At 73.1% G+C, this 40,907-nt stretch carries 38 protein-coding genes and 2 pseudogenes (1 of these 40 running past the window's edge); 25 read left to right on the forward strand and 15 right to left on the reverse strand.

Features of this window, described 5'->3' with window-relative positions:
* Window positions 1–2,185, reverse strand: the 5' portion of a protein-coding gene (locus tag KBY47_RS22855; RefSeq protein ID WP_308405240.1) for a S8 family serine peptidase. The gene continues 1,577 nt to the left of window position 1, outside the view; only the first 2,185 of its 3,762 coding nucleotides appear in the window; its start codon is at window positions 2,183–2,185; its stop codon lies off the left edge, out of view.
* Window positions 2,186–2,751: 566 nt separating this feature from the next.
* Between KBY47_RS22855 and KBY47_RS22860 the strand changes: the two genes are divergently transcribed.
* The gene (locus KBY47_RS22860) at window positions 2,752–2,961 is read left to right on the forward strand and encodes a hypothetical protein (protein ID WP_210923653.1); all 210 of its coding nucleotides are present in this window, start codon (window positions 2,752–2,754) and stop codon (window positions 2,959–2,961) included.
* Between the two features lie 192 nt (window positions 2,962–3,153).
* On the opposite strand, the gene KBY47_RS37250 is transcribed toward KBY47_RS22860, so the two are convergent.
* Entirely contained in the window at window positions 3,154–3,462 is a 309-nt protein-coding gene (locus KBY47_RS37250) for a hypothetical protein (protein ID WP_308405241.1), read from the reverse strand.
* A gap of 34 nt (window positions 3,463–3,496) precedes the next feature.
* Here KBY47_RS37250 and KBY47_RS37255 point away from each other — a divergent pair, with 34 nt between their 5' ends.
* Together KBY47_RS37255 and KBY47_RS22870 are read left to right on the forward strand one after the other, a co-directional pair.
* Entirely contained in the window at window positions 3,497–4,096 is a 600-nt protein-coding gene (locus KBY47_RS37255; RefSeq protein ID WP_308405242.1) for a LuxR C-terminal-related transcriptional regulator, read from the forward strand.
* Window positions 4,097–4,181: 85 nt separating this feature from the next.
* Window positions 4,182–6,578 carry a PAS domain-containing protein gene (locus KBY47_RS22870; RefSeq protein WP_210923655.1) on the forward strand — a complete coding sequence of 799 codons (2,397 nt, stop codon included), beginning with the start codon at window positions 4,182–4,184 and terminating at the stop codon, window positions 6,576–6,578.
* A gap of 7 nt (window positions 6,579–6,585) precedes the next feature.
* Here KBY47_RS22870 and KBY47_RS22875 read toward each other — a convergent pair whose 3' ends face one another.
* Entirely contained in the window at window positions 6,586–7,500 is a 915-nt protein-coding gene (locus tag KBY47_RS22875) for an AraC family transcriptional regulator (RefSeq protein WP_210923657.1), read from the reverse strand.
* Window positions 7,501–7,612: 112 nt separating this feature from the next.
* Between KBY47_RS22875 and KBY47_RS22880 the strand changes: the two genes are divergently transcribed.
* Complete coding sequence (locus tag KBY47_RS22880; RefSeq protein WP_210923660.1) at window positions 7,613–8,572, forward strand: SDR family NAD(P)-dependent oxidoreductase; 960 nt, start codon at window positions 7,613–7,615, stop codon at window positions 8,570–8,572.
* On the opposite strand, the gene KBY47_RS22885 is transcribed toward KBY47_RS22880, so the two are convergent.
* The 4 genes from KBY47_RS22885 to KBY47_RS22900 all read right to left on the reverse strand — a co-directional run bounded on the left by KBY47_RS22885 (window position 8,562) and on the right by KBY47_RS22900 (window position 12,625).
* Window positions 8,562–10,358 carry a stealth family protein gene (locus tag KBY47_RS22885; protein ID WP_210923662.1) on the reverse strand — a complete coding sequence of 599 codons (1,797 nt, stop codon included), beginning with the start codon at window positions 10,356–10,358 and terminating at the stop codon, window positions 8,562–8,564. The two genes, KBY47_RS22880 and KBY47_RS22885, sit on opposite strands and share 11 nt — an antisense overlap.
* 102 nt (window positions 10,359–10,460) lie before the next feature.
* Window positions 10,461–11,219, reverse strand: a complete 759-nt coding sequence (locus tag KBY47_RS22890; protein WP_210923664.1) for an SDR family NAD(P)-dependent oxidoreductase — start codon at window positions 11,217–11,219, stop codon at window positions 10,461–10,463.
* A gap of 62 nt (window positions 11,220–11,281) precedes the next feature.
* Window positions 11,282–12,250, reverse strand: coding sequence for an alpha/beta hydrolase (locus tag KBY47_RS22895; protein ID WP_210923666.1), 969 nt, complete (start codon window positions 12,248–12,250; stop codon window positions 11,282–11,284).
* A 57-nt stretch (window positions 12,251–12,307) separates the two neighbouring features.
* Window positions 12,308–12,625: a putative quinol monooxygenase gene (locus KBY47_RS22900; protein WP_210923668.1), complete on the reverse strand. Its 318-nt coding sequence runs from the start codon at window positions 12,623–12,625 to the stop codon at window positions 12,308–12,310.
* Window positions 12,626–12,769: 144 nt separating this feature from the next.
* Between KBY47_RS22900 and KBY47_RS22905 the strand changes: the two genes are divergently transcribed.
* The 3 genes from KBY47_RS22905 to helR all read left to right on the forward strand — a co-directional run bounded on the left by KBY47_RS22905 (window position 12,770) and on the right by helR (window position 16,821).
* A complete protein-coding gene (locus KBY47_RS22905) occupies window positions 12,770–13,675 on the forward strand; it encodes an AraC family transcriptional regulator (RefSeq protein ID WP_210923670.1) in 906 nt (301 codons plus the stop codon).
* Between the two features lie 19 nt (window positions 13,676–13,694).
* Window positions 13,695–14,522: a glutaminyl-peptide cyclotransferase gene (locus KBY47_RS22910; protein ID WP_210923671.1), complete on the forward strand. Its 828-nt coding sequence runs from the start codon at window positions 13,695–13,697 to the stop codon at window positions 14,520–14,522.
* 145 nt (window positions 14,523–14,667) lie between these two features.
* Entirely contained in the window at window positions 14,668–16,821 is a 2,154-nt protein-coding gene (gene helR / locus KBY47_RS22915) for an RNA polymerase recycling motor ATPase HelR (protein WP_210923672.1), read from the forward strand.
* Here helR and KBY47_RS22920 read toward each other — a convergent pair.
* A complete protein-coding gene (locus tag KBY47_RS22920) occupies window positions 16,808–17,839 on the reverse strand; it encodes an aldo/keto reductase (protein WP_210923673.1) in 1,032 nt (343 codons plus the stop codon). The genes helR and KBY47_RS22920 overlap by 14 nt on opposite strands.
* A 132-nt stretch (window positions 17,840–17,971) precedes the next feature.
* On the opposite strand from KBY47_RS22920, the gene KBY47_RS22925 reads away from it, so the two are divergent.
* Window positions 17,972–18,562: a TetR/AcrR family transcriptional regulator gene (locus KBY47_RS22925; RefSeq protein WP_210923674.1), complete on the forward strand. Its 591-nt coding sequence runs from the start codon at window positions 17,972–17,974 to the stop codon at window positions 18,560–18,562.
* A 16-nt stretch (window positions 18,563–18,578) separates the two neighbouring features.
* On the opposite strand, the gene KBY47_RS22930 is transcribed toward KBY47_RS22925, so the two are convergent.
* Window positions 18,579–18,962 carry a YrdB family protein gene (locus KBY47_RS22930; RefSeq protein ID WP_210923676.1) on the reverse strand — a complete coding sequence of 128 codons (384 nt, stop codon included), beginning with the start codon at window positions 18,960–18,962 and terminating at the stop codon, window positions 18,579–18,581.
* A gap of 54 nt (window positions 18,963–19,016) precedes the next feature.
* Between KBY47_RS22930 and KBY47_RS22935 the strand changes: the two genes are divergently transcribed.
* The gene (locus tag KBY47_RS22935; protein ID WP_210923678.1) at window positions 19,017–19,493 is read left to right on the forward strand and encodes a GNAT family N-acetyltransferase; all 477 of its coding nucleotides are present in this window, start codon (window positions 19,017–19,019) and stop codon (window positions 19,491–19,493) included.
* A 68-nt stretch (window positions 19,494–19,561) separates the two neighbouring features.
* Here the strand turns inward: KBY47_RS22935 and KBY47_RS22940 are convergent, their stop codons facing one another.
* Complete coding sequence (locus KBY47_RS22940) at window positions 19,562–20,032, reverse strand: DUF6069 family protein (RefSeq protein ID WP_210923680.1); 471 nt, start codon at window positions 20,030–20,032, stop codon at window positions 19,562–19,564.
* Window positions 20,033–20,221: 189 nt separating this feature from the next.
* Here KBY47_RS22940 and KBY47_RS22945 point away from each other — a divergent pair, with 189 nt between their 5' ends.
* Complete coding sequence (locus tag KBY47_RS22945; protein ID WP_210923682.1) at window positions 20,222–20,869, forward strand: HD domain-containing protein; 648 nt, start codon at window positions 20,222–20,224, stop codon at window positions 20,867–20,869.
* Window positions 20,857–21,849, forward strand: coding sequence for a GlxA family transcriptional regulator (locus KBY47_RS22950; RefSeq protein ID WP_308405244.1), 993 nt, complete (start codon window positions 20,857–20,859; stop codon window positions 21,847–21,849). Before KBY47_RS22945 ends, KBY47_RS22950 begins: the two co-directional genes overlap by 13 nt.
* On the opposite strand, the gene KBY47_RS22955 is transcribed toward KBY47_RS22950, so the two are convergent.
* Together KBY47_RS22955 and KBY47_RS22960 are read right to left on the reverse strand one after the other, a co-directional pair.
* Window positions 21,846–23,129: a cytochrome P450 gene (locus KBY47_RS22955; protein ID WP_308405245.1), complete on the reverse strand. Its 1,284-nt coding sequence runs from the start codon at window positions 23,127–23,129 to the stop codon at window positions 21,846–21,848. The genes KBY47_RS22950 and KBY47_RS22955 overlap by 4 nt on opposite strands.
* Before the next feature lie 58 nt (window positions 23,130–23,187).
* Window positions 23,188–24,033, reverse strand: a complete 846-nt coding sequence (locus KBY47_RS22960; protein WP_210923684.1) for a GntR family transcriptional regulator — start codon at window positions 24,031–24,033, stop codon at window positions 23,188–23,190.
* Between the two features lie 304 nt (window positions 24,034–24,337).
* On the opposite strand from KBY47_RS22960, the gene KBY47_RS22965 reads away from it, so the two are divergent.
* From KBY47_RS22965 to KBY47_RS22990, 6 genes are all read left to right on the forward strand, one after another.
* Entirely contained in the window at window positions 24,338–25,603 is a 1,266-nt protein-coding gene (locus KBY47_RS22965; protein WP_374103097.1) for an extracellular solute-binding protein, read from the forward strand.
* A gap of 2 nt (window positions 25,604–25,605) precedes the next feature.
* Complete coding sequence (locus KBY47_RS22970) at window positions 25,606–26,547, forward strand: carbohydrate ABC transporter permease (RefSeq protein WP_210923689.1); 942 nt, start codon at window positions 25,606–25,608, stop codon at window positions 26,545–26,547.
* Window positions 26,544–27,392, forward strand: coding sequence for a carbohydrate ABC transporter permease (locus tag KBY47_RS22975; protein ID WP_308405246.1), 849 nt, complete (start codon window positions 26,544–26,546; stop codon window positions 27,390–27,392). Before KBY47_RS22970 ends, KBY47_RS22975 begins: the two co-directional genes overlap by 4 nt.
* A 42-nt stretch (window positions 27,393–27,434) precedes the next feature.
* A complete protein-coding gene (locus KBY47_RS22980) occupies window positions 27,435–29,021 on the forward strand; it encodes a beta-N-acetylhexosaminidase (RefSeq protein WP_210923692.1) in 1,587 nt (528 codons plus the stop codon).
* A 42-nt stretch (window positions 29,022–29,063) separates the two neighbouring features.
* Window positions 29,064–30,488, forward strand: a complete 1,425-nt coding sequence (locus tag KBY47_RS22985; RefSeq protein WP_210923694.1) for a cellulose binding domain-containing protein — start codon at window positions 29,064–29,066, stop codon at window positions 30,486–30,488.
* A gap of 155 nt (window positions 30,489–30,643) precedes the next feature.
* Complete coding sequence (locus tag KBY47_RS22990) at window positions 30,644–31,348, forward strand: FAD binding domain-containing protein (protein WP_210923695.1); 705 nt, start codon at window positions 30,644–30,646, stop codon at window positions 31,346–31,348.
* 9 nt (window positions 31,349–31,357) lie between these two features.
* Here the strand turns inward: KBY47_RS22990 and KBY47_RS22995 are convergent, their stop codons facing one another.
* Window positions 31,358–32,143: a DUF3152 domain-containing protein gene (locus KBY47_RS22995; protein WP_308405247.1), complete on the reverse strand. Its 786-nt coding sequence runs from the start codon at window positions 32,141–32,143 to the stop codon at window positions 31,358–31,360.
* Between the two features lie 244 nt (window positions 32,144–32,387).
* Between KBY47_RS22995 and KBY47_RS23000 the strand changes: the two genes are divergently transcribed.
* The 8 genes and pseudogenes from KBY47_RS23000 to KBY47_RS23035 all read left to right on the forward strand — a co-directional run bounded on the left by KBY47_RS23000 (window position 32,388) and on the right by KBY47_RS23035 (window position 40,071).
* A complete protein-coding gene (locus KBY47_RS23000) occupies window positions 32,388–33,080 on the forward strand; it encodes a response regulator transcription factor (protein WP_210923697.1) in 693 nt (230 codons plus the stop codon).
* 62 nt (window positions 33,081–33,142) lie between these two features.
* Window positions 33,143–34,591: a cell wall metabolism sensor histidine kinase WalK gene (locus KBY47_RS23005; protein WP_210923698.1), complete on the forward strand. Its 1,449-nt coding sequence runs from the start codon at window positions 33,143–33,145 to the stop codon at window positions 34,589–34,591.
* On the forward strand, window positions 34,588–35,196 hold the full coding sequence (locus KBY47_RS23010) for a hypothetical protein (protein ID WP_210923699.1): 609 nt from the start codon (window positions 34,588–34,590) through the stop codon (window positions 35,194–35,196). The genes KBY47_RS23005 and KBY47_RS23010 overlap by 4 nt, the downstream gene beginning before the upstream one ends.
* A 33-nt stretch (window positions 35,197–35,229) precedes the next feature.
* On the forward strand, window positions 35,230–35,829 hold the full coding sequence (locus KBY47_RS23015) for a DinB family protein (protein WP_210923700.1): 600 nt from the start codon (window positions 35,230–35,232) through the stop codon (window positions 35,827–35,829).
* A 49-nt stretch (window positions 35,830–35,878) separates the two neighbouring features.
* Window positions 35,879–36,373 (forward strand): GntR family transcriptional regulator, encoded by a 495-nt coding sequence (locus tag KBY47_RS23020; RefSeq protein ID WP_210923702.1) that lies wholly within the window; start codon window positions 35,879–35,881, stop codon window positions 36,371–36,373.
* Window positions 36,370–37,325 (forward strand): annotated as a pseudogene (locus KBY47_RS23025) (ABC transporter ATP-binding protein). Before KBY47_RS23020 ends, KBY47_RS23025 begins: the two are co-directional and overlap by 4 nt.
* Window positions 37,322–38,347 carry an ABC transporter permease subunit gene (locus KBY47_RS23030; protein WP_210923703.1) on the forward strand — a complete coding sequence of 342 codons (1,026 nt, stop codon included), beginning with the start codon at window positions 37,322–37,324 and terminating at the stop codon, window positions 38,345–38,347. The pseudogene KBY47_RS23025 and the gene KBY47_RS23030 overlap by 4 nt, the downstream one beginning before the upstream one ends.
* Before the next feature lie 155 nt (window positions 38,348–38,502).
* Window positions 38,503–40,071, forward strand: coding sequence for an SMI1/KNR4 family protein (locus KBY47_RS23035; protein ID WP_210923706.1), 1,569 nt, complete (start codon window positions 38,503–38,505; stop codon window positions 40,069–40,071).
* Window positions 40,072–40,081: 10 nt separating this feature from the next.
* On the opposite strand, the gene KBY47_RS23040 is transcribed toward KBY47_RS23035, so the two are convergent.
* Window positions 40,082–40,711, reverse strand: coding sequence for a TetR/AcrR family transcriptional regulator (locus KBY47_RS23040; RefSeq protein ID WP_210923711.1), 630 nt, complete (start codon window positions 40,709–40,711; stop codon window positions 40,082–40,084).
* A 70-nt stretch (window positions 40,712–40,781) separates the two neighbouring features.
* Window positions 40,782–40,907, reverse strand: a pseudogene (locus KBY47_RS23045) (GTP 3',8-cyclase MoaA); the annotation flags it as partial.

Here is a 40,907-nt window from a genome sequence, read left to right on the forward strand (position 1 = left end):
GTGTGCTCGGCTTCGGTGTGACGGCGGAGATCCGGCGGGCCCGGGTCGCGTCGAAGGTGGCGGTGCGGTCCTCGGTCAGGTCGATGTCGGTCAGTGTCAGCAGGGCGAGGCCGAGCGAGTGCGGCCCGTTCGCGCCCTCCACCTCGGCGTCCAGCCAGGCGGTGTAGCGGCCCGGCGGCAGCCGCAGGTCCAGGGTGCCCGAGTCGTCGATGCGGACCGGCTGCCAGAAGTGCCTGGCGGTCAGGATGACCGTGCCGCCGATGGGGCGGCCGCCGCGGTCGTTGGCCTTGAGGGTGAGCCGGTGGCGTTCGCCCTCGCGTCCGGCACCGGCGACGGTGCGGGCCCGGATCGTGCCGGAGTCGTCGGTGGCGGTGACGGCACCGGCCGTCATGCGGTCCTGGGGCGCGTGATCGAGGTGCGTGGTGAGGGTCACCGTGGCGGTGCCGTGGGCTGGGACGGTGACCCGGTCGGCGGAGAGGGTGAACAAGTCCGTGGGGCCGTCGGGGAGGTCCACCGCGAGGTCGAGAGCGACGGGGGTGTCGGCCCTGTTGGTGTACGTGATCCGCCGGTCGGTGGTGGCGCCGGGCGCCGTCGGCCACGACGGGTAACCGAAGTCCACGCTGCCGGTGGCGAACAGGGTCGCGGTCGAGGCCGCGGCGATGTCGAGGCGTCCGGCGCCCGCTTCGAACGGCCCGTGGTCGGGCGTCGGCTTCGCCTGGCTGACCAGGGCGCTCTTGAGCTGGGCCCCGGTCCAGTCCGGGTGCTCGGCGGCCAGCAGGGCGGCGGCTCCGGAGGCGTGCGGGGCGGCCATCGACGTACCGCTGAGTGCCTGGTACGGGCCCTCGCCCTCCGGGGCGTGCTGGGAGCGGGCGGCCAGGACACCGACGCCGGGCGCGGTGAGGTCCGGTTTCACCGCGCCGTCGCCGAGGCGCGGGCCCCGGCCGGAGAAGTCGGCGAGCCGGTCACCGCCGTCGACCGCGCCCACGGTCAGCGCGGCGTCGGCGGCCCCGGGGGCGCCGACCGAGTACGGCAGGGGGCCCGAGTTGCCCGCGGCCACGGTGAACAGCGCGCCGGTCTCGGCGCTGAGTTCGTCGACGGCGAGGCTCAACGGGTCGGTCCCGTCGGTGGGTTCACCGCCCAAGCTGAGGTTGATGACCTTGGCGCCCTGCTCGCGGGCGGCCCACTCCATCCCGGCGACGATCCAGGAGTCCTGTCCGTAGCCCTGGTCGGAGAGGACCTTGCCGATGTGCAGCCGGGCGTCGGGGGCGACGCCACGTTCCCGGCCGTCGGAGGCGGCGCCGCTTCCGGCGACGATGGAGGCGACGTGGGTGCCGTGGCCGTTGCGGTCGGTCACCTCCTCCTCGGGGACGAAGCTGCGGCGGGCGGCGATCCGCCCGGTGAGGTCGGGGTGCTCGGTGTCCACGCCGGTGTCGAGGACGGCGACGTCGACGCCCTCGCCGGTGTTGCCGGAGTCCCACACGCCCGGTGCGCCGATCTGGGCGGTGGTGTCGGCGAGGGTGGCCCGCACCCTGCCGTCCAGCCACACCTTCGCGATGCCGCCCCGCAACCGCGCGGGCGCGTCCGGGTCCTGGGCGCGGCCGTCGGGGTCGGTGCCGGTGGCCGCCGACCAGAAGTCGGGCGACCGTTCGGCCGTCAGCGCGGCGCCCTGGATGCTGTCGAGGGCGCGGACCTTCCGGGTGCCCTCCGGCACGGGCAGGCTGCGCGCGCGGGCGGCGGCGTCGGTGTAGGTGACGATCAGGGGGAGGCGGTCGCGGTCGGTGTCGCTGTAGCCGTCGGCGAGCAGCCGGGTGACGTTGAACAGTTCGTGGTCGACCAGTCCGGCGGCCACGTAGGGCAGCGCCCGGTGCGGGTAGACGTAGGTGTCGTCGCCGTCGCGGCGGGTCTCGTGGCCGGTCAGGAGTCCGTCGGGGCCGTGCACGGACACCTGGGTGCCGCCGTCGGCCGTAGCCGTCGCGGTGACGCGGTCGCCGGTGACCAGGGTGACGGTCCGGGCGGCGGCCGGAGCGGCGGACAGGGCGGAGGCGGAGGACAGGGCGGAGGCGGGGGCGGTCGCCGGGGGCGGGCCGTCCGCTGGGGAGGCCGGGCCCGACGGCACGGCGAGCACCAGGGCCGCGGCGCACAGCGCCGTCAATGGGCGGCGCCCGCGGAGGGGTTGGAAGGACACAGACAACCTCGGGGTAGTACCGGGCAGGTCGCCGAGGATTATCGGCACCGTTCGCGGGCCCTGGCCGCTCCCTGAGGTGGCGCGGTTGTGCCACGTCGCCAAGTGGACACGCGCGGGTGCGCCGGTCCCTGTCGTGCTTGGCACATGTCCCATGTGCGTCACCCGGCACCGATGACACCGCATCCGGACTCACGGATTCTGTCCGTCACATGAACAGTGTGAAGCGCGTAGAGGAAGGCCAGGACGGATGAGACGTATCCGCCTATGGGTGGCGACGGCGGTGGGGGCCGCACTGACCGGTGTGATCACACCGATCGGCCGCACCGACACACTCCCGACCAGTGTGACCGTCGCCCCCGACCCGGCCGGTGCCGTCACGGTCCGGCTGATCACCGGGGACCGGGTGACGGTCACCACCGACGCCACGGGCGAGCGGACCGTGGACATCCGGCCCGGCGCCGGACGCACCAAGGTGCTGTTCCGGACCGTCGAGGAGCGGGGTCGGCTGTCGGTGATCCCCTCGGACGCCGCCCCCGGACGGACCGCCCGCCCCGCACGGGGTGCGGGTGCGAGTGGAGGCGTCGTACGACGACGGCCGCAGCTGGCACCGGGCCACGGTGCGCCCCGACGGCACCAACGCCTTCGAGGCGACGGTCGAGCGGCCCTCCGGTCCGCGCGGTGACGCCCCGGTCACCCTGCGGGTCAGCGCCGAGGACGGGGCGGGCAACACCGTACGGCAGACCGTGACCCGGGCCTATCTGCACCGAGGCCCGTGACACACCGGATCACATCGGCGGGTGTGGGAAGTAACGCCTTTCCGCACCCGCCACCGCACACTGAAATTCACACTTCATGCAGTAGCGTGCTCCTGTCGGTTCCGGAAACGTTCGGCGCGGGAGGGTGACCATGACACTGGAGGTCGCCGGGCTCTCCCCCGCCGAGGAGTCCGTCTACCGGCTGCTCGTGACTCAATAGGGCAGCTCACCGCCGACGACTTGGTGCAGCGCCTGGACCTGGACGCGCCCCTCGTGGCGTCCACACTGGCCAGGCTGACCGCGCAGGGCCTGGCCAGCCGCTCCGACGAGTTGCCCCACCGCTACCGGGCGACGCCCCCGGACGTGGCGCTGCTCCCCCGGCTCCAGCACCACGCCGAGGCGCTCGACCTCGCCCGGGCGGAGGTGGCCGGTCTGCTGGAAGCGCACCGGGCGAGCACGGGCGGGCGGAACACCGGACACCTCGTGGAGGTGATCACCGGCGCGGAGTCGCTGCGCCAGCACCCTGCGGCACCTCCAGTGCGCGGCCCGCGACGAGATGCTCTGGTTCTGCAAGCCGCAGTACGTGGCGATGCCCGCCGGGAGCAACCAGGCCGAGTTCGACGCCCTGGCGCGCGGCGTGCGCTACCGAGTGCTGTACGAGAAGGGCTACTTCGACGACGAGGGCGCCGTCGACAACGTGGCCAGGGCGGTGCACGCCGGGGAGATCGCCCGCGCCGTCCCGCATCTGCCGCTGCGGCTGGCGATCGCGGACCGGTCGATCGCCGTCTGCCCGCTCGTACCCGGCGGCGCCCAGGGCAGCCCGGAGCCGCCGACCGCGGCCCTGATCCGCGACAGCAGCCTCCTCGCCGCGCTGACCGCGCTCTTCGAGCGGTACTGGGAGGACGCGGTCCCCCTGGTCGTCGATGACTCCGGAGCCGTCACCGGTACCGACGCCGCCGCCCCCGATCCGCTGTCCGCCCTGGACCGCAGACTGCTGTCGCTGCTCGTCGCGGGGATCGCCGACAAGGCGATAGCGACCCAGATCGGACTGAGCCGACGCACCGTGCAGCGCCATGTCCAGCGGATGATGCAGCTGGCGGGCGCCACCACCCGGACCCAGCTCGCGTGGCAGGCGGCCGGCCGCGGCTGGCTGTGACGCCGCCGTCGGCCACCGCCCGGGGTGCCCGGGCCAGTGACCTTTGCCATCCTGACACTCAGGGAGCGCGAGGGGACTGGTTGCGGTGAGCACCCCACACACAGCGGAACGGCGGTCGTCGGCGCGGCGGCCCCACACGGACGCCGAACTGGTGGTCGACCGGCACGGAACCGTCGTCGGCTGGAGTACGGCCGCCCATGACCTGCTGGGCTTCACGGAGTCGGAGGTGCGCGGCAGGCCGGTGAGCGCGCTGCTCGCCCCGAAGCGGCCGCTGGCCCTCGACGGCAGCGCCGCCGCCGAGGAGGACGCCTCGGCGGCGGTCGTGCTGCGCGACCGCGACGGCCGCGCACGGGCGTGCCGGGTGCGGATACGCCCCACCGACCGGCCGCCGGGCGGCTGGACCGTGCTGGTGACACCGGTCACGGCCGCCCCGGAGGGGCGGACCGTCGACGAGGCGCTGCTCGACACGCTGTTCAACCAGTCCCCCACGAGTCTCTGCGTCTACGACTCCGATCTGCGCCTGCGTCGGTGCAATCCGGCGGCGCGCGGACTTGAGGGCCTGTTCGCGGACGACTCCATCGGCCGGATGCCGCACGAGCTGTGGCCCGACTCCAACTCGACCGAGTTCGAGGGGCGGATGCGGGAGGTGCTGGAGTCGGGGACACCGGTCCTGGACTTCGACAAGCACGGGCGGCCACCGGACGATCCCGGCCATGAGCACGTCTTCGCCAACTCGATCTTCCGGCTGGAGGATCCGGCCGGGCAGGTGGTGGGCCTCGCCACCACCGCGGTGGAGATCACGGCCCAGCGGGTCGCGGAGGAGCGCATCGCCCTGCTCGCCGACGCCAGCACCCTGATCGGCACGTCCCTCGACGTGGTGGAGACCGGTCAGCAGCTCGCCGACGTGGTCGTCCCCCGGTTCGCTGACGCCGCCACGGTCGATGTGCTCGCGCCCGTGCTCTCCGGTGCGGAACCCGACCCGTCCCGGGCCGGTCTCCTCAGGGTCGGTCTGCGGTACGCCGACGACACCGCCGCACCAGACCGCACGGACCGCACCGGTCGGCCCGTGCTGCCCTTCCCGGCGTCCGACGGCGGGCAGCTGGCCGGTCTGGAACCGCGCCGCGCGGACATCCTGCTGCCGGACGACGGGGAGCCGCTGTACCGGGGCACGCGCGGTGAGCGGCCCGCGCACTCCCTCGTCGTCCCGATGCGCGTCCGGGACACCGTCGTCGGCGTGGTGACGTACTACCGGTTCGATCCGGACGGCGGCTTCTCCGACTTCGACGTCCTGACGGCACGTGACCTCTCCTCCCGCGCGGCCGTCAGCATCGACAACGCGCGCCGCTACACCCGGGAGCACTGTGCCGCACGGGCCTTGCAGCGTGAGCTGCTCCCCCGGCACGCCGACGAGCAGAGCGCCGTGCGGACCGCCCACTACTTCGCCGCCGCCACCACGGGCGCGAACTGGTTCGACGTGATCCCGGTGTCCGGGGCGCGGGTGGCTCTCGTCGTCGGCACCACCGACGAGAGCGGCCTGTCCGGCGCCGCCGCCATCGGGCGGCTGGGGACGGCCGTGCACGCGCTGACGGACCTGGACCTCGATCCGGCGGAGGTGCTGGCCCGGCTGGACGCCCTGGTGACGCGGATCGCGGGCGGCGGCGGCGCGGGTGCCGCGGCCCGGGACGGCGGCGAGGGCTCCCGGATCACCTGCACCTACGCCGTCTACGACCCCGCCACCGGTCGGCTGTCCCTGGCCAGCGCCGGGCAGCCCGCGCCCCTCGTGGCCACGCCGGACGGCGGCGTACGGCCGCTCACCGCGTCGGCGGGCCCGCCGCTGGGCGCGGCCGGGCGGCAGACCGCCGCCGAGGACGTCGACCTGCCCGCCGACAGCACGCTGATGTTCTATACCCCGGCGCTGGCGCCTGACCGCGGCCCGGACGGGGAGCGGCCGCGTTCCCTCACCGCCCCCCTGGCCTCGGCGTCCGGCCGTTCGCTGGCCGAGCTGCGCGAGGACGTGCTGGCGGCCGCGTCCGGGGACGGCCCCGCGCCGCCGGGGGCGGTGCTGCTGCTGGCCCGCACCCGGCGTTTGGACGAGAACCACATGTCCGCCTGGGACCTGCCGAGCGACCCGGCTGTGGTGGCCACGGCGCGCAACCTGGTGCAGCGGCAGCTCGACGTCTGGGGCCTGGAGGAGACGGCGTTCGTGACGGAGCTGGTGGTCAGCGAGCTGGTCACCAACGCGATCCGCTATGCGGAGGGGCCCATCGGGCTGCGGATCATCCACGACCAGCACACGCTGATCTGCGAGGTGTCCGACGGCAGCACCACGGCCCCGCATCTGCGCTACGCACGAACCGGGGACGAGGGGGGCCGGGGGCTGTTCCTCGTCGCCCAGCTCACCCAGCGCTGGGGCACCCGGTTCAGCGACACCGGCAAGACGATCTGGACGGAGCAGGACGTGGCGGACGAGGCGCCGCTGTGATTTCGGTTCACGCCTCGATCAGCTGTTTGCGGTAGTCGCGGGGCGACAACCCGGTGACGCGTTTGAAGGCGACGCTCAGCGCGCTCTCGGAGCCGTAGCCGATGTCGTGGGCGATGGCGGCGACGGTGTCACCGCCCTGCCGCAGCCGCCGGGCGGCGAGTTCGATGCGCCATCGCGTCAGGTACTCGAGGGGGCCCTGCCCGACCGTCTCCTTGAAGCGGGCGGCGAGCGTCGAGCGGGACACCGCGCCGGAGCGGGCGAGGTCGGCCACGGTCCACGGGCGGGCGGGGTCGCCGTGCATGGCGGTCAGCGCGGCGGCCACGGCGGGGTCGGCGAGACCGGCCAGCCAGCCGGACATCGTCCGCGGTTCCCGGGCCAGGTGCAGCCGCAGTACGTGGACGAGCATGACGACGGCGAGATGCTCGGCGACCAGCCGGGAGGCCAGCGGGCGGCCCGTCAGCTCGTCGCCGATGGCGGTCAGCGCCCACTCCACGGTCTCGGCCTGCCGGGTGCCGGAGGGTACGTGGATGACCGGGGGCAGCGCGTCCAGGAGCAGGTCCTGGGCGTGCGAGCCGAAGGAGAACCGGCCGCCGATGAGCAGCACGTCGTCGCCCTCGCCGGTCCTGGCGACCCCGTCGACGGCCTGCGCGAAGATCCGGCGCGCGTCGACCGGCTCCACTCCCGGGTCGCTGCGCAGGGTGAACCCCCTGGCCCCGGTGAGCAGGTAGCAGTCGCCCTGGGCCAGGGTGATCGGCTCGTCGATCCCGTCGACCTCCAGGACACAGGAGCCGCGCCGTACCGCGTTGAACTTGACGCCCTCCGGCGGCTGGAACCGCACGGCCCACTGGCCTCCGGCGACGAGGCTGGAGGAGAGGTGGCCCTGGGTCTCCAGCAGGGCGAGGACATCGTCGAGGGGATCCATGTCCCACCTTTCGGACGGGGGCTAAAGAATCACGGACGCTGAATAATAGATCGTCCAGGGTGTGCGTCGTAGCGTCGGAAGGGACAACGCTCACCCACAAGAAGGGCCCACCGTGGACGCCCGCTCACTCATCACGACTCCCTACGACCGTGACACCACCGCGGCGGAGGTCCTCGACGGTGTCGATCTCACCGGACGGCACGCGGTGGTGACCGGTGGCGCCTCCGGCATCGGCGCCGAGACCGTGCGGGCGCTCGCCGCCGCGGGCGCGCACGTCACCATCGCCACCCGCCGCCCGGAGACCGCCGAGCCACTGGTCCGCGAACTCACCGCCCGCCCCGGCACGGGCGAGGTGCGGGCCGCCGCGCTCGACCTGTCGGACCTCGCGTCGGTCGACGCCTTCACGAAGGCCTGGCGGGGGCCGCTCGACATCCTCGTCGCCAACGCCGGGATCATGGCCCTGCCGGAGCGGACGCTTACCGCGCGGGGCTGGGAGGCGCAGCTGGCCACCAACTTCCTCGGCCACTACGCCCTCGCCACCGGTCTGTACGCCCCGCTCCGGGACTCCGGTGCGGCCCGCCTCGTGGTCGTCAGCTCAGGCGCCCACCGCACCGCGCCGTTCGACTTCGACGACCCGCACTTCGCGCGCCGCCCCTACGACCCGTGGGTGGCGTACGGGCAGTCCAAGACCGCCGACGTGCTGCTCGCGGTGGGCGCCCGGCGCTGGACGGCCGACGGCATCACGGCGAACGCGCTCAACCCGGGGTACATCCTCACCAACCTCCAGCGGCACCTCGACGACGACACCATGCGGGCGTTCGGCGTCATGGACGAAGCGGGGAACCTGACGCCGCTGCCGTACTACAAGACGCCCGCGCAGGGCGCCTCGACCTCGGTGCTGCTGGCCGCCTCCCCCCTCCTGGACGGCGTCACCGGCCGGTACTTCGAGGACAACCAGGAGTCACCGTTCGTGCCGGCCGGCTCGGACGCGCCCGCCGGCGTGGCCGCGCATGCCCTGGACACCGCGGCGGCCGACCGGCTGTGGGAGTACGCGGCGGACGCTATCGGGTGACCGGGACGGTCTCGTACGGACCGGCGACGGGGAAGTAGGCGTCCAGGAAGTCGGACAGCAGCGCCTGCCGCGCCGCCGGGTCCGCCCCGGTGGAGACGGTGTCGTTCAGACAGAAGACGTGCCGGTCGCGCCGCGCGAGGAGCCCGCCGAGGCGGGCCTCCAGAGCGGGGTGCGACAGGTCGAGGTAGGCGTAGCGCAGCCGTCCGGGGACGGCGCGGGCGGTCTGGAAGGCGTAGTAGTGGTGCAGCGAGGACACGATCGACAGGTCGTCGGGGCTGCGCAGCCGGTGCCCGGCGGTGGCACGGTGCCGGTCGGCGAACCTGTCCTCGATCTCGTACAGGACGCTGCGCCGCAGCGCGTGCGGGGTGTGTTTCATCTTGTGGCTGATCTCGGTGCCGAAGACCGCCGCGATCAGGGCCCGGTTGTTCTTGCCCGCGGCGGCGACCGGGACGTCCCGCTCGTCGGGCGGGCCCGGCGGGATGAGGACGGCCGACGGGAAGAACTTGGTGAGCCCGTTGGCGAAGAAGAAGTCCTGGGGTGTGACCGGTCTGCCGAGGAAGACGTCGTCGTTGAAGTAGAGGAAGTGCTCCGACAGGCCGTCGATGTGGTGCAGTTGGCTCTCGATGGCGTGTGAGTTGAAGGTGGGCAGCAGGCCGGGGTCGCTGAAGATCTCCTTGTGCCCGACGAGGTGGAGACCGGGGGCGCCCAGATTCAGCCAGGGCGGGATCTGCTCGTCGGTGACGAGGTGGACGGTGCGTACCCAGGGGGCGTACTGGCTCAGGGAACGCAGGGAGTGGCGCAGTTCGTCGTGGTCGAGGTAGCGGGCCGCGTTGGCGGCCTCCTCGTGGTAGCCCGCCGCGGTCCACTCGGCGCGGCGGCGCCGCCATCGCGGTGAGTTCCCGTCGACCCACGTGTACACCACGTCCACGGGGAAGCGGATGTCGTCGGGCGCCGGGCGGGCGAACTCGGCGCGGGTGCGGACGGCGGGGAGGGAACGCGCGGGGGTGTCGGCGGGAGCGAGCCAGGTGAAGAGGGAGTCGGAGACCTGGACGGGGCTGTCGGTGCGCGGCACCCGCTCGGCCCGCCGGTTGGGGCGCGGCGCCAGCAGGGTGTCGCCCTCGGGGGTCCAGAACTCGACGTCGCAGCCGTAGCTGGGGCCGAGTGTGAGCCGCCCCCGCGGATCGCCGTGGTACCAGGTGACGCGTACGACGTCGGCGCGGGCCAGTGCGCGCCGGGCGCCGCGGGTGAAGCCCGGCCGGGTGACGGTCCGCCGGGGCCGGCGCGGGTCGACGGCGCTGAGGTAGCCGGGGCGGGCCCGGCACGCCCGCACCAGGGCGTCCAGGACCTCGCGCCGGTCGTCCGCCGACACCGCGATCACCGAGGAGGTGTTGCTGCGTCCGCGTACGGTGAAGTGGTCGACGCCCGCCTCGTCGAGCGCCCGGCGCACGGCCGCCGCGTTGGCGTTGCGTGCCCACAGGGGCGACGGGTCGGGCCGTACCAGTGTGATCCTCGGTACGTCCCGCACGAGCCGTACGGCCCTGCCGGGTGCAGCGCACCAGCCGGGGTGGGCGCGGACCAGGCAGGCCGCCCGGACCAGGCCCACCAGGTGCCGTGCGGACGGCACGTCGGCGACGTACCGCTTCGCCCGGGCGCGGACACCGGGTGTGGTGCGGGCGACGACGGCCCGTCGGACCCGCAGCGGCACCGTCCGGCGGTACCGGCGCAGCAGCCATGAGCCCTCGGGGCTGCTGCGGACGCCGGGTTCAAGGGTTCGCGCACCGTTCATGGGTCCGCCCTCCTCGCGCGTCATCGCGCCCTGCTGTCACTGTCCCACCGCCGCGGGCCCGGCGCCTGGGGCCGGATGGGGTCGTCCGGGGCGGAGCACGCCCTAGAGGTTGTAGCCGCCCGAGACCTCGATGTTCTGGGCGGTAACCCAGCGGCTCTCCTCGGAGACCAGGGTGGCGATCATCGCGCCGATGTCGTCGGGTTCGCCGACCCGGCCGAGCGCGGTCTTCGCGGCGAGGGCGGGGACGACCTCGGGGAAGCGGGTGAAGGCGTCGTCGCCGATCCGGGTGCGGGTCGAGCCCGGCGAGACGGAGTTGACCCGGATGCCCCGGGGGCTGAACTCCTTGGCCATGTACCGGGTCAGCACGTCGAGGCCGCCCTTCATGGACGCGTAGGCCGAGTAGCCGGGCTCCAGGCCCGCCGTCGCGGCCGAGTTGCTGCTGGTGTTGACGATGGCGCCGCCGTCGGCCAGCAGGGGCAGCAGCCGTTGCGTCAGGAAGTACGGTCCCTTCAGCAGGACGCGCATGAGCCGGTCGAACGTCTCCTCGGTGGTGTCCTCGATCAGCGACGACCGCGCGAATCCGGCGTTGTTGACCAGGTGGTCGAAGGTGTCGCGCCGCCAGGTGTCGCGCAGTACCCGGGCGACGGTGTCGTGGAAGGCGGCGAAGGTGGAGCTGTCGCCGAGGTCCAGCGGCAGCGCGACGGCGGTGCCGCCCTCCTTCTCGATGGCGGCGACGGTCTCCTGCCCGCCCCGCGGGTTGCTGCCGTAGGTCAGGATGACCCCGGTGCCGCGCCTGGCGATCTCGATGGCGGCGCTCTGTCCAATGCCGGAGCTGGCGCCGGTGACGATGGCGACCTTCATGGTGTTCCTCCTGGGGTGCGGTCGTGCGTGGGTGGGGTGCGGAAGTGCGGGCGGGTACGGGGTCACGCGGCGGTGGCAGGGGCCAGGACGCGGGCGAGCCAGTCGGTCCGGGTCCGGCGGGCCGTGGCCGACATCCGGGCCCCGGGGAAGAGGGCGTCGAAGCCGTGGAAGCCCCCCGCCCAGACATGGAGTTCGGCCTGGCCTCCGGCCGCCCAGAGGCGGCTGGCGTAGGCGGTGTCCTCGTCGCGGAAGACCTCGGCGGAGCCGGTGTCGACGTAGGTGGTCGGCAGGCCGGACAGGTCGTCGGCCAGGGCGGGTGACACATAGGCGGACACCTCGTCATCGGTGCGGTCGCCGAGGACGCAGCGCCAGCCGAACTCGTTCATCTCGCGGGTCCAGACGCCGGGCTCGCCGGAGAACTGGCGGCTGGAGACGCTGGTGTTGCGGTGGTCGAGCATGGGGCAGATCAGCAGCTGCGCGGCGATGGCGGGGCCGCCGAGGTCGCGGGCCAGCAGGGTCGTCCCGGCGGCGAGGCCGCCGCCCGCGCTGGCACCGGCGACGATGACGCGGCCGGGGTCGACGCCCAGTCCGGCGGCGTGTTCGACGATCCAGAGCAGCCCTCGGTAGCAGTCCTCGACCAGGGTGCTGCCGGTGGCCTCCGGGGCGAGGCGGTAGTCCACGGAGACCACGACCGCGCCGAACTCGTCGAACCACTCCAGCGGGATGTCGATCTGGGAGAAGCGGTCGCCCATGACCATGCCGCCGCCGTGGATCCAGTACACGCAGGGCGCGGCGGTGGCGCGGCGGGGGTGCGCGGGGCGGAACACGGACAGGGGGATGGCGGCACCGTCCTCGGTGGGCACGGTGACCTCGCGCCGCTCGACCCGCCGGTGGACGAGGTGGGGCTCGACGGGCGTCGCGGCGAGGCCGCGCACTTGGGTGAGCAGGTCCGCGTCGAGCTGGGACATCAGGGGCATGCCGGTGAGCAGTTCACGCAGTTCGGGGTCGAGGGCGGGGCGCGCGGTGGTCATGGTCGCTGCCTTTCGTGGGTGGGACGGGAGGGTCGGGGACTGGAGGGGTCAAGGCGTTCAGAAGGCGGCCTTGCCGCGCACCGGCACGTGGTCGGTGAACTCGGACTCCCCGGCCAGCAGTTCGCCGATCCGCGCCACGATGGCCTGCGCGGCCTCCCCCGCGAAGATCCGGTGGTGGTCGGCCTCGCTGGTCCAGCCCTCGATGACGTGCACGACGTCGGGGTCGGACGCGGAGCGGGAGACGAGGTAGACGACGCAGTGCTCGCTCGCGCCGGGGCTGCCCTCGTCCAGACCGGTCAGCAGCAGCTCGACGAGCCGGTCACCGAGGCCCGGCTTGGCGGTCAGGGCGGCACTGAACCCATAGTTGACGATCATCGCTTTCCTCTTTTGCCTCGCTGGAGTGCGGTAATTCCATTCAACTGCTCCGACCTGCGGAAACGTTAGAACGATGCTCGCTCGCGCTTGCACAATCCTCTCGAAAGCGGGAGCAGGCGACCGCGATGGTGCTGCAATGGACGCATGCACCTGGAGGAACTGCGCACCCTGCTGGCCCGGCACGTCCGGCCCGACTGGACCACCGCCATCGACGGCGTCCTCATCTCCCGGGTCGACCGGCCGGATCCCCCGGCGCCCTCGATGTCCGGCACCGTGCTGGCCGTCATCGCCCAGGGCGCCAAGCGGCTCGCCCTGGGCGACCGGATGTACGAGTACGGCCCGGGCCAGTACCTGGTCGCCTCCGTGGACCTGCCGGTCACCGGGCAGTTCACCCAGGTGGAACCCGGGCGGCCCGCGCTGGGCTTCGGCCTGCTGCTGGAGCCGTCCGCCGTCGCCGAACTGCTGCTCCAGGCCGGGCCCGGCGCCACCCCGCGTGCCGGGGCGGGCGCGCCGCCGGGGATCGCCGTCAGCGACGCTCCGGCCGCGCTGCTCGACGCCGTGGTCCGGCTGCTGCGCCTGCTCGACGAGCCCCGCGACCGGGCCGTACTGGCACCCTTGGTCAAGCGCGAGATCCTGTGGCGGCTGATCACCGGCGAGCAGGGCGCGACGGTACGCCAGCTCGGCCTCGCCGACAGCAGCCTCAGCCATGTCTCCCGTGCCGTGCGCTGGATCCGCGACCACTACGACCAGCCGTTCCGGGTCGAGGAGGTGGCCCGGATGTCCGGTATGAGCGTCTCGGCGTTCTACCGCAACTTCCAGGCGGTGACCGCGATGAGCCCGATCCAGTTCCAGAAGGAGATCCGGCTCCAGGAGGCCCGGCTGCTGCTCGCCACCCACCCGGGCGACGTCACCGGCGTGGGACGCCGCGTCGGCTACGACAACCCGTCCCAGTTCAGCCGCGAGTACCGTCGCCACTTCGGCGCACCGCCGAGCAAGGACGCCGCCCGCCTGCGCGACACGGCGCGCTCCACGACGGGCGTACTGCCCTGAGCGTGTCACGGTGGGCGTCATGCGCGCGCAGCGGACCCAGCCCTGGATCGCACCCGCACTGCTCGCCGTCCTCGCGGCGGCCTGCGGCACCCGCGACGATCCCGTCGGCGCGTCCGCCGCCGACGCCTCCGACGTACTCGTACGGCAGCGGGTGCGGGTGGTCGAGGAGGTGGGCCACGATCCGGCGGCGTACACGCAGGGGCTGGAGTTGCGGGGCGGGCGGCTGTACGAGAGCACGGGAAGGTTCGGGAGGTCCACGGTCACGGTGGGGGCGCCGGGGAAGCCGCCGGCGGTGCGGGTGCGGCTGCCCGACGCGTGGTTCGGCGAGGGCGTCACCGTCGTCGAGACGAGGCTGTGGCAGCTCACCTGGCGCAACGGGGTCGCCGTCGAACGGGACGCGCGCACGCTGGAGGAGATCCGGCGCGTCCGCTACCCGGGCGAGGGCTGGGGGATCTGCCACCAGCCCGCCCGTCAGCGGCTGGTGACGAGCGACGGCTCGGCCTGGCTGACGTTCCGGGACCCGCGGACCCTGGCGGCCACGGGCCGCGTCCGGGTCACCGAACCGGGCCGCGGCGACCGGCCGGTGCACCGCCTCAACGAGCTGGAGTGCGTGGGCGACAGCGTGTACGCCAACGTCTACGGGCGCCCGAGGATCGTCCGCGTCGACGCGGACACCGGACGGGTGACCGCCGACATCGACGCCTCCGCGCTGGTGGCGGCGAGTGCGGGCGCGGGGGTCCTGAACGGGATCGCCGCACTGCCGGGCGGCGCGGAGTTCTGGCTCACCGGGAAGAACTGGCCGAAGCTGTTCCGCGTGCGCTTCGAAGGCCCCCGGGAAAGGCCCTGAAAAGGCCGCTGAAAGACCCCGCGAAGGCTACTGAAAGGCCCTGGAAACAGCGAAGGCAAGGAGTCCGCAACTCCTTGCCACTGTCAACTTATAGCGCACCGGGGGGCTTGCGGCAAGGCCCCCTCCGTGCCTCAGAGGGCTCCCCGTGCCTCCTGTGACCTTCAGTGCCTTCGCCCTTCCCGACCGTCTCTCCGCCAAGACCGACCCCGCGTTGACCGCCCGCGACGAGCGGCACTTCGCCGCCGTCGCCGAGAGCCTGGAGCAGTCGATCACCGAGCTGTCCGACCGGCTGGACGCCGCGCGGCGGGCGCCGGGCGGCGCCGGCCGGGAGGCGCTGGAGCGGGACGTGGAGATCCACAGACTGACCGGGCGGCTGCGCGCCCTGCGCCGCTTCGGTCTCGACCTGTGCCTCGGGCACATGGTCCGCGCCGACGACCCCGAGCCGGTGTACGTCGGACGGCTCGGCCTCACCGACAGCGCGGGCCGCCGACTGCTGGTCGACTGGCGCTCCCCCGCCGCCGAGCCGTTCTTCGGGGCCACCCACGCCGACCCGATGGGGCTGGTGAGCCGCCGCAGGTACCGCTGGACCGGCGGCCGGATCAGCGACTACTGGGACGAGGTGTTCACCGCCGAGGGGCTGCGCGGGCACGCCGCCGCGCTCGACGACCAGTCCGCGTTCATCGCGAGCCTGGGCGAACGCCGTTCGGCGCGGATGCGGGACGTGCTGGCGACCGTCCAGGCCGACCAGGACGCCATCATCCGGGCGGGTTCCCGCGGCGCGCTCGTCGTCGACGGCGGTCCGGGCACCGGCAAGACGGTCGTCGCCCTGCACCGCTCGGCGTATCTGCTGTACGCCGACCCACGCCTCGGTCAGCGCCGCGGCGGCGTGCTGTTCGTCGGCCCGCACCGGCCCTACCTGGACTACGTCGCCGATGTCCTGCCCAGCCTGGGCGAGGAAGGGGTGCAGACGTGCGTCCTGCGCGACCTGGTCGAGGAGGGCGCCGACGCGGGGACCGAGCCGGACCCGGAGGTGGCCCGGCTGAAGTCGACCGCGGACATGGTGCGGGCGGTCGAGACCGCCGTCAGGTTCTACGAGGAGCCGCCCGCCGAGGGCATGACGGTCACGACCGACTGGGCCGACGTCCGGCTGACCCCCGACGACTGGGCGGAGGCGTTCCGGGCGCCCGGCCCCGGCACCCCGCACAACGAGGCCCGGGACCTGATCTGGGACGAGCTGGTGACGATCCTGCTCGACAAGATCGACGGCGATGTCCCGCCGGAGCAGTTCCGCAGGTCGCTGCTGAACGACCGCGAACTGGTCGCCGCCCTCCACCGCGCCTGGCCGATGCTCGACGCGGCCGATGTCGTCGGGGACCTGTGGTCCGTCCCGGCGTATCTGCGGCTGTGCGCGCCCTGGCTCGGCCCCGACGACGTGCGCAGGCTCCAGCGCACGGCGGCCCCGCAGGCCTGGACGGTGCCCGACCTGCCGCTCCTGGACGCGGCGCGGCAGCGGCTCGGTGACGCGCGGGCCTCGCTGCGCAGGCGCAGGCACGCCGCCACCGTCGCGGCCGAGCGGGCGCGCATGGCCGACGTCATCGACAACGTGCTCGCGGCCGACGACGACGGTGAGGGCGCGGTGACCATGCTGCGCGGGCGGGACCTCCAGGACACCCTGGTCGACGAGGCCGCCCTGCCCGGCGCCGACCGGGACCGGCTCGCCGGTCCGTTCGCGCACATCGTGGTGGACGAGGCACAGGAACTGACCGACGCGGAGTGGCAGATGCTGCTGCCGCGCTGCCCGTCGCGCAGCTTCACGATCGTCGGGGACCGTGCCCAGGCCCGGCACGGCTTCCTGGAGTCGTGGCGGGAGCGGCTGGAGCGGGTCGGGTTCGACCGGATCGACGTGGCCTCGCTGAACGTCAACTACCGGACGCCCAGGGAGATCATGGCGGAGGCCGAGCCGGTCATCCGGGCCGTGCTCCCGGACGCGAACGTGCCGGCCTCGGTCCGTGGCAGCGGCCTGCCCGTGGTGCACGGGTCCATCGCGGATCGGGACGCGATCCTCGACGCCTGGCTGGCCGAGCACGCCGACGGGGTCGCCTGTGTCATCGGTGATCCCACGTTCCGGCCGACGTCCCGGGTCCGTTCGCTGACCCCGGAGCTGTCGAAGGGGCTGGAGTTCGACCTGGTGGTCCTCGTCGACCCGGAGAGGTTCGGCGACGGCGTCGAGGGAGCGGTCGACCGCTATGTGGCGATGACCCGGGCGACCGGACGGCTGGTGGTTCTCACCGGTTCCTGACGCGGCGCCGCAGTGCCGGGTCGAGGAGGGCGGGCGGGGTGTCGAACTTCTCGTGGGCGGCGAGGTCGGTGCCGGGGGCGACGATCTCGTCGATGGCGTCGAGCACGTCGTCGGGGAGCACGGTGTCCGCGGCGGCGAGCTGGGAGTGGAGGTGGTCGAGGGTGCGGGGGCCGATGAGCGCGCTGGTCACGGCGGGGTGGGCGGTCACGAAGCCGAGGGCCAGCTGGATCATCGTCAGGCCCGCCTCGTCGGCGACCTTCGCCAGCCGCTCCACGGCGTCCAGCCGGGCCCGGTTGGCGGGCAGGCCCAGGTCGAAGCGGTCGGGCAGGACGGCGGAGCGGTGGGTGGTGATGTCCCGGCCCGCGCGGACGGCGCCGGACAGCCAGCCGGAGGCCAGCGGGCTCCATGCCAGCACCCCGAGCCCGTACTCCTCGGTGACGGGCAGGACGTGGGCCTCGATGCCGCGTTGCAGGATCGAGTAGCTGGGCTGCTCGGTGACATAGCGGCTCAGGTGGTGCTCGCGGGCGGCCCACTGGGCCTGTACGACGCGGTGGGCGGGGAAGGTCGAGGAGCCGAAGTGGCGGATCTTGCCCGCGCGCTGGAGGTCGGTCAGCGCCGACAGGGTCTCCTCGTCGCTGGTGGTGGGGTCCCAGCGGTGGATCTGGTAGAGGTCGACGTGGTCGACGCCGAGGCGGCGCAGGCTGTCGTCGAGGGCGGTGACCAGCCAACGGCGGGAGCTGCCGCGGTGGTTGCGCTCGTCGCTCATCGGCATGGCGGCCTTGGTGGCGAGCACGATGTCGTCGCGGCGGCCCGCGATGGCCTTGCCGACCATCTCCTCGGACTCGCCCCGGCCGTACATGTCGGCGGTGTCGATGAGGTTGACGCCGCTCTCCAGGGCGGCGTCGACGATGGCGGTGGCCTCGTCCTGGGTGGTGCGTCCGATGCTGCCGAAGTTCATCGCGCCGAGCGCGAGGGTGCTGACCTGCACACCGGTGCGGCCCAAGGTGCGGTACTGCATGACCGTACTCCTTCGTGGATTGGCTGCGGGCTCCGCCGTTCTGGCATCATGAGCAAGCGGAACCTCGTTCCGGAACAACGATACGGAACACTGTTCCGCTTTTGCAAGCCCAGAGGTGGAAGGAGCGATGTGGTGAGCGACAGCGGCGAGGGCGCCGGGCGTGCGGCACGGCCGGTGCGCAAGGACGCCCAGCGCAACAAGGAGGCGCTGCTGGACGCGGCCGCGTCGGTCTTCGTCAGCTCGGGGGTGGACGCGCCGGTGCGTGCCATCGCGGCCGAGGCCGGTGTCGGACTCGGCACGATCTACCGGCACTTCCCGACCCGGGCGGATCTCATCATCGCCGTCTACCGGCACCAGGTCGACGCCTGCGCCGAGGCCGGTCCGTCCCTGCTGGCGAGCAGCGCGTCGCCGTACGCCGCGCTGGGCCGGTGGATCGACCTGTTCGTCGACTTCCTGGCCACCAAGCACGGGCTCGCCGCCGTGCTCCAGTCCGACAGCCCCGGTTTCGAGACCCTGCACGGCTACTTCCTCGACCGCCTCGTCCCCGTCTGCACGGAACTGCTCCAAGCGGCCACCACGTCCGGTGAGATCGCCTCCGACATCACCGCGTACGAACTCATGCGGGGCGTCGGCAACCTCTGCGTCGGCGCGGAGAGCGACCCCGACTACGACGCACGCCGACTCGTCGGTCTGCTGGTCGCGGGGCTGCGCCGGGCCGGGTGACACCGGCGGCCGGGCCTCAGTTCCTGAGCAGCCAGGCCACCCGGTCCCACGCCAGCAGGTGGTACACCGCCAGCACGACGGCGAACACCACGGCGAGGGTGTGCCGCCCGGCCGCGTAGAGTACGGCGGCTCCGCCGAAGAAGACGGCGAGTTCCAGCAGGAGCCGCACCGGCCCCGGGGTCGCCACCACGGTCCTGCCGGACCGGGACGCGTCGCCCGGGGTCGCGAAGACCCCCCACAGCACGGCCACCCCCAGCGGTACGGCGACCACGGTGACGTATCCGAGAGCGCCGGGCGTCACCTGCCAGGCCCACACCCCGAAACCGGTCAGGGCCGCCAGCTCCAGCAGGAACCGAAGGCCGAGCGTCGACGGGCGGAACCCGAGTCCTCCGACCGACATGTGCGCCACACCCCTCCCCCGTCGTGACGCTCCCCATGCTGACAGACTCCCGCCATGGGCACAGGGGTGAGGGGCTGGGCGCTGCGTCCGGCGGAAGCGGTCGACGTCGAGGCCGTCGCGGAGTTGCGGGCGAGGGTCATGCGCGCGGATCTGGAACGCCTGGGACGCTACGACGAGCACCGGGTGCGGCAGCGCCTGCGGGACTCCTTCTCCACCCGGTACACGTCGATCGTGATGGCCGAAGGTGAACTCGCGGGCAGTGTCACGGTCCGGCCCGCTGACGGGAGGCAGTGGCTGGAGCACTTCTACCTCTCCCCACGCCACCAGGGCCGCGGTCTCGGGTCCGCCGTGCTGCGTACGGTGCTGGAGCGGGCCGACGAGCAGGGCTCGACGGTGGCCCTCAACGTCCTGCGGGGCAGTGCCGCCAGGCGGCTCTACGCACGCCACGGGTTCGTCGTGGAGAGGGAGGACCCGATCGATGTCTTCATGGTGCGGAGCCCGGCGCGCGCGAGCGGGCCGGACCGCTCCTAGCCCGGACCCGGGACGGCCCCGCCGTCGGCGGATGGCGACGGCGGGGCCGTCGGGTTCCCGGGCCGCGGTCACCGGCGCACGGCGGACAGGCGTCCGGCGAGCAGGGGGATGATCACCGCGGCGGCGACGAGGTGGGACACGGCCAGGACGATCTGCGTGGAGGTGGCCGTGTGCGGGGCGACGGCCGGACCGGCCATGGACAGCGCCGTGAGGGCGACCGTGATCACCACGAAGGTGCGGGCGGGCCGCCTGGCCCAGCGGGCGAGGGCCGAGGCGAGCACGATCCCGGCGACCGACCAGAACAGCACGCCGCCGACGAAGCCGCCGACCGGGATCGTCGCCGCCTCCTCGGCCCCCGGGTTGGCCGCGGCCATGGGCACGCCGGAGGCGCGGGCGACGAGCGCGAAGGCCTCGGTCACCACGGCACCGGCGAGCGCGGCCAGCACACCGGCCAGCCAGACGGGGCGCGCGGCGAGGAAGGCGGTGATACGGGAAGAGGACGGGGCGACGGTGCTGGTCTGGGCCGTGGTAACGGTCATGGCGGGGTCTCCTGCTCGGTCTCGAAGGGACTGTCGTGGAGTTGGACCGGGCCGGGGCGCGGAACTCAGCGGTCGTCGGCCAAGCTGTCCGTATCTGTGGGATTCATGGCCCTGCGGACATGGCGGGTGGCCGGTGGGCCGGAGAAGACTGGGCGCTGCCATCGACGACCGACGAACAGGTGACAGGCCATGACCACCGAGACCCCCCTCCCTTCCGGGGTGCGTGTCCCCGACACCGAGCTGGCGCGGGAGGCGACCGAGCTGGTCCGCGACACCACCGGCGAGCTGATCTACCACCACTCGCGCCGGGTGTACTTCTTCGGCAGCCTCCAGGGCCGCGACCGCGGCCTCGGCTTCGACCCGGAACTGCTGTACGTCGGCGCCATGTTCCACGACCTGGGCCTGAGTGAGCGGTTCCACTCCAGCGGGCGCCGCTTCGAGGTCGACGGCGCCGACGAGGCGCGCCGCTTCCTCCGGTCGCACGGTGTGCCGGAGGACGGTGTGCGGCGGGTGTGGACGGCCATCGCCCTGCACACCACGCCCGGTGTCCCGGAGTTCATGGAGCCGGAGGTCGCCCTGGTCACCGCCGGGGTGGAGTACGACGTGCTCGGCATCGGCTACGACGACATCGCCCCCGGGGACCGTGAGGACGTCGTGGCGCTGCACCCGCGGCCCGGCTTCAAGCGGCGCATCCTCGGGGCGTTCACTGATGGCATCCGTCCGAAGCCGGAGACCGCCTTCGGCAATGTGAAGGCGGATGTGCTCCAGCACTACGTGCCCGGGTTCCAGCGCGGTGACTTCGTGCGCGTCGTCCTGGACTCCCCGTGGGCGGAGTAGGGGGCGGGGCGGGTGGCGGGTCCCGGGTCGTCGTGATCGTCGCCTTCGACCAGGTGCAACTGCTGGACGTGGCCGGGCCGATGGAGGTCCTCACCACGGCCAACCGGTACGGCGCCCGGTACGACGTGCAGGTGGTCTCGCCGGACGGCCGTGACGTGGTCACCTCCAGCGGGCTGCGGGTGGGCGTGACCACGTCCGTCGACCGGCTGCCCGCGGAGCCGCACACCCTGGTGGTGCCCGGTCGCCGGGACTGGCGGCGCGCCACCGCCGACACCGCCCTGACCGGGCTCGTCACGACGCTGGCCGCCCGCACCCGGCGGGTGACCTCGGTGTGCGCCGGGGCGTTCGTGCTCGCGCACACGGGTGTCCTCGACGGGCGCCGGGCCACCACGCACTGGGAGCTGGCGCCGCAGCTCACGGCCGCCTACCCGGAGGTGCGGGTGGCGCCGGACCTGGTGTTCGTGCGGGACGGGCACCTCGTCACCTCGGCCGGGGTGACGGCGGGGATCGACCTGTCCCTGGCGCTGGTCGAGGAGGACCACGGAGCGGGCGTCGCCAGGGAGGTGGCCCGGCAGCTGGTGGTCTTCATGGCACGGCCCGGCGGGCAGTCGCAGTTCAGCGTCCGGATGACGCCCCGGGCCCAGCACCCGCTGGTACGCCGGGTGATGGACGAGATCACCGCCGACCCCTCGCTGCCACGCGGCCTGGACGCGCTCGCGGCGGGCGCCGGTGTCAGCGTCCGGCACCTGGCGCGGCTGTTCCGCAAGGAGACGGGGATGACGCCCGGCCGGTACGTCGACGCCGTCCGGGTGGAGGCGGCCCAGGCGCTGCTGTCCTCCGGTACCGACCCGGTGGAGGAGGTCGCCCGGCAGGCCGGCTTCGGCTCCTCCGAGTCCATGCGGCGGGTGTTCCAGCACGCCCTGGGCGTCTCCCCCACCGTGTACCGGGCGCGCTTCCGCAGCACCGCCCCGGCCGCCTAGGGCCTGCGTTCCACGGGCACGCTCAGGGGCGCCCGGAAGGACAGCAGACCGAGCATCGGGGAGGGTGCCGCCTCGGCTGTGAGGCGTACGTCGGGCAGGGCGCGGGCCGCGGCGCGCAGGGCGACCGTCGCTTCCGTGCGGGCCAGTGCCGCTCCGGGGCAGCGGTGCCGGCCCGCGCCGAAGGCCAGGTGCCGGCGGATGTTCTCGCGGTGCGGGCACATGCGTTCCGGGTCGGGGAAGACCTCCGGGTCCGATCCGCTGCCCATGAGCATCAGGAGCAGCTGCGCGCCCGCGGGCAGGTCGACGCCGCCGAGTCGCACGGGTCGTGCGGTGACCCGGCGCCAGGTGGTCACGGGCGGTTCGCGGCGCAGGACCTCCTCCACCCAGGTCTGCGCCGTGCGCGGGTCGCCCGCGCGCGGCCAGAGGCCGGGTTGGGCGAGGGCCCGGCGCAGCACGGTGGCGATGAGCTGGCCGGTGGTGGACTGCCCGGCGATGAAGACGAAGAAGCAGGCGCCGACCGCGGTAGCGGCGGGCAGCGGTCGGCCGTCCGGCAGCCGGTGCCGGGCGAGGGCTCCGACGAAGGTGTCGGGCGCGGCTGCCGCGTCGCACACGGTGGCGGTGAGCCACTGGTGGAACTCGCCGACCAGTTCGGCGAGTTCCAGCTGACGGTCGAGCGGGGGGCGGCCCCAGAACAGTTCGAGGGAGGCGTCGCTCCAGCGGACCAGGGTGGCGTCGTCGACGTCGCCGATGCCGAGCATCTCCATCAGGACGCGGCAGGGCAGGATCTGGGCGTAGGCGGAGAACAGGTCGTGGGAGGTGTGGTCGTCGAGCCGTGCCCGGAACCGTGTCAGCAGGTCGTCGGCGGTCCGCTCGATGACGGGTACGGCGGCGGCGACGCGCCGGGCGTGGAAGAACCGGTTGACCAGTCGGCGCAGCCCGGCGTGGCTGTCGGTGCCGTTGTTGGCGAGGGCGGGCGGCAGGTTCAGTCCGGCGCGGGCGAGCACCCGCAGCACGGGCACCGGCAGTGGGGTGACGGCGTGCTGGGCGTTGTCGGGGCGGAAGGCGGCCGGGTCGAGCAGTGCCCGGAGCACGTCCTGGTGTCTGCTGACCAGCCACAGCCCGGTGCCGGGGTCGAGGTGGACGGGTGCCCGGTCGCGGAGGGTGTCCAGCCAGGGGTACGGGTCGCGGACGAAGGCGTCGCCGAACAGGTCCAGGTCGTCGAGCGGTTCGGGGGCATCGATGACGGTTGCGCCGGTCATGTCCAGGTCCGGAGTGATCACCGCCGGACGCTAACACGGGTCCTCCGACGGTGACCGACGGTAAGTGCGCGGCATCACATCAGGGGCCGTCCTGCACCACCCCGCGCGCCGAGAACGTCACCGGGTCGCCGTGCGCGAGGTCGCCCGGCGGGATGCCGGGGTGGTGGCCCTCGTCCGGTGCGGGCGGACGGGCGCGGGGGCCGAGGGCGAGCCGGGAGACGATGCGGTAGCGGTCGCCCCGGTAGAGCGAGTGGACGTACTCCACGGGGCGGTCGTGGGTGTCGGAGGTGAGGCGTTCGAAGAGCAGGGCCGGGGACAGCTCCGGCACGTCGAGCAGGTCGGCCTCGGCGCGGGTGACGACGGTGGGCTCGATGGACTGGAAGGCCTCGCTGACCTGGACGCCGTGCCGGTCGTGCAGGTGCTCGTAGAGGTCGCCCTGTTCGAACTCCTCCCGGGTCAGGCCGGGCAGCAGGGCCGCCGGGACGTGCAGGTGCTCGATAGCGATGGGCGCGCCGTCCACCAGCCGGAGCCGGGCGGCGTAGCGGATCTCCGCCGCCGGCGAGATGCGTAGTTTGCGGCCGACCCGGGCCCCGGCGGGCAGGGTGCGGAACTCCAGCAGTCTGCTGGTCCAGGCGCCGCCCGCCTGCGGCAGGCTGAAGGCGTGGCGGTCCGGGGCGAGTTCCTGGGTGATCTTCTCGGCGGCGACGAACATGCCCCGGCCGTGTTCGCGCACCAGCAGTCCGGCGGCGACCAGTTCGTCCACGGCGGCGCGCAGGGTGGGGCGGGAGACGCCGAGTTCGGCGCAGAGGGCGCGTTCGGAGGGGATGGCGTCGCCGGGGCGTCGTTCCTCGATGAGCTGGAGGATCGCGTCCCGGACCCGCTCGCGTTTGAGTACCGCGCCCGAGGCGGCGGCGTCGATCTCCATGCGGGGCTCTCGTTCGTCGTCGGGCGGCGGGCACTGGTATGGCTCTGACCGCAACTGGTCTGTTAGCCAGCAGAGTCTAGTCAGCGAGGCCCGGGATGATCCAGCCGCACGACGGTCCGTACGGCCGCGGCCTCGCTGTTGGTTGGCCCGCGCGCGGGGTGAACGGCCGGTGGCGCGCGCGGGGTTGACGCCGCGATTGGTCTATGCCACCTTCGTCCGACATCAACTGGTAAGCCCTTGGCGGCCAACTGGTCAACCGAGGGGTGCCGTGCGCCGCCCGTCCCCGGATGTCCAGAGGTGATCCGTGAAGCCCCGCTCCCTCACTCTTGCGTCTGCCATGCTCATGACCACAGTGCTGACCGCCTGCTCCTCCGGCGACGGCCCCGGCACCACCGCGGACGGCCGGACCGCGCTCGATGTGTGGCTGATGCGCGACAGCGTCTCCGCCGCCTTCCAGAAGGAGTTCGAGGCGGGCTTCGAGAAGGCCCACCCGGACATCGACGTGAAGATCCAGATCCAGGAGTGGGAGGGCATCGGCGAGAAGGTCACCGCGGCCCTGGCCAGCAACGACGCCCCGGACGTCATCGAGGTCGGCAACACCCAGGTCGCCCAGTACGCGCAGAGCGGCGGCCTGACCGACTTCACCGACAGGGTCGCCGAACTCGGCGGCGACACCTGGCTGAAGGGCCTCGCCGAACCCGGCGCCTACGACGGCAGGCAGTACGGCATCCCGTACTACGCGGCCAACCGCGTCGTCATCTACCGCACCGACCTGTTCGAGAAGGCCGGGGTGGACGCGGAGGCGATCAGGACCCGGGAGCAGTGGGTCGCCGCCACCCGCAAGCTCGACCGGGACGGCGTCCAGGGCATCTACCTCCCCGGCCAGAACTGGTACACCCTCGCCGGGTTCGTCCGGGACGAGGGCGGCGACCTCGCCGTGGAGAGCGGCGGCGAGTGGCGCGGCGCCCTCGACAGCCCCGCCGCACTCCGCGCGATGGCCTTCTACCAGCGCCTCCAGGCGCTCGGCGAGGGCCCCAAGGACTCCGACGAGGCCCAGCCGCCGCAGGCCGAGGTGATGGCCAAGGGCGATGTCGCCCAGATCCTCTCCACCCCGGGCGGCGCCAACGTCGTCGTGCAGAACAACCCCGGACTCGACGGCAAACTGGGCTTCTTCCCGATTCCCGGCAAGACCGCGTCGACGCCGGGCGCCGTCTTCACCGGCGGCTCCGACCTGGTCGTACCGGCCGTCGCCGCGCACCAGGAGGAGGCGTTCACCTTCGTCAAGGAGCTGACCGGCGACGCCTGGCAGAAGAAGCTCGCGCGGGCCATGAGCTATGTGCCCAACAGGACCACGCTCGCCGACGCGGTCGCCGGCGACCCCGGCGCCGCGGCGATGGCGGTCGGCGCCGCCAACGGGCACGCCACGCCCAACACACCCCAGTGGGCGGCCGTCGAGGCCAAGAACCCGATCAAGGAGTACATGACGGCCGTACTCACCGGGCGGGACGCCAAGACGGAGGCGGCCAAGGCGTCGCGCACCATCACCGAGACCCTCAACAACGGTTCCTGACCATGGCCGTGGCAGTCGAGAAGGCCGTGCGCGCCCCCGTGCGGCCCCGCCGTGGCCGCGCCTCGCCCTGGCCGTACCTCCTCGTCGCACCGGCCGTGCTGGGCATGCTGTACCTGCTGCTGTACCCGCTGGCCCGGGCGGTGGTGATCTCCTTCCAGGACTTCCGGCTGCGTCAGCTGGTCCTCGGCGACGCCCGCTTCGTCGGGCTGCGCAACTACCGCACCCTGCTGACCGATCCCCGGTTCTGGGAGGTGGTGCGCCGCACGTTCGTGTTCATGGCGGTCAACGTGGTCGCCATCATGGTCCTGTCCACCCTGGTCGCGCTGATGGTCGCACGGCTCGGCCGGATCGGCAGGACCGTGGTCCTCAGCTCCCTGGTGCTGGTGTGGGCGGTGCCCGTGGTGGCCGCCACGACCGTCTTCCAGTGGCTGTTCCACTCCCGGTTCGGGATCGTCAACGAGCTGCTCACCGGCCTGGGGTTCACCTCCTTCGAGGAGTATCCGTGGTTCGCGCACGGCGGCGCCGCCTTCGCCATCGTGGTGGTGCTCGTCGTCTGGCAGTCCGTGCCGTTCGCCGCGATCACCCTGTACTCCGCCCTCACCACGGTCCCCGGCGAGCTGTACGAGTCGGCGCGCATCGACGGCGCCGGGGCGGCCCGGGTCTTTTGCTCGGTGACCTTCCCGCTGATCCGGCCGATCTTCATGCTGGTGGTCTCGCTGGAGGTCATCTGGACGTTCAAGGCGTTCGTGCAGATCTGGGTGATGACCAGGGGCGGCCCGAGCGACGCCACCACGATCCTGCCGGTGTACGCCGTGCAGACCGCGCTCGCCCAGCAGCGCTACGACCTCGGCTCCGCCGCGTCGATGCTCACGGTCCTGCTGATGAGCGGCGTACTCGTCCTCTACTTCCGCCAGTTGTTCCGTCAGGAAGGGGAGCAACCGTGACGGCCCACCGGACCGCCGTGGCCCACCTCAGGAGGGGCGGGCTGTACACGGCCGCCACCCTGACCGTGGTGGTCTGCCTGTTCCCCGTGTACTGGATGGTGACGACCGCGTTCAAACCGTCCCCCGACATCCAGTCCGCCGACCCCCGGCTGCTGCCGGAGCGGTGGACGGCCGACCACTTCCGGCGGGCCGTCGAGGCGGACGGGTTCGCGCTGTTCTGGCGCAACAGCGCCCTGGTCACGCTCAGCGCCGTACTGCTCTCCCTGGTCGTCGCGCTCGGCGCCGCCTACGCGGTGGCCCGGCTGCGCTGGCGCGGGCGGCGGCAGTTCATGCTCGCCGTGTTCATCGCCCAGATGGCCCCCTGGGAGTCGCTGATCATCCCGGTCTACATCATCTCCCGGGACACCGGCATGCTCGACCGGCTGCCGACGCTCACCCTGATCTACTTCATGATCACCCTGCCGTTCACCGTGGTGGTGCTGCGCGGCTTCATCGCCTCCGTCCCGCCCGAACTGGAGGAGGCGGCACAGGTCGACGGCTGCACCCGGCCGGGCGCCTTCCGCAAGGTGGCCTTCCCGCTGTTGGCACCCGGCCTCATGGCGACCTCGCTGTTCGGGTTCATCACCGCGTGGAACGAGTTCACCTACGCCAACTTCCTGATCATCAAGGAGCAGGACAGCCGCACGCTGCCCGTCTGGCTGTCCTCCTTCCAGTCCACGTTCGGCACCGACTGGGGCGCCACCATGGCCGCCTCGACCCTGTTCGCCCTGCCCGCGCTGATCGTCTTCCTCGCCCTCCAGCGCCATGTGACCTCCGGTCTGGCGTCCGGAGGCGTCAAGGGCTGAACCGTACGGAGACCACCCGCGGACCACCGACGGAGACCACCTGTGGACCTGCCACGGCCCGAACTCGCCCTCGTCCCCCGCCCCCGCCACCTCAGCCCGCGCCCCGGCCGCTTCCGCCTCGACGCCACCACCCGGCTGCGGATCACCCCCGGGACCGAACCGGCCGCCACCCTGCTGCGCTCCTACCTCACCCCGGCCACCGGACCGCGCCTGCCGCACGCCGACGACGGCACCCTCGTCCTCACCCTCGACGCCACCCTCGGCCCCCGCCTCGGCGACGAGGGATACGGCCTGACCGTGGACCCGACCGGCGTGCTGCTGCGCGCCGCGCACCCGACCGGCCTGCTCCGCGGCGTCCAGACACTCCGTCAGCTCCTGCCCGCCCAGGCCCTGTCCGGCCGGCCGTTGCCCCTGCCTTACGTCGACCTGCCCGCGCTGGAGATCACGGACCGGCCGCGGCACCCCTGGCGCGGCGCCATGCTCGACGTCGCCCGCCACTTCCAGCCCGTCTCCTATCTGCGCCGCTACGTCGAGCTGCTGGCCCTGCACAAGCTCAACGTCCTGCACCTGCACCTCACCGACGACCAGGGCTGGCGGATGCCGGTGACCGCCTACCCCCGGCTGACCGAGGTCGGCGGACGACGGGCGCAGTCGATGACGGGACCGGCGGGCAGCGATCGCTTCGACGGCGTCCCGCACGCCGGTTCCTACACCCGCGCCGAGCTGACGGACCTGATCGGCTTCGCGGCCGAGCGCGGCGTGAGGGTGGTGCCCGAGATCGCCCTGCCGGGACACGTACGGGCCGCCCTGGCCGCCCACCCGGAACTGGGCAACGACCCCGACCGGGCGCTGACGGTGTGGACCGGCTGGGGCGTGTGCGAGAACGTGCTCGGCGTCGGCGACCACGTCCTGGACTTCTTCCGCACCGTCCTGGACGAGGTGATGGACGTCTTCCCGTCGCCGTACCTGCACATCGGCGGCGACGAGTGCCCCACCGGCGAGTGGGAGCGCAGCCCGGCCGCCATCGCCCGCGCCTTCCGCGAGGGCCTGCCCGGCCCACACCAGCTGCACAGCTGGTTCCTGGGACGCATCGCCGGACACCTCCTCGACGCGGGCCGCCGCCCGGTCGCCTGGGCCGAGAACGACACCACGCTGCCGCCGGAGTGCACGGTGATGAGCTGGCGCGACCCGGCACACGCCTGGGCCGCCGCCCGCCGCGGACACGACGTCGTCCACGCCGACCACCGCACCACCTACTTCGACTACGCGCGCGGCACCGGCCCGTCGGAGCCACCCGCCCAGCCCGGCGTGATCGTCGACCTGCGCACGGCCTACGGCGTGGACCTCGCGCCCCCGGTCCCCGACCCGCGGGCCGAGGCGCGGGTCCTGGGCGCGCAGGGCCAGCTGTGGACCGAGTTCGTCAGCACGCCCGAGCACCTCGAGTACCTCGCCTTCCCCCGGCTGTGCGCCCTCGCCGACCGGGTGTGGCACCCGACCGCCGACTGGCGGGACTTCCGGGCCCGGCTGGCCGGACACCGGGCACGCCTGGACGCGCTGCGGGTCCCGCACGACACCCCGCCCGCGCAGTCGCCCAGCCGTGCGCTCACCTCCCCGAACCTCCCGCGCTGAGCGGGAACCTCCCCACCCCTTCCGATGCGAAAGGACCCCCACATGAGAACCCGTCCGACCGGCCTCAGGGCCCGTTCCGCCCTGGCCGTGGCAGCCCTGGTGGGCAGCGCCGCGCTGGCCGCCCTGCCCGGTGGCACCGCGTCCGCCGCCGACGGCGGCCTGGCCGTGCAGTACCGCACCAGCGCGAGCGGGGCCACCGCCGACCAGAGCGAACCCTGGTTCAAGGTCCGCAACACCGGCTCCGCCCCGGTGCAGCTGAACCAGGTGAGGATTCGCTACTACTTCAAGGCCGACGCCTCCGATGCCACATACCGTTTCGCCTGCTCCTGGGCGGTCCGGGGATGCGGCGCCATCACGGGCGCGTTCGGCACGCTGAGCAAGCCGACCGCCACGGCCGACCGCTATCTGGAGATCGGCTTCACCTCCGCCGCCGGGACGCTGGCGCCGGGCAGCGACACCGGGGACATGCAACTGCGGTTCCACCGGTCCACCTGGCAGACGCTGACCCAGAGCGACGACTACTCCTTCGGCGGCGGCCAGACGTCGTACGCCGACTGGAACAAGGTCACCGCCCAGCTCGCCGGAACGACAGTGTGGGGCACGGCGCCCGAGGGCAACGACCCCACCGACCCGACGGACCCGACCGACCCGCCGGGCGGCGGCCAGACCCTCTTCGACGACTTCGACTACACCTCCCACACCGACCCGGCCGTCTCCGCGCACGGCTGGAGCATCCGCTCCAACCCGGGCGGGCCGGGCGTGCCCGGTGCCATCTGGGACCCGTCCAAGGTCACCTTCGCCCGCGAGGGCGGCAACTCGGTGATGAACCTGGAGACCTCCACCGCGGGCACCGGCGCCTCCACCCGGCACACCGAGGTCCTCACCCGGGCCATGAAGTTCAAGAACGGCACCTACGCCGCCCGGGTCCGGTTCTCCGACGCGCCGAGGAGCGGCCCCGACGGCGACCGTGTCGTCCAGACCTTCTTCACCATCAACGACCTCAAGGCGCCGATGGCCGACGACTACGCCGAGTACGACTTCGAGTACCTGCCCAACGGAGGCTGGGGCGAGCCGTCGAACATCCTCTACACGACCTCGTGGGAGACCTACAACCCCGACCCGTGGCAGGCCGTCAACCAGCACACCGAGAGCAGGCGCAGCTACGCGGGCTGGCACGACCTCGTCGTGACCATCGACAACAACGCCATCACCTACTACGTCGACGGGCAGCACTTCGGTACCCATGACGCCGCGTACCTGCCGGAGCGCCCGATGTCGATCAACTTCAACCAGTGGCTGATCGACCTCGACGGCCAGACCTCCACCACACCGCGCGCCTACGACCAGGGCGTCGACTACGTCCTGCACGTCAAGGACCAGGTCCTCACCCCGGCCCAGGTGGCCGCGAAGGTGGCCGCCTACCGGGGCTCCGGCACCTCCTTCGTGGACGAGGTGCCCCCGGCCTGATCCGCGCCGGAACGGGGCCGGGGCGTGTGCAGGGCATGCTTGTGTGAGCCCTGCACGCGCCCCCTGCGGCGCGGCGAGACTGCCCTGTCGGCGGGCAGGTGTGCGATGCGCCGTCCGTCCCTCGCCCAACTCCCCAGAAAGGCAGGTCGGCCGCTGTGCTGTTGCGTCTGCCCACGTCCGTGTCCGAAGCGCAGGAGTGTCTCGCCGAGGGAGCCGTACCGATAGGTGGGGCGACTCTTGTGTGGGCCACGTGGCAGCGGGACGGTTTCCCCGAACTGGCCGTGTCCCTGCGGGAGTTGCCCGAGGCTCAGGTGCTGGGCAGCGACAGCCTGGGGAGTGCGGTGCTGCTGCACCGGATCGACGACCGGGTGCCGGACGTGCTGCGGCTGGCCGCCGCCACCGTGGGGACCGGCGCCGTGCGCCGGGCCGCGACCGTCGGCGGCAACATCGTCGGCAGCACCCTGCGCTGTCTGCTGCCGGCGGCGCTCGTCCTGGACGCCCGCGCGACGGTGCTGGAGTCCGACGGCGTGCGGGAGACGGACCTGGCCGAGGTGGTGGCCAAGCGTCCCGTGCTGCTCTCGCTGCGCTGGCGCGAGCCGGTCGCCTCCGCCTACCGCAAGCTGCCGGGCGAGCCGGGCGGACCGCCGCCGCTGGTCGTGGCCTCGGCCCTGCACTCCGGGGACGACGCGGGCGACCGCCTCCGGGTCGCCGTACGCGACGGGTACGACGTGCTCAGCGGCGGTGCCGCCGGGGACACCGGCGCCGGGGACGCCCTGGACGCGCTGCGCGCCACGGCCCTCGGGGAACTCCCGCCCGCGGCATGGGAGGTCGTCCGCTCCCAGGTCACCGGCCTGCTGTAGCGGGGCGGGTCAGGGGACGGCGGGTCCGGTGACGTACCGCCCCTCCTCGTCGTAGGGCCAGACGTTGGGCACACAGCCGTTCATGCCCTTGATCTGCTGCATCATCGCGGGGGCGGGCTTGCCGGGTCCTGGGCAGCCGACATGGCCGTGGCCGAGGAAGTGGCCGACCTCGTGGTTGATGATGAGGGCGCGGTAGGCGGGGACGTCGTCGGCGTAGACGGGGGTCGCGAGCAGCCAGCGTTTGAGGTTGACCATCACGTTCTCCCCGACGTTGCAGTTGACCTCGCCGCCGGTGTCCAGGCCGTACTGGCCGCAGATGGTGTCCACGGTGCCGGGGGTCGCGATGCGGACGACGAAGTCGGCCGGGCCGGTGGCGACGCGCTGGAACGCCGACCGGCCGTCGGCCGTCCAGCCGCGCGGGTCGGCCAGGATGCGTTCCACCTGGCGGGCGGCGTCGGCGGCGGAGACGTCGAGCCCGTCCTCGACCTCGACCCGGTAGCGCAGCGCGGTTCCCGAGCCGGCCTTGGCGCCGGTGCCGGACGCGGTGGTGAACGTGCCCGGTCCGGTGAGCGGGATGTCGGACTCGGCGGGCGGGTCGGAGGACTCGGTGTCAGCGGATTCCTCGGAGCTGCCGGACGGGGAGGGGTCGGGGCCGGTCGTCGGGCGGGCGCGGTCGGAGGCGGGCGCTTCGACGGGTTCGGTGCGGGCGTCGGCTCGGGTGCCGCCGGGGGGTCCGTCCGCGCCGGACGGCGTCCAGGTCACGGCCGCCAGACCGGCGGCGGTCAGGACGGTCACCGCGGCCAGGCCTCCCCACAGCGGCAGCCTTCGTCCTCGCGCGGAGGCGTGTGTGCGGCCCCGGCGTCGACGGCCACGGGTAGGCGGCGGTTGATGCGTGGTCATGATCGCCAGGCTGTGACCGGCATGTGATGGCCTCTGGCCCGGACGGCAACAGAACGATAACGACGATCCGGGGCGGGCTTTATATGATCATCCCGTAACAGAATCCCGGACCGTCCGCCGCCCTGGCGATACTGAGCCCATGCCACGCGTTTTGCTGATCGAGGACGACCGCGCCGTACGGGAGGGAGTCGCACTGGCCCTGCGCCGCCAGGGCCACGAGGTCACCGCCGTCGACAACGGCGAGGACGGACTGGGACGGGTGCGGGCCTTCCGGCCGGACGTGGTGGTGCTGGACCTGATGCTGCCCGGGATGCCCGGCCTGGACGTGTGCCGTGGCATCCGCGGCCTCGACCAGACCCTGCCCATCATCATGGCGACCGCCCGGGGCGACGACGAGGACATCGTCGTGGGCCTGGAGTCCGGCGCCGACGACTACGTCGTCAAGCCCGTCCAGGCCAGGGTGCTGGAGGCACGCATCCGCGCCGTGCTGCGCCGCGCGGGCGACCGACCCGCCGGGACCGGCATACCGAAGATCGACACCTACGGCGACCTGGCCATCGACCGGGCCGGCCTCACCGTCGCCCTGCGGGGCGAGCCGATCGCCCTCGCCCCCTCGGAGCTACGGCTGCTGCTGACGCTGTCCCGCTCCCCCGGCCAGGTCTTCAGCCGCCAGCAACTGCTGGAGGCGGTCTGGGAGCACAGCTACCACGGCGACGCCCGGCTGGTGGACGCCTGTGTCAAACGGCTGCGCGCCAAGATGGGCGAGCCGCCGCGCGAGCCCCGCTACATCCAGACCGTGCGCGGATTCGGCTACCGGTTCGCGGCACGGTGAAGGGCGTGCGCGGCGGCCCGCTGAGAGCCCGGGTCAGGGTGCCGCAACCGCGGGGCCTGCGCATGCGGCTGGTCGTGGCGTTCACGCTCGTCACCGCCCTCACCGCCGCCGCCACCGGTGCCCTGACCTTCCGCGAGGCGCGCACGGGTGTGCTCCAGCAGAGCCAGGACACCGTGATCAACATGCTGCGCAGCCAGATCACCCGGCTCGCCCCGGACCTCGGTCACCCGCCGACGGAGCCCGAACTGCGCCGGTTCGCGGCGGGCGTGGCCCGCGCCGAGCCCTCCGGGACCTGGCGCGTCCTCGCCGAGTACCGCGACCTCAGCGCCACCTCCGCCCCCGGCGACCCCTTCGAGGAACTGACGCCCGCGGTGCGCGAGGCCGTGGACAGCAGCATGGCCACCGTCTTCCAGCGGGTCCGCAGCGGCGGCCACACCTCGCTCGTCGTCGGCATGTCCGTCGCCTACGCCGCCCCCGAGGGCACCGGACGCCAGCCCTCCGGGGTGCGGGTCTTCCTGACGGTGCCGCAGACCACGGAACAGGCGTACGTCGACGCCCTGGTCAGCGCCGCACAGCGGGCCGCCGTGCCCGCGGTGGCGCTCGCCGCGCTGCTGGCGCTGCTCGCCGCGCGCGGGGTGCTGCGGCCGGTGCGGGCGCTCCGGCGCGCCACCCGCAGCATCGCCGAGGGGCGGCTGGACACCCGGCTCGCCGTCCACGGCTCCGACGAACTCGCCGATCTGTCGCACACGTTCAACGAGACGGCCGCGGCGCTGGAGAAGTCGGTGGCCGAACTGCGCGAGATGGAAGCCCGGGCGCGCCGGTTCGCCGCGGACGTCTCGCACGAACTGCGGACGCCGCTGGCCGCCATGTCCGCGGTCACCGACGTCCTTGACGAGGACGCCACCGGGCTGGACCCCGACACCGCTACCGCGGTCCGGCTGATCAGCGAGGAGACGGTGAAACTGGCCCGGCTCGTGGACGACCTGATGGAGATCTCGCGCTTCGACGCGGGCGCGGCCGTGCTCCACCTGGACGAGATCGACCTCGCCGAGTCCCTGCGGCACACCCTCGCCGCCCGCGCCTGGACGGACCTCGTGGAGTGCGACCTGCCGCCGCCCGACGCGCTGCGCGGCCGGGTCGACCCGCGCCGCCTGGACGTGGTCGTCGCCAACCTGGTCGGCAACGCGCTGCGGCACGGCGCCCGCCCCGTGCTGCTGCGCCTGCGCGAGGGCGGCCTGCCGGACGGCGGCCGGTGCGCGGTCATCGAGGTGCTGGACAGCGGGTCCGGCCTCCCCGACGGTGTACTGCCGCACGTCTTCGAGCGGTTCTACAAGTCCGACACCGCCCGGGCCCGCACCGACGGCAGCGGTCTCGGCCTCGCCATCACCGCGGAGAACGTGCGGGTGCACGGCGGCACCGTCCGCGCGGCGAACCGGCCGCAGGGCGGCGCCCTCTTCACCGTGGAGCTACCCCTGCAACGGGACACCTCGACCCCGGAGGCCCGACCGTGACCACCCCGCGCCGCCGCCTGACCGCCCTGCTGTCCGCCGTGGCCGCCCTGTGCGCGGTCACCTCCTGCGGCATCCCCACGACCGGCGTCGTCGAGGCGGGCGGCCCCGCCAGCGGTGTCGTCCCGACGGTACGGATCCATCTCGTGGCGGACGGAGCCCTGGTCGCCGTCCCCCGCCGCACCGTCGCCCCGATCGACATCCAGTCGGTCCTCACCATCCTCTTCCAGGGCCCCACACCCCAGGAACGGCGCAAGGGCATCACCACCCACCTCACGCCGTCCAGGGCCGTACCCGTCCCGACACCCACAAGCCCGTCCACGGAAACCCCTTCAAAGGCCCCGGCCCCACCCCACCCCGGCTACTCGGCACAGGTGACGGCGATCAGCGACGACCTGATCTCCGTCACACTGCCCCCCGACGCGGGCCCCCTGACAAACCTCGCCGCCTCCCAGATCATCTGCACAACCCTCGCCGCCCACAGCCTCACCACCCCCTCCCCCACCCCACCCCGGGTCAGCCTCACACCCCCGGACGGCGACCCCATCCAGGGCGACACCACCCGCTGCCCCGAACCCGAACCGACGTCGGCACGGGCAACGCCCTGAGGGAAGCGCGGTGCCGGTCGGCAGACTGACGCCATGACAGCATCCGATCCGAAGACCGACCTGCGTTTCTATCTCCAGTCCGCCCGGGACGCCCTGCTGTGGAAGCTCGACGGGCTTTCCGAGTACGACGTCCGCCGCCCCCTGACACCCACCGGGACCAACCTCCTGGGCCTGGTGAAACACGCGGCCACCGTGGAACTGGGCTACCTCGGCGAGACCTTCGGGCGGCCGTCCGGCGAGCCGCTGCCCTGGGTGGCGGAAGGTGCCGAGGCCAACGCGGACATGTGGGCGACCGCGGACCAGTCACGTACGGACATGGTGGATCTCTACCACCGGGCCTGGGCGCACGCCGACGCGACGATCGACGCGCTCGCGCTGGACACGGTTGGCAGGGTGCCGTGGTGGCCTGACGGGCGGGACGAGGTGACATTGCATCACGCCGTCGTACGCGTGATCTCCGACACCCACCGGCACGCCGGACACGCCGACATCCTGCGCGAACTCATCGACGGTGCCGTCGGTATGAGTGAAGGCAACCAAGGGCTGCCGCCCGGTGACGCGGGGTGGTGGCAGGGCTATCGGGAGCGGGTGGAGGAGGCGGCCCGGAGAGCTGGGGAACTCGACGGGAGTTGACAGGGCGCCAGGGCTCGCGGCACCCTCATTTCACTAATCGAGTAGTGGAATGGGGGTGGCGATCTTGGAGTTTCGTATCGACCGGCGCAGCGGGGTCCCCACCTACCAGCAGATCGTCCAGCAGACCAAGCAGGCACTGCGGCTGGGCGTGCTGCTGCCGGGGGACCGGCTGCCGACGGCCAAGGAGGTCGCCGAGAGCTGCGCGGTCAATCCCAACACCACGCTGAAGGCGTACCGGGAGCTGGAGCGCGAAGGGCTCGTCGAACCGCGGCCGGGGCTCGGCACGTTCGTGCGCCGCTCGCTGGCCCGGCCGCAGACCGGCGCCGGCTCCCCGCTGCGTGGGGAGCTGGCGGAGTGGATGGAACGGGCGCGCGCGGCGGGCCTGGAACGGGAGGACGTCGCGGCGCTGTTCGCGTCGGTCCTCGACGAGCGGTACGCGCGGCCGGCCACCACGGCCGACGGCGCGTCGACCACGACAACGCACACGACCACGGCGGCCGCCGAGCGTACGGGGGCGGGCTCGCAGGCAAGGAGCGACAGGTGAGTGACGGTAGGGGCGCCGGGACACCGGCGATAGAGGCGTACGGCCTCGGCAGGAGGTACCGGCGCGGCTGGGCGCTGCGGGCTGCTCGTTCCGGCTCCCGGCCGGGCGGATCTGCGGGCTCGTCGGTCCGAACGGGGCGGGCAAGACCACGCTGCTGGGCATGGCGGCGCACGTGCTGGAGGCGACGGAGGGCACCCTGCGGGTCTTCGGCGCCGCACCCGGCTCCGCGGAGGCCGGCCGGCGCACCGCGTTCCTGGCCCAGGAGAAGCCGCTGTACCGGCACTTCACCGTGGCCGAGAACCTGCGTCTGGGACGGGAGCTGAACCCGGGCTGGGACCAGCGGGCCGCCGAGGACATCGTCCGCGCGGGCAACATCCCGCTGGACGCCAAGATCGGCACGCTCTCCGGCGGGCAGCGCACCCGCGTCGCCTTCGCGGTGACCTTCGGCAAGCGCCCCGACCTGCTGCTCCTCGACGAGCCGATGTCGGACCTCGACCCGGTCGTCCGCCACGAACTCATGGGCACCGTCATGGCCGAGGCCGCCGAGCACGGCACCACCGTGCTGATGTCCACGCACGTGCTCGCCGAACTGGACGACGTCTGCGACTTCCTCGTCGTCGTCAGCGGCGGCAGCGTACGCCTCGCCGGTGACGTCGACGAACTGCTGGCCATGCACACCCTGGTCTCCGGCGCACGCGACGGCGACGACCTGCCCGACCCGCTCGCCCGGCACACGGTCGTCGAGTCACGGCTCAGCGGACGGCAGTTCACCGCCCTGCTGCGCGCCGAGGCGCCGGTCATGGAGGCCGCCGCGGGACCCTGGACCGCCTCCGCGCCCACCATGGAGGAGCTGCTGCTCGCATACCTGCGCTCCGGCCAGGCGCCTCCGTTGCTCACCCCCACCGCGCAGGTCCCGGAACGGGCGCACGACGGACGGGCGGTGGCGGCATGAGCACCGTGACGAACCTCCCCGACAGCGCGCCCGCGCCCACCTCCCCCACGCCCGGCACGACCCGCCGCCCCCATCTCAGCGGCCTGCCCTGGCTGGTGTGGCGCCAGCACCGCACCACCTACTGGACCCTCCTCGGGGCCACGGCGCTCACCCTGGCCTGGATCGTCTACCAGCGCACCCGGATGACCGACTTCCTGGCCTCCCGCGGCTGGCCGGAGACCGGCTTCGACAGCCTGGGCCAGTCCTTCCAGCCGTACGGTGAGGCCTTCCAGTCGGTCGGCATGGGCCTCGGTCTGATCCCCGTACTGCTCGGCGTGTTCGTCGGCGCCCCGCTGCTCGCGGGCGACCTGGAACACGGCACCGCCAAGCTGGTCACCTCGCAGTCCGTGAGCCGTACCCGCTGGCTGGCCGTGAAGCTCGGCATCACCGGCGCGGTGGTCGTCGCGACCACGACGGCGCTGTCCGTCGCGTTCGGCTGGTGGTGGAACCCGGTCAAGGACCAGGTCACCGTCATGGACTGGACGTCGGGTTCCGCCTTCGACACCACCGGGCCGGTGCCAGTCGCCCTCGCCCTGTTCACGGTCGTCGGCGGGGTGGCGATCGGCGTCGTGCTGCGCCGCACCCTGGCGGCCATGGTGATCACCTTCGGCTTCGCCACGGCGGTGCAACTGGTCTGGGCCTACCTGCGGCTGAGCCTGGGTGACGTGATCACGGTCACCACCCGGCAGGGCGTCCTCGCCGAGGACTCCTTCCCCGACCTGCCCGACGCGGCCTACGTCCTCGACGAGTCGTACCTCACCGGCGGCGGTGACCTCCTGGGCTGGAGCACCTGCACCGACACGGCCGACGAGCAGGCGCGGGAGGCCTGTCTGCGCGAGGCCGACGTGGTGGGCTGGTCCGTGGACTATCTGCCGATGTCCCAGATGACCGGCATGCAGTGGCTCGGCGCGGGCATCCTGCTGGCGCTGACCGCGGTGCTGACGGTGGCGCTGTTCGTGTGGGGACGCAGGCGGCTGGTCTGACGTACGCGCACCACCGCTCCTCACCAAGGCGCGGATCCACCGGGGGCCCAGCGCACCTCCCGACGTCGTCACGGACTTCGTCGGGAGGTGCGCCGGGCCCGTTGTCAGTGGTGGCTGCCATGATTCCGGCAACATCGACAGCACGGGAGCGGGGCATGGTGGAGCAGGCGGTACGACCCATTGTCGAGGCGATGGTGGCCCGGGCCCCGAGCGGGTGGACGCACGCGGTGCTCCAGGGCCGGGCCGGTCGGGGCGGCACCGGAGTGACTGGTGGGTACGGCCGTCCGGCGGGACGGTGGAGCCACGGCGTGCCCAACCCCTTCGTGGAACTCATGGCGCTGGCTGAGGAGTTGCGCGCCCGGCACGACTGGGAACCGGTCAGCCTGGAGATCCGCTGTCGGCCGTCCGGCGAGTACCGGCTCGTCGCCTTCACCGACGCCGTCAGCAAGGTCACCGGGGAAAGCGGCTTCCAAGCGGTGCTCGACCCTGAGTACCGGCTGCCCCAGCCCGGGGAACGCCAGGAGCCGGGCACCGCCGCCCCGGCTGGCGACCCCGAACTGGCCGTCGCCCGTTTCCACGCCTACCTCGAACGACGTGCCGCGATCCTCGGACACCCCGAGGAACTGCCCCCGCCCGCCACCGCCACCGCGATCGAGGAGGCCGAACGCAGCCTGGGCCACCGGCTGCCCGCCGACCTGCGGGCGCTCTACCTGCTCGCCGACGGCGACGGCATCGGCTACGACCACCGTGGCCTGTTCCAGCACAACGTCTGGCTGCCGCTGAAGAGCATGGTCGCCGAGAGCACCGACTGGGGCGCGGGCGAACGCCCCTGGTACGGCTGGGACCTGGACTGGGACGCCGTCGTCCTCGACACCACCCCCGCCGACACCGTCCGCCGCTGCGGCGGCCACCCCGGCTGGCTGCGCTTCGCCAGCGGCCAGGACGGCAACTTCCTGGCCGTGGACACGGCTCCGGCCCGCGACGGCCGCCCCGGCCAGGTCATCCGGACCGGCCGTGACTACGACGAAGGCCCGGGGTACGTCGCCGACTCGGTCACCTCACTCCTCGGCCACTACCTGGACCTCCTGGACCAGGGCGCCTACGAGGTGCACGGCGACCGGCTCGCCCTCCTCGAACCCGCCTGCGCGGCCGCTCCCCAGGAGTTCATCGGCGGTGACATCCCGGACGAGGTCCCGCCCACCCTCCAGGCCATCCACATCAACAACGTCACCGGCCTCGTCGACCTCACCCCGCTGACCGCTGCCCCCAGCCTCAGGCTTCTCCGCCTCAACAACGCCACGACCGCCGACCTGGCCCCCGTACGCCGACTGCCCGTGGAATCCCTGCGCGTCAGCCTCACCGAGGGTGACCTGAGCCCGCTGGAGAACCACCCCCACCTCGCCTCCCTCAGCCTCACCACCACCGCCCCGGCCGACCTCGCTCCCCTGCGCACCGTCCCCCACCTGCGCGGCCTCGACCTCTCCGGCGCCGACATCACGGACCTGTCCGTGCTCGCCGGCCTCCCGGACCTCCGCTACCTCGCCCTCACCGGCCGCCAGTGGGCCGCCCTCCTGGACGAGGCCCAGGCACCGCCCGCCCTCGCCGCCGCCCGCCTCGCCGACACCGACGCCAGCTTCGAAGACGCCCTCGCCTGGGCGGCCCGCCTCGGTCTGGACACGGGGCCCGCCGTCCGCGTCGACGGCATCCTCAGAGCAGGGCGCTGAGGCCCGGGCGTCAGGCCGCGGGCCGTCGGAAGAGGCCGTACCAGTAGGAGCGGGCCAGTTCCCGGGCGACGGCGGGGTCGTCGGTGCCGTCGCCGTCGGAGACCTGCTGGGCGATGACCTGGCTGCCGCCCTGGACGACCAGCCTGGCCGCCAGCGTGGGGTCGATGCCCTCGGGCGTGCGGCCCGCGCGCTGCTCCTCCTTCAGGACGCTGACGAGGTTGTCGGCGAAGCGGTCCTGGTCCGCCCGCCACGCCTCGCGGACCGTGGGGTCGTAGGCGGCGACCTCGTTGATCGCCGCCAAGAGGGCCGCGTGCTCGCGGTAGTGGCGCATGATCAGTTCATAGGTGCGGGCCAGGCCCTCCACGCCGCCGTCGGTGCCGGTCGGCTTCCAGGCCGCCGCGATCTCGTAGCTCTCCTTCTTGAGCGAGCCGCTGAGGCGGAGCAGTACGTCGACCTTGTCCCGGAAGTAAAGGTAGAACGTCGACCGCGAGATCCCCGCGGCCTTGGCGATCTGCTCCACGCTCAGCTCGGTGTAGGTCACGCCGCCCCGCAGGCAGTCCTCGATCACGGACAGGATCCGCTTTTCGAGGGCGGCCCGTCGGTCGGCCGCGCTGGAGGGACGTCTGGTTGTGGAAGCCATACGAGCATCCTAGGGAATCCGATGCTCGCGCAGGTCAAAGCGGGTCGGGGGTCCTGACGGGGGCGGGTGGTCAGCCGCCGATGGCGGACATCGGGCGGTCCGGCTGGACGAAGGCCGGGTCGTCCAGCCCCGCGCCCGCCTTCTTCCCCCACATCGCCAGCTTCCAGATCCGGGCGATCTCCTCGTCCGGCGCGTC

The sequence above is a fragment of the Streptomyces sp. B93 genome (assembly GCF_018070565.1).
Lineage (GTDB): Bacteria > Actinomycetota > Actinomycetes > Streptomycetales > Streptomycetaceae > Streptomyces.

Coding starts and splice junctions, on each gene's coding strand:
- KBY47_RS37255 (WP_308405242.1), top strand. CDS start 3,497: ATGCTCTGGTTCTGCAAGCCGCAGTACGTGGCGATGCCCGCCGGGAGC.
- KBY47_RS22875 (WP_210923657.1), bottom strand. CDS start 7,500: ATGGATCCCCTCGACGATGTCCTCGCCCTGCTGGAGACCCAGGGCCAC.
- KBY47_RS22885 (WP_210923662.1), bottom strand. CDS start 10,358: ATGAACGGTGCGCGAACCCTTGAACCCGGCGTCCGCAGCAGCCCCGAG.
- KBY47_RS22890 (WP_210923664.1), bottom strand. CDS start 11,219: ATGAAGGTCGCCATCGTCACCGGCGCCAGCTCCGGCATTGGACAGAGC.
- KBY47_RS22895 (WP_210923666.1), bottom strand. CDS start 12,250: ATGACCACCGCGCGCCCCGCCCTCGACCCCGAACTGCGTGAACTGCTC.
- KBY47_RS22900 (WP_210923668.1), bottom strand. CDS start 12,625: ATGATCGTCAACTATGGGTTCAGTGCCGCCCTGACCGCCAAGCCGGGC.
- KBY47_RS22905 (WP_210923670.1), top strand. CDS start 12,770: ATGCACCTGGAGGAACTGCGCACCCTGCTGGCCCGGCACGTCCGGCCC.
- KBY47_RS22910 (WP_210923671.1), top strand. CDS start 13,695: ATGCGCGCGCAGCGGACCCAGCCCTGGATCGCACCCGCACTGCTCGCC.
- KBY47_RS22920 (WP_210923673.1), bottom strand. CDS start 17,839: ATGCAGTACCGCACCTTGGGCCGCACCGGTGTGCAGGTCAGCACCCTC.
- KBY47_RS22930 (WP_210923676.1), bottom strand. CDS start 18,962: ATGTCGGTCGGAGGACTCGGGTTCCGCCCGTCGACGCTCGGCCTTCGG.
- KBY47_RS22935 (WP_210923678.1), top strand. CDS start 19,017: ATGGGCACAGGGGTGAGGGGCTGGGCGCTGCGTCCGGCGGAAGCGGTC.
- KBY47_RS22940 (WP_210923680.1), bottom strand. CDS start 20,032: ATGACCGTTACCACGGCCCAGACCAGCACCGTCGCCCCGTCCTCTTCC.
- KBY47_RS22945 (WP_210923682.1), top strand. CDS start 20,222: ATGACCACCGAGACCCCCCTCCCTTCCGGGGTGCGTGTCCCCGACACC.
- KBY47_RS22960 (WP_210923684.1), bottom strand. CDS start 24,033: ATGGAGATCGACGCCGCCGCCTCGGGCGCGGTACTCAAACGCGAGCGG.
- KBY47_RS22970 (WP_210923689.1), top strand. CDS start 25,606: ATGGCCGTGGCAGTCGAGAAGGCCGTGCGCGCCCCCGTGCGGCCCCGC.
- KBY47_RS22985 (WP_210923694.1), top strand. CDS start 29,064: ATGAGAACCCGTCCGACCGGCCTCAGGGCCCGTTCCGCCCTGGCCGTG.
- KBY47_RS23000 (WP_210923697.1), top strand. CDS start 32,388: ATGCCACGCGTTTTGCTGATCGAGGACGACCGCGCCGTACGGGAGGGA.
- KBY47_RS23005 (WP_210923698.1), top strand. CDS start 33,143: ATGCGGCTGGTCGTGGCGTTCACGCTCGTCACCGCCCTCACCGCCGCC.
- KBY47_RS23015 (WP_210923700.1), top strand. CDS start 35,230: ATGACAGCATCCGATCCGAAGACCGACCTGCGTTTCTATCTCCAGTCC.
- KBY47_RS23020 (WP_210923702.1), top strand. CDS start 35,879: ATGGGGGTGGCGATCTTGGAGTTTCGTATCGACCGGCGCAGCGGGGTC.
- KBY47_RS23030 (WP_210923703.1), top strand. CDS start 37,322: ATGAGCACCGTGACGAACCTCCCCGACAGCGCGCCCGCGCCCACCTCC.
- KBY47_RS23035 (WP_210923706.1), top strand. CDS start 38,503: ATGGTGGAGCAGGCGGTACGACCCATTGTCGAGGCGATGGTGGCCCGG.
- KBY47_RS23040 (WP_210923711.1), bottom strand. CDS start 40,711: ATGGCTTCCACAACCAGACGTCCCTCCAGCGCGGCCGACCGACGGGCC.